56 protein-coding genes and 1 pseudogene are annotated in these 55,563 nt (G+C 59.9%); 27 read left to right on the forward strand and 30 right to left on the reverse strand.

The genetic code is table 11. The features are described from left to right. Positions 1-89: 89 nt before the first annotated feature. Entirely contained in the window at positions 90-692 is a 603-nt protein-coding gene (locus ASG68_RS28620) for a 50S ribosomal protein L25/general stress protein Ctc (RefSeq protein WP_062576989.1), read from the reverse strand. Between the two features lie 321 nt (positions 693-1,013). Between ASG68_RS28620 and ASG68_RS28625 the strand changes: the two genes are divergently transcribed. Then, entirely contained in the window at positions 1,014-3,113 is a 2,100-nt protein-coding gene (locus ASG68_RS28625; protein WP_062576990.1) for a putative bifunctional diguanylate cyclase/phosphodiesterase, read from the forward strand. A gap of 8 nt (positions 3,114-3,121) precedes the next feature. Here ASG68_RS28625 and ASG68_RS28630 read toward each other — a convergent pair whose 3' ends face one another. Continuing rightward, the gene (locus ASG68_RS28630; RefSeq protein ID WP_062576992.1) at positions 3,122-4,309 is read right to left on the reverse strand and encodes a benzoate/H(+) symporter BenE family transporter; all 1,188 of its coding nucleotides are present in this window, start codon (positions 4,307-4,309) and stop codon (positions 3,122-3,124) included. 189 nt (positions 4,310-4,498) lie between these two features. Here ASG68_RS28630 and ASG68_RS28635 point away from each other — a divergent pair, with 189 nt between their 5' ends. The 4 genes from ASG68_RS28635 (at position 4,499) to ASG68_RS28650 (ending at position 8,336) form a co-directional block, all read left to right on the forward strand. Then, positions 4,499-5,443, forward strand: coding sequence for a helix-turn-helix domain-containing protein (locus ASG68_RS28635; protein ID WP_062610316.1), 945 nt, complete (start codon positions 4,499-4,501; stop codon positions 5,441-5,443). A gap of 178 nt (positions 5,444-5,621) precedes the next feature. Further along, positions 5,622-7,130 carry an aldehyde dehydrogenase gene (gene adh, locus ASG68_RS28640; RefSeq protein ID WP_062576997.1) on the forward strand — a complete coding sequence of 503 codons (1,509 nt, stop codon included), beginning with the start codon at positions 5,622-5,624 and terminating at the stop codon, positions 7,128-7,130. A 115-nt stretch (positions 7,131-7,245) separates the two neighbouring features. Beyond that, complete coding sequence (locus ASG68_RS28645) at positions 7,246-7,632, forward strand: DUF779 domain-containing protein (protein ID WP_062577103.1); 387 nt, start codon at positions 7,246-7,248, stop codon at positions 7,630-7,632. Positions 7,633-7,745: 113 nt separating this feature from the next. Continuing rightward, positions 7,746-8,336: a GNAT family N-acetyltransferase gene (locus ASG68_RS28650; protein ID WP_062576998.1), complete on the forward strand. Its 591-nt coding sequence runs from the start codon at positions 7,746-7,748 to the stop codon at positions 8,334-8,336. Positions 8,337-8,349: 13 nt separating this feature from the next. Here ASG68_RS28650 and ASG68_RS28655 read toward each other — a convergent pair whose 3' ends face one another. From ASG68_RS28655 to lgt, 6 genes are all read right to left on the reverse strand, one after another. Next, positions 8,350-9,282 carry a ribose-phosphate pyrophosphokinase gene (locus ASG68_RS28655; RefSeq protein WP_062577000.1) on the reverse strand — a complete coding sequence of 311 codons (933 nt, stop codon included), beginning with the start codon at positions 9,280-9,282 and terminating at the stop codon, positions 8,350-8,352. Between the two features lie 226 nt (positions 9,283-9,508). After that, complete coding sequence (locus ASG68_RS28660; protein WP_062577002.1) at positions 9,509-10,405, reverse strand: hypothetical protein; 897 nt, start codon at positions 10,403-10,405, stop codon at positions 9,509-9,511. Between the two features lie 87 nt (positions 10,406-10,492). After that, on the reverse strand, positions 10,493-11,644 hold the full coding sequence (locus ASG68_RS28665; RefSeq protein ID WP_062577004.1) for a M24 family metallopeptidase: 1,152 nt from the start codon (positions 11,642-11,644) through the stop codon (positions 10,493-10,495). 1 nt (position 11,645) lies between these two features. Continuing rightward, complete coding sequence (pgeF, locus tag ASG68_RS28670; RefSeq protein WP_062577005.1) at positions 11,646-12,440, reverse strand: peptidoglycan editing factor PgeF; 795 nt, start codon at positions 12,438-12,440, stop codon at positions 11,646-11,648. A gap of 158 nt (positions 12,441-12,598) precedes the next feature. Further along, the gene (locus ASG68_RS28675; RefSeq protein ID WP_062610318.1) at positions 12,599-13,693 is read right to left on the reverse strand and encodes a class I SAM-dependent methyltransferase; all 1,095 of its coding nucleotides are present in this window, start codon (positions 13,691-13,693) and stop codon (positions 12,599-12,601) included. Positions 13,694-13,703: 10 nt separating this feature from the next. Continuing rightward, on the reverse strand, positions 13,704-14,519 hold the full coding sequence (lgt, locus tag ASG68_RS28680; protein WP_062577104.1) for a prolipoprotein diacylglyceryl transferase: 816 nt from the start codon (positions 14,517-14,519) through the stop codon (positions 13,704-13,706). A gap of 218 nt (positions 14,520-14,737) precedes the next feature. Here lgt and ASG68_RS28685 point away from each other — a divergent pair, with 218 nt between their 5' ends. From ASG68_RS28685 to ASG68_RS28705, 5 genes are all read left to right on the forward strand, one after another. Next, the gene (locus ASG68_RS28685; RefSeq protein WP_062577107.1) at positions 14,738-14,998 is read left to right on the forward strand and encodes an accessory factor UbiK family protein; all 261 of its coding nucleotides are present in this window, start codon (positions 14,738-14,740) and stop codon (positions 14,996-14,998) included. A gap of 433 nt (positions 14,999-15,431) precedes the next feature. Then, positions 15,432-15,932: a YbjN domain-containing protein gene (locus tag ASG68_RS28690; protein ID WP_062577009.1), complete on the forward strand. Its 501-nt coding sequence runs from the start codon at positions 15,432-15,434 to the stop codon at positions 15,930-15,932. Positions 15,933-15,934: 2 nt separating this feature from the next. After that, the gene (gene proC / locus ASG68_RS28695; protein ID WP_062577012.1) at positions 15,935-16,753 is read left to right on the forward strand and encodes a pyrroline-5-carboxylate reductase; all 819 of its coding nucleotides are present in this window, start codon (positions 15,935-15,937) and stop codon (positions 16,751-16,753) included. A gap of 14 nt (positions 16,754-16,767) precedes the next feature. Then, the gene (locus ASG68_RS28700) at positions 16,768-17,109 is read left to right on the forward strand and encodes a tRNA-binding protein (protein WP_062577014.1); all 342 of its coding nucleotides are present in this window, start codon (positions 16,768-16,770) and stop codon (positions 17,107-17,109) included. Positions 17,110-17,120: 11 nt separating this feature from the next. Next, positions 17,121-17,678 (forward strand): dual specificity protein phosphatase family protein, encoded by a 558-nt coding sequence (locus tag ASG68_RS28705; RefSeq protein ID WP_062602499.1) that lies wholly within the window; start codon positions 17,121-17,123, stop codon positions 17,676-17,678. Positions 17,679-17,682: 4 nt separating this feature from the next. Here ASG68_RS28705 and ASG68_RS28710 read toward each other — a convergent pair whose 3' ends face one another. From ASG68_RS28710 to ASG68_RS28720, 3 genes are read right to left on the reverse strand one after another with little or no spacing between them, the layout of a single operon-like run. Further along, on the reverse strand, positions 17,683-19,062 hold the full coding sequence (locus ASG68_RS28710) for an ATP-binding protein (RefSeq protein ID WP_062602497.1): 1,380 nt from the start codon (positions 19,060-19,062) through the stop codon (positions 17,683-17,685). A 23-nt stretch (positions 19,063-19,085) separates the two neighbouring features. Beyond that, the gene (locus tag ASG68_RS28715; protein WP_062577020.1) at positions 19,086-19,787 is read right to left on the reverse strand and encodes a response regulator; all 702 of its coding nucleotides are present in this window, start codon (positions 19,785-19,787) and stop codon (positions 19,086-19,088) included. 48 nt (positions 19,788-19,835) lie between these two features. Then, entirely contained in the window at positions 19,836-20,321 is a 486-nt protein-coding gene (locus tag ASG68_RS28720; protein ID WP_062577022.1) for a MarR family winged helix-turn-helix transcriptional regulator, read from the reverse strand. A gap of 270 nt (positions 20,322-20,591) precedes the next feature. Between ASG68_RS28720 and ASG68_RS28725 the strand changes: the two genes are divergently transcribed. Then, positions 20,592-21,482, forward strand: coding sequence for a branched-chain amino acid aminotransferase (locus ASG68_RS28725; RefSeq protein ID WP_062577024.1), 891 nt, complete (start codon positions 20,592-20,594; stop codon positions 21,480-21,482). Positions 21,483-21,547: 65 nt separating this feature from the next. Here the strand turns inward: ASG68_RS28725 and ASG68_RS28730 are convergent, their stop codons facing one another. Continuing rightward, entirely contained in the window at positions 21,548-21,811 is a 264-nt protein-coding gene (locus ASG68_RS28730) for a hypothetical protein (protein ID WP_062577025.1), read from the reverse strand. Between the two features lie 274 nt (positions 21,812-22,085). On the opposite strand from ASG68_RS28730, the gene ASG68_RS31980 reads away from it, so the two are divergent. Further along, positions 22,086-22,250, forward strand: coding sequence for a hypothetical protein (locus ASG68_RS31980; RefSeq protein ID WP_164491893.1), 165 nt, complete (start codon positions 22,086-22,088; stop codon positions 22,248-22,250). A gap of 123 nt (positions 22,251-22,373) precedes the next feature. Next, positions 22,374-23,015, forward strand: coding sequence for an MBL fold metallo-hydrolase (locus tag ASG68_RS28735; protein WP_062577027.1), 642 nt, complete (start codon positions 22,374-22,376; stop codon positions 23,013-23,015). Positions 23,016-23,107: 92 nt separating this feature from the next. Here the strand turns inward: ASG68_RS28735 and ASG68_RS28740 are convergent, their stop codons facing one another. From ASG68_RS28740 to ASG68_RS28765, 6 genes and pseudogenes are all read right to left on the reverse strand, one after another. Next, on the reverse strand, positions 23,108-23,542 hold the full coding sequence (locus ASG68_RS28740; RefSeq protein WP_062577109.1) for a BA14K family protein: 435 nt from the start codon (positions 23,540-23,542) through the stop codon (positions 23,108-23,110). Between the two features lie 141 nt (positions 23,543-23,683). Further along, positions 23,684-23,899, reverse strand: a complete 216-nt coding sequence (locus ASG68_RS28745) for a cold-shock protein (RefSeq protein ID WP_037098666.1) — start codon at positions 23,897-23,899, stop codon at positions 23,684-23,686. Between the two features lie 519 nt (positions 23,900-24,418). Then, positions 24,419-25,315, reverse strand: coding sequence for a DMT family transporter (locus tag ASG68_RS28750; RefSeq protein ID WP_062577029.1), 897 nt, complete (start codon positions 25,313-25,315; stop codon positions 24,419-24,421). A gap of 136 nt (positions 25,316-25,451) precedes the next feature. Then, on the reverse strand, positions 25,452-26,606 hold the full coding sequence (locus ASG68_RS28755; RefSeq protein ID WP_062577111.1) for a PQQ-dependent sugar dehydrogenase: 1,155 nt from the start codon (positions 26,604-26,606) through the stop codon (positions 25,452-25,454). A 60-nt stretch (positions 26,607-26,666) separates the two neighbouring features. Continuing rightward, positions 26,667-27,359 (reverse strand): annotated as a pseudogene (locus ASG68_RS28760) (class GN sortase); the annotation flags it as partial. Beyond that, positions 27,343-29,697 carry a marine proteobacterial sortase target protein gene (locus ASG68_RS28765; RefSeq protein WP_082478142.1) on the reverse strand — a complete coding sequence of 785 codons (2,355 nt, stop codon included), beginning with the start codon at positions 29,695-29,697 and terminating at the stop codon, positions 27,343-27,345. The gene ASG68_RS28765 and the pseudogene ASG68_RS28760, both read right to left, overlap by 17 nt. 460 nt (positions 29,698-30,157) lie before the next feature. On the opposite strand from ASG68_RS28765, the gene ASG68_RS28770 reads away from it, so the two are divergent. Then, entirely contained in the window at positions 30,158-31,360 is a 1,203-nt protein-coding gene (locus ASG68_RS28770) for a pyridoxal phosphate-dependent aminotransferase (protein WP_062577115.1), read from the forward strand. Positions 31,361-31,545: 185 nt separating this feature from the next. Here ASG68_RS28770 and ASG68_RS31695 read toward each other — a convergent pair whose 3' ends face one another. Both ASG68_RS31695 and ASG68_RS28785 read right to left on the reverse strand, forming a co-directional pair. Then, entirely contained in the window at positions 31,546-31,977 is a 432-nt protein-coding gene (locus ASG68_RS31695) for a hypothetical protein (RefSeq protein WP_156384928.1), read from the reverse strand. Between the two features lie 138 nt (positions 31,978-32,115). Then, positions 32,116-32,406 carry a GIY-YIG nuclease family protein gene (locus ASG68_RS28785; RefSeq protein ID WP_062577037.1) on the reverse strand — a complete coding sequence of 97 codons (291 nt, stop codon included), beginning with the start codon at positions 32,404-32,406 and terminating at the stop codon, positions 32,116-32,118. 399 nt (positions 32,407-32,805) lie between these two features. On the opposite strand from ASG68_RS28785, the gene ASG68_RS28790 reads away from it, so the two are divergent. After that, positions 32,806-33,999: an MFS transporter gene (locus tag ASG68_RS28790; RefSeq protein WP_062577039.1), complete on the forward strand. Its 1,194-nt coding sequence runs from the start codon at positions 32,806-32,808 to the stop codon at positions 33,997-33,999. Here the strand turns inward: ASG68_RS28790 and ASG68_RS28795 are convergent. Then, positions 33,984-34,877 (reverse strand): LysR family transcriptional regulator, encoded by an 894-nt coding sequence (locus tag ASG68_RS28795; RefSeq protein ID WP_062577040.1) that lies wholly within the window; start codon positions 34,875-34,877, stop codon positions 33,984-33,986. The two genes, ASG68_RS28790 and ASG68_RS28795, sit on opposite strands and share 16 nt — an antisense overlap. Positions 34,878-34,966: 89 nt before the next feature. On the opposite strand from ASG68_RS28795, the gene ASG68_RS28800 reads away from it, so the two are divergent. Continuing rightward, entirely contained in the window at positions 34,967-36,001 is a 1,035-nt protein-coding gene (locus ASG68_RS28800; protein WP_062577042.1) for an NAD-dependent epimerase/dehydratase family protein, read from the forward strand. Beyond that, the gene (locus ASG68_RS28805) at positions 35,998-36,390 is read left to right on the forward strand and encodes a DUF6220 domain-containing protein (protein ID WP_062577045.1); all 393 of its coding nucleotides are present in this window, start codon (positions 35,998-36,000) and stop codon (positions 36,388-36,390) included. Before ASG68_RS28800 ends, ASG68_RS28805 begins: the two co-directional genes overlap by 4 nt. Here the strand turns inward: ASG68_RS28805 and ASG68_RS28810 are convergent. Both ASG68_RS28810 and ASG68_RS28815 read right to left on the reverse strand, forming a co-directional pair. Next, positions 36,380-37,309, reverse strand: coding sequence for a lytic transglycosylase domain-containing protein (locus tag ASG68_RS28810; RefSeq protein ID WP_082478140.1), 930 nt, complete (start codon positions 37,307-37,309; stop codon positions 36,380-36,382). The genes ASG68_RS28805 and ASG68_RS28810 overlap by 11 nt on opposite strands. A 72-nt stretch (positions 37,310-37,381) precedes the next feature. Next, positions 37,382-37,891 carry a GNAT family N-acetyltransferase gene (locus ASG68_RS28815; protein ID WP_062577047.1) on the reverse strand — a complete coding sequence of 170 codons (510 nt, stop codon included), beginning with the start codon at positions 37,889-37,891 and terminating at the stop codon, positions 37,382-37,384. A gap of 179 nt (positions 37,892-38,070) precedes the next feature. Between ASG68_RS28815 and ASG68_RS28820 the strand changes: the two genes are divergently transcribed. Further along, complete coding sequence (locus tag ASG68_RS28820) at positions 38,071-38,466, forward strand: hypothetical protein (RefSeq protein ID WP_156373718.1); 396 nt, start codon at positions 38,071-38,073, stop codon at positions 38,464-38,466. A gap of 156 nt (positions 38,467-38,622) precedes the next feature. Here the strand turns inward: ASG68_RS28820 and ASG68_RS28825 are convergent, their stop codons facing one another. The 4 genes from ASG68_RS28825 to trxB all read right to left on the reverse strand — a co-directional run bounded on the left by ASG68_RS28825 (position 38,623) and on the right by trxB (position 42,727). Then, entirely contained in the window at positions 38,623-39,747 is a 1,125-nt protein-coding gene (locus ASG68_RS28825) for an alkene reductase (protein WP_062577050.1), read from the reverse strand. Positions 39,748-39,808: 61 nt separating this feature from the next. Then, positions 39,809-40,102: an ArsR/SmtB family transcription factor gene (locus tag ASG68_RS28830; RefSeq protein ID WP_062577052.1), complete on the reverse strand. Its 294-nt coding sequence runs from the start codon at positions 40,100-40,102 to the stop codon at positions 39,809-39,811. A gap of 640 nt (positions 40,103-40,742) precedes the next feature. Beyond that, complete coding sequence (locus ASG68_RS28835; RefSeq protein ID WP_062577119.1) at positions 40,743-41,639, reverse strand: LysR family transcriptional regulator VtlR; 897 nt, start codon at positions 41,637-41,639, stop codon at positions 40,743-40,745. A gap of 113 nt (positions 41,640-41,752) precedes the next feature. Next, on the reverse strand, positions 41,753-42,727 hold the full coding sequence (trxB, locus tag ASG68_RS28840) for a thioredoxin-disulfide reductase (protein ID WP_062577053.1): 975 nt from the start codon (positions 42,725-42,727) through the stop codon (positions 41,753-41,755). 340 nt (positions 42,728-43,067) lie between these two features. On the opposite strand from trxB, the gene ASG68_RS28845 reads away from it, so the two are divergent. From ASG68_RS28845 to ASG68_RS28885, 9 genes are all read left to right on the forward strand, one after another. Further along, on the forward strand, positions 43,068-44,069 hold the full coding sequence (locus ASG68_RS28845; RefSeq protein WP_164491894.1) for a glycosyltransferase family 2 protein: 1,002 nt from the start codon (positions 43,068-43,070) through the stop codon (positions 44,067-44,069). Between the two features lie 109 nt (positions 44,070-44,178). Then, entirely contained in the window at positions 44,179-44,649 is a 471-nt protein-coding gene (locus tag ASG68_RS28850) for an Lrp/AsnC family transcriptional regulator (protein WP_062577055.1), read from the forward strand. Between the two features lie 51 nt (positions 44,650-44,700). Beyond that, positions 44,701-46,311, forward strand: a complete 1,611-nt coding sequence (locus ASG68_RS28855) for a GMC oxidoreductase (RefSeq protein WP_062577056.1) — start codon at positions 44,701-44,703, stop codon at positions 46,309-46,311. Next, complete coding sequence (locus ASG68_RS28860; RefSeq protein WP_062577059.1) at positions 46,312-47,034, forward strand: class I SAM-dependent methyltransferase; 723 nt, start codon at positions 46,312-46,314, stop codon at positions 47,032-47,034. A gap of 10 nt (positions 47,035-47,044) precedes the next feature. Next, a complete protein-coding gene (locus ASG68_RS28865) occupies positions 47,045-47,857 on the forward strand; it encodes an FkbM family methyltransferase (protein WP_082478136.1) in 813 nt (270 codons plus the stop codon). A 60-nt stretch (positions 47,858-47,917) separates the two neighbouring features. Then, positions 47,918-48,751, forward strand: a complete 834-nt coding sequence (locus tag ASG68_RS28870; protein ID WP_062577063.1) for a glycosyltransferase family 2 protein — start codon at positions 47,918-47,920, stop codon at positions 48,749-48,751. 7 nt (positions 48,752-48,758) lie between these two features. After that, the gene (locus tag ASG68_RS28875; protein WP_062577065.1) at positions 48,759-49,790 is read left to right on the forward strand and encodes a glycosyltransferase; all 1,032 of its coding nucleotides are present in this window, start codon (positions 48,759-48,761) and stop codon (positions 49,788-49,790) included. Continuing rightward, positions 49,787-50,809: a glycosyltransferase gene (locus ASG68_RS28880; RefSeq protein ID WP_062577067.1), complete on the forward strand. Its 1,023-nt coding sequence runs from the start codon at positions 49,787-49,789 to the stop codon at positions 50,807-50,809. Before ASG68_RS28875 ends, ASG68_RS28880 begins: the two co-directional genes overlap by 4 nt. 8 nt (positions 50,810-50,817) lie before the next feature. After that, positions 50,818-51,087: a hypothetical protein gene (locus tag ASG68_RS28885; RefSeq protein WP_062602491.1), complete on the forward strand. Its 270-nt coding sequence runs from the start codon at positions 50,818-50,820 to the stop codon at positions 51,085-51,087. A gap of 266 nt (positions 51,088-51,353) precedes the next feature. On the opposite strand, the gene ASG68_RS28890 is transcribed toward ASG68_RS28885, so the two are convergent. The 3 genes from ASG68_RS28890 to greA form a co-directional block, all read right to left on the reverse strand. Next, positions 51,354-53,330: a M10 family metallopeptidase gene (locus ASG68_RS28890; RefSeq protein WP_062610322.1), complete on the reverse strand. Its 1,977-nt coding sequence runs from the start codon at positions 53,328-53,330 to the stop codon at positions 51,354-51,356. Positions 53,331-53,726: 396 nt separating this feature from the next. Further along, complete coding sequence (locus tag ASG68_RS28895; RefSeq protein ID WP_062581335.1) at positions 53,727-54,776, reverse strand: glycosyltransferase family 4 protein; 1,050 nt, start codon at positions 54,774-54,776, stop codon at positions 53,727-53,729. Between the two features lie 87 nt (positions 54,777-54,863). Next, positions 54,864-55,340, reverse strand: a complete 477-nt coding sequence (gene greA / locus ASG68_RS28900) for a transcription elongation factor GreA (RefSeq protein WP_062581281.1) — start codon at positions 55,338-55,340, stop codon at positions 54,864-54,866. Positions 55,341-55,563 lie beyond the last annotated feature (223 nt).

Genomic DNA, 55,563 nt, shown 5'->3' on the forward strand with positions numbered 1-55,563 from the left:
GCGATTGATGTTCAGGGTTGTCCAAGGTCAGCAAAAAGCCCGCCTCACGGGTGTGAGGCGGGCTCTTGATAGAGGCTATGAGGCCAGGATTATTCCGATGCAGGCTCTTCTTCCGTCGTGCCGCCAGCCGGCTGCGCGATGGTTGCGATCGTGAAGTCGCGATCGGTGATGACCGGATGCGCGTTCTTCGGGAGCTTGATGTTGGAAATGTGGATGCCGTCGCCGATCTTCAGGCCGGACAGGTCGGCCGTCAGGAATTCCGGAATGTCGTCGGCCGGAACAACCAGTTCGACTTCGTGGCGAACGATGTTGAGAACACCGCCGATCTTGATGCCCGGGGACTTTTCTTCGTTGACGAAGTGAACCGGAACTTCAACGGTGACGACGCTGTCCTTCGAAACGCGAAGGAAGTCGACATGCATGGTGAAGTCACGGACCGGATCCAGCTGGTAGTCCTTCGGCAGGACGCGGATCTTTTCACCGCCAACTTCGATCGTGGCGATGGTGGTCATGAAACCACCGGCGTGAATTCTCTGGGTGACTTCCTTCGTGGAGAGGGCGATGGAAATCGGAGCCTGCTTGTCGCCATAGATGACAGCAGGAATAAGACCGTTGCGGCGAAGTTCACGGGAGGACCCCTTACCAACCCGTTCGCGCGTTTCGGCCTTGAGCTCGTAGGATGCGTGGCTCATGGTCGTACCTTTCTGGTGTTTTTGGAGAGCTCATCCACTCATGTTATAGGAGCGAATGAACCGAGACTTTTGACGGCCTCATCCGCGTTTGCCTCCAAGGGTGTCTGCGCGGACGCGCGTCCATAACCGAGAACCCGGCAGAATGCAAGCAAAGCTCGGTTTTGATGGAAAATCCGTCCGCAAGTGGCCGTATGGTATGCGTTGCACGTCAGGCGTGATCTCGTTCACTGCTTGATAACCGTCAAATCATGGAAACCTGACTGCGTTAATCTCTTTTAGCGCTTGCATGGCACGTTGCACCCATCTCGAAACAGGTGTGTCATGTTTAAAGTCCTTTCCTGCATCGCGACAGAACATCATTACGGTCTTCTGGCGATTGCAACGCTCGTCTGCATTCTCGGCTCGATCCTGACGATGCGGCTCTATGCCCGCGTTCGTCGGACGGTCGGCGTTCAGAAACTGAACTGGCTGTTCATGGGCGGGGTGATCGGCGGCTCCACGATCTGGACGACGCACTTCATCGCCATGCTGAGCTTTCAGCCATCGCTGCCACATGCCTACGAGCCGATCCTGACCATGACGTCACTTGGCGTCGCCATCGGCATGACTACGCTTGGTTTCCTCGTCACCGCGATCAGAAAGGCTGGCCCGACGATCGAGCTTGGTGGCGCGATCATGGGCGGCGGCATCGCCCTGATGCATTACATGGGCATGTCGGCATACCAGATTGCCGGCCGGATCGAGTGGGATCCCACCTATTATGGCGCCTCGATCGTCCTCGGTATCGTGTTCGGTGCGATCGCTACCAGCCGCATCGCCCGCCCGGTAACACGTTTCTGCAAATATGGCGGTGTGCTGGCAATGATCATCGCAATCGTGTCGATGCATTTCACCGGCATGACCGCGATCACCATTGTTCCGGACCCGTTCGTCTTTATCTCCGCCGAACTCATCTCCGACAGCCTCATGACAGTCATGGTTCTGTCCCTGATGTGCGTGATGCTGGGGCTCGGCGCCTCGACCTATGTCATCGATCTCCACGCCACGCGCGTCGCAGCAGATCGTTTCCGGCATCTGTCGCTGCACGACCCGCTGACCGGTCTGCCCAATCGCGCCGCGTTCGGCGAACATCTCGGCGAGATCATCCGCACCCTGAAGGACGACACGGCGCGCATGGCGGTCCTTTCCTTCGATCTCGATCGTTTCAAGGAGGTCAACGACGTGCATGGTCATGCGGCTGGCGATGCGGTTTTGCGTGCCATTGCGGAGCGTATGTCGGGCGTGCTTGGAGATACCGAATTCGTAGCCCGCATTGGTGGCGACGAATTCGTGGCCATGACCAGCAACTTTTTCATGAAGGCCGATGCAAAGGCCTTTGCCGCAAAGTTGATTTCCGTGATCACCAAGCCGATCGAATGGGAGGGCAGGACCCTTATGGTCGGCACCAGCGTCGGCATCTCCCTGTATCCGCTGGACGCGCGTACGCCTGAAGATCTCCTCGCTCAGGCGGATCTGGCGATGTACCGGGCCAAGGGCGTCGGCTCCAATTCGATCCGGTTCTACGAGCCGTCAATGGACGATGCCGCCCGCGGTCGAAGCATTCTGGCCATGGACATGCGCCAGGGTATCGCGCGCAATGAGTTCGAGCTCTACTACCAGTACCAGAACAATTCGCTGACACGGGACGTCATCGGCTTCGAGGTTCTCCTGCGTTGGAAACATCCGGAACGCGGCATGGTGCCACCGATGGAATTCATTCCGATCGCCGAGAAGAACGGCTTCATCCACGAACTGGGCGATTGGGTGCTCTCGACCGCCTGCCGCGAAGCCGCTTCCTGGAAAAATCCGGTCAAGATCGCCGTCAACGTCGCTCCGGCCCAACTGGCCGACACCAATTTCCCGGCCCGGGTACGCGACATTCTGATGGAAACGGGATTGTCCGCCTCGAGGCTGGAACTGGAGATCACTGAATCCGGCATCGTGGCCGACCAGCAGCATGCATTGCACATCATCCGGCAGTTGAAGCAGCTTGGCGTGAAAATCGCCATGGACGACTATGGTACCGGCTACTCATCGCTCTCGACATTGCAGAATTTTCCGTTCGACAAGATCAAGATCGACCGGGCCTTCATCGATGGCGTGACCAGCAACCGGCAATCCGCCGCCATCGTTCGGTCGACCATCATTCTCGCCCAGAGCCTCGATATTCCGGTTCTCGCCGAGGGGGTTGAAAACGAGGAGCATATGGATTTCCTGCGCAACGAAGGTTGCCTGCAGGTTCAGGGCTATCTCTTCGGCAAGCCCATGCCGCGCTGTGCGATCGAGCACGTTGTCAACGGCGCGGTTCAGGCACCGGTTTCGCCAGTTGACCCCTTCACGGATGAGGATGCCGCGGAAGAAAATCGTTCGGCTGCGGCCTGATCCGGAGATCAGTGCTGCCGGGAGCGGGTGAAACGCGCCAGCGCCAGCATCAGCCCGCCAGCGAGCAGGCCCCAAAAAGCACCGGATATGCCGGCGAAGCTGATGCCGGACGCGGTAACCAGAAAGGTGATCGCGGCGGCTTCCCGATTGTCCTGGTCCTTGAATGCCGCCATGGCAGACCCCGCGAAGGCTCCGACCAGCGCCAGACCCGCAACCGCCTGGATGAGGATGGGTGGAGCAAGGCTGACAAACGCGGTGACGGTGGCGGCGAACGGACCGAGAATGAGGACGTAGCAGACGCCGGAAATCAGCGCCGACCAGTAGCGGCGCGCTGGATCACGATGGGCGTCTTCGCCGGCGCACATCGCCGCGGTAATGGCCGCCAGGTTGACGGCATGACCACCGAACGGCGCGCTGAGCAATGAGAAGACACCGGTGGTCGCGAACAACGGCCCCGGCGATGGCTCGTAACCGTTCACTTTCAGAACCGCGATGCCTGGAATGTTCTGGGACGCCATGGTGACGATGAACAGCGGCAGCCCGATGCTGACGAGGCTGGCCAGATTGAATGTCGGCGTGATCCATTCGACATGCGGGACAAGCGTCGCCGAAATGCGCGCCCAGTTGTCAGCCGGCATCTCGACCCCGAAAGCCAGGACGAGGACGAAGGCGAGGAGGGCGGCGGGAATTGCGAGCAGACGCTTGAAACTGCCGACGATTGCCCAGGCCAGCACGATTGGCAGGCCGAGCAACGGCATGTCGCCGACCGCCTTGACCGGTGCGAAACACAGCCCGATCAGCACGCCCGCCAGCATGGCATTGGCCAGCGAGACCGGAATGGCCGCAACGGCACGTCCAAGTGGCTTCCACAGTCCGGCGATGACGACGAGTGTTGCGCAAATCAGGAACCCGGCAACAGCCGCAGCGAGACCGCCTTCGATCGCTCCGGAACTCGCGAGCAGGGCTGCACCGGGCGTCGACCATGCAATCGCGACCGGCAGTCGCGTGACGGCACTGAGCACGATGGCGCAAAGCCCGAGTGCGATGCAGAGCGCCATCAGCCCGGATGCCGCCTGTGCTTCGGTCGCGCCGACGCCCTGCAAACCGTGAAGCACGACCGCAAAGGAACTGGCAAACCCGACGAAGGCGGTGAGAACGCCCATGAACAGGCTCTGGAGCGAGAAGTCGCGAAGCATTGCGGGAGACCATGATCGATTGACGGAAATCTGCCGTATCATATCGACAGGTTCTGGCAATACCGGGGTGTCTCTCCGGTTCTTGAAAGCTGGTGATCGTCACCGATTTACGACCTTGGTCTCGGTGGACCTCCCGCGACCGATGCACCTATAGTTCTCGATCCCGTCAGCCCTCAGGGAGGAGAGCCGATGAATCATTCCGATCACGTTCACGCCGTCGCACATCATGTTTCGGCGGCCGCAAGCTCGTCGGTTGCCGCATCATGGCGGCGGTGCCTGACTGTCCACGGGTTGGTGCCGGAGGAAGCCCGCACGCCTTTGCGCCTGTCCGAACTGGAATTCGGATACGCGCGTGAAAAATCCGGTTATCTGCTGGAGGAGGCCCAAGGCGAGCTGGATCGGCTGTTTTCGACCGTTGGCAAGGCGGGCTGCTGCCTGCTGTTGACCGACGAAAACGGTATCGCTCTCGAACGCCGGGGCGCTTCCGGCGACGACAAGGATTTTCGCGGTCTTGGCCTCTGGTCGGGAACGATGTGGAGCGAGGCGAGCGTCGGCACCAATGGCATCGGCACAGCGATTGCCGACGAGCGGGCCGTGGTCATCTATCGCGACCAGCATTTCCTCAGTTGCAATACCGGCTTGAGCTGCGCCACCGCGCCAATCCGCGATCATCGTGGCCGCATTACCGCGGCGATCGATGTCTCCACCTGCCGCGACGATGCCGGTGAAATGGCGATGATGCTCTTGTCGCAGGCGGTGCGTGATGCCGCCGCTCGCATCGAGGCCAACCTGTTTCGTCGTGCCTTCAGCGGTGCACGCATCCTGCTGGTGCCGGATGGCAAGAGCAGTCCGGCGCTGCTGGCCATCGACCGCGACGATCTGGTGCTGGGTGCGACCCGTGCCGCTCGCCTGCGCCTCAATCTGGATGATCGCCGCATCGCCACCGGTGTTCCGGCTGCCGATCTTCTGAACGAGACACCGGCGGTGCAGGGCGACGATCTGGTCGATGCCGAGCGCGCGGCATTGCGCCGTGTGCTGTCGCGCGCCAACGGCAATGTCTCGCTGGCCGCCGATACGCTCGGTATCAGCCGCGCGACGCTCTATAGGAAAATGAAGAAGCTTTCCGTCTCCTGACGATTATGGCAGTGCGGCGGGTCTCTACCGCATTGCAGCATGTTTGGTGCCGCGTGCCTGTCTCACATCTGAAACACTTGTCGCACCTTGCCTGCGCTGCCCCACTACCGGCTTTCCCGGTTCCGGCGCACCTTTCTCCCAGCAGATTGTTGGAGTCTGTTTTCGGAGGAGAAATCACATGTTGCATCAGAAAATCGTCGAAAACCCGTTCAAGCAGAAGTATGGCAACTTCATCGGCGGCGAATGGCGCGAACCGGTCAGCGGCCGTTATTTCGACAATACGACGCCGGTGACCGGCGGTGTGCTCTGCCAGATCGCACGGTCGGAAGCCGCCGATATCGAACTGGCGCTGGATGCTGCCCATGCCGCCAAGGACAAGTGGGCCCGCACGTCGACGACGGAACGCGCCAACATTCTGATGAAGATCGCCCAGCGCATGGAAGACAATATCGAGCTTCTGGCGAAGGCCGAGACCTGGGACAACGGCAAGCCGCTGCGCGAAACCATAGCGGCCGACATGCCGCTCGCCATCGATCATTTCCGCTATTTCGCCTCCTGCGTCCGCGCCCAGGAAGGCTCGATCGGCGAGATCGACCATGACACGATCGCCTATCACTTCCACGAGCCGCTTGGCGTTGTCGGCCAGATCATTCCCTGGAACTTCCCGATCCTGATGGCCGCCTGGAAGCTCGCTCCAGCGCTCGCAGCCGGAAACTGCGTCGTCCTCAAGCCCGCCGAACAGACGCCCGCCTCGATCCTCGTCTGGATCGAACTCGTCGGCGACCTCCTGCCACCGGGCGTGCTCAATATCGTCAACGGTTTCGGCCTTGAAGCCGGCAAGCCGCTGGCGACCAATCCGCGCATCAACAAGGTGGCTTTCACCGGCGAGACGTCGACCGGCCGCCTGATCATGCAATATGCCAGCCAGAACCTGATCCCGGTGACGCTGGAGCTTGGTGGGAAGTCGCCGAACATCTTCTTCGAAGACGTCATGCGCGAGGATGACGACTATCTCGACAAGGCGCTCGAAGGTTTCGCGATGTTCGCGCTCAACCAGGGAGAAGTCTGCACCTGCCCAAGCCGCGCGCTCGTCCACGAGAAAATCTACGATCGCTTCATGGAAAAGGCGATCAAGCGCGTTGCTGCGATCAAGCAGGGCAATCCGCTGGACCTTTCGACGATGATCGGCGCGCAGGCCTCCAGTGAGCAATTGGAGAAGATCCTATCCTACATGGATATCGGCAAGCAGGAGGGTGCAGAAGTCCTGATCGGCGGCGAGCGCAACAATCTGGAAGGCGATCTGGCGGGCGGCTTCTACGTCAAGCCGACCGTGTTCAAGGGCCATAACAAGATGCGCATCTTTCAGGAGGAAATCTTCGGGCCGGTCGTCTCCGTGACGACCTTCAAGACCGACGAGGAAGCGCTGGAAATCGCCAACGACACGCTTTACGGCCTCGGCTCGGGTGTCTGGAGCCGCGATGCCAACCGCTGCTACAATTTCGGCCGCAACATCCAGGCTGGTCGCGTCTGGACCAATTGCTATCACGCCTATCCGGCGCATGCCGCGTTCGGCGGTTACAAGCAGTCCGGCATCGGTCGCGAGACCCACAAGATGATGCTCGATCATTACCAGCAGACCAAGAACATGCTGGTGAGCTACAGCCCCAAGGCTCTGGGTTTCTTCTGATCTATTGCACCTCCCCTTGAGGGGAGGTCGCAGCGAAGCTGCGGGTGGGGTGACCTCTTACAAGCCTCCGAGGATCACCCCACCCCGGACCGCAATGGCCACCAAGGATCAAACCATGACCGACACGATCGACGGCGAACCGCGCGTCCTTGCAACCGACGAGGCGCTCGGATTTATCAAGGAAATCCAGCGCGATCATCCGCATGTACTGTTCCATCAGTCGGGCGGGTGCTGCGATGGCTCCTCGCCGATGCTGTATCCGGCCGACGACTACATTGTCGGTGACCACGACATCAGGCTCGGCGAGATCGGCGGCGTGCCGGTCTATATCAGCGCCAGCCAGTTCGAGGTCTGGCGCCACACGCAACTGATCATCGATGTCGTGCCGGGCCGGGGCGGCATGTTCTCGCTCGACAACGGACGCGAGAAGCGGTTTCTGACCCGCTCGAAACTGTTCAACGGCGGCGAGGCATGCGCCATTCCGATCGTCAAGCGCAGTTGATATTTCCGAATTGCTGATATGCGTCGTCGAGTGACGGCGCATCTGGACGGGTCGTTCGCCATGTGCATGATGCGCCACGCACCCCATGGCCGAACGTAAAGACAGAGACCAGCATGCTTGACAATGGCTATCACGACGTACCCGCCGACAAGCTCGTGACCGTCGTTACGCACCTGCAGATGCTTGAGAAACCCGAGCCGCGCGGAGAGGCGAAAGGGCCGTGGACGTTGCGCCGCGTCGAGATGATCGATCTGGAGGCTTACCGCGATATCCAGCGCAAGATCGGTGCCGAATGGCTCTGGGCCTCCCGTCTCGAAATGACTGATGAGGAACTGGCCTCCAACGTGCATGCGCAGGATGTCGAACTGCACCTTCTCGAAGTAGGCGGTCTGGTCGAAGGCATTGCCGAGCTCGACTTCCGCAAGTCCGGCGAATGTGAAATGGCCTTCTTCGGCGTCTCGTCCGCGCTGATGGGAACGGGCGCCGGGCGCTGGCTGATGAACCGCGCCATCGATCTGTCCTGGAGCAATCCGATCGAGCGATTCTGGCTGCATACCTGCACGCTGGACAGCCCGCAGGCACTGCCGTTCTACACCCGCTCCGGCTTCACACCGTTCCGGCGGCAGGTGGAAGTCTTCGACGATCCACGTCTGAAGGGCAACGTTCCGCGTACGGCGGCGCCACAGCTACCGATTCTTGTTTGAGACGTGAGGCGTCTCAGTCGAACAGGCTGGAGACCGATTCTTCCTGGCTGGTGCGGTTGATCGCTTCGCCGATCAGGCTGGCGGTCGAGATGACGCGGATATTGTGGGCCGACTGGACAGCCGTGGTCGGCTGGATCGAGTCGGTGATCACCAGTTCCTTCAGCTTCGACGACGTAACGCGGGCAACCGCGCCGCCGGACAGCACACCATGGGTGATATAGGCAGTGACGCTCGTCGCTCCGTTCTTCAGCAGCGCCTCAGCAGCGTTGCAGAGCGTGCCGCCGGAATCGACGATGTCGTCGATCAGCAGACAGTCCTTGCCGGTGACGTCACCAATGACGTTCATGACCTCGGATTCGCCGGCGCGCTCGCGGCGCTTATCGACGATCGCCAGCTGGCAGTCGAGGCGCTTGGCCAGGGCGCGGGCGCGGACAACACCGCCGACGTCCGGAGAGACGACCATGACGTTCTTCAAGTCGTAGTTTTCCTTGACGTCGCGCGACAGGATCGGCACGGCGTAGAGGTTGTCGGTCGGGATGTCGAAGAAGCCCTGGATCTGGCCGGCGTGAAGATCGAGCGTCAGCACGCGGTCGGCGCCGGCTTCGGTGATCAGGTTGGCGACCAGCTTGGCCGAGATCGGCGTGCGCGGACCGGGTTTGCGATCCTGGCGGGCATAACCGAAATAGGGGATGACGGCGGTGATGCGGCGGGCTGACGAGCGGCGCATGGCGTCGATCATGATCAGCAGTTCCATCAGGTGGTCATTGGTCGGGAAAGACGTGGACTGGACGACGAAAACGTCCTCGCCGCGCACATTTTCCTGAATTTCCACGAAGATTTCCTGGTCTGCAAACCGTCTGACGGTCGCTTTGCCCAGGGGCAGGTTAAGATAATTGCAGATCGCTTCGGCCAGATGCCGGTTCGAGTTGCCTGCGAAAACCTTCATAGATGGTCCGCCTGTGCTGGCGCGGTCGTCGCCGCGCAATTCCGTAAGCCGAGCCCGGGTCTCGATCGTCCCAAGCTCATGCGCGCTTCATAACGTCCCTGACTTTGAATGCAAGGGGATTGCCGCGTTGCAGCGTAGTTTATCCTAAAAAGTTTTTAACGGGCGTGTCACTGGTGTGACGGCAACCGTCGAATCTTGATCGACAGAACAGCAATGAATACCCGGGTCAGCCGGCGTTGCCGTCGCGCCAGCCGAGATAGGCGTTGATCGTCTTGGTGGCGATGCCCTGCATCATCTGCGCCGGAACTGCCGACCAGAGATCGGCAGCCGCGCCATCGACAGCATCCTGTCCCTGGATGCGGTGAAGGCGGTTGCCGGAATTATCGAGCACGTCCCAGACGTAGACCACCGTCGTCTTGTTGCCGTCCTTGAAGGCCGAGAAATAGCCCTTGAGGATATGTCGGCTTGACGGATCGGATGCACTCTTGATCGTCAGCCCGTGCGAACGTGCCTCGGCACCAAGCTGCTTGGACAGTGGCGTCACGGCCTCGACCGGCGCGCCGATGATCGGCAGGAAGCGGATCGTGCCCGAGGCTGCGGCCGGTGCGATCGACGCGGACTTCTGTGGTTGCTGTGCCGGCTCTTCGGCCTGTGTCGTTTGGTCGGCGACGCGCTGCGGTTCGCTGGACTGCTCGACCGGGGGCGCATCGTCGAGCGACGCGGTCTGTTCCGGTTCGACGATCGGTGCGCTACGGGTCACCTGCCGCTCCTGCGCCGGGATTTCGCCCTGTTGCAGGCGGCCGGCCTGCGCATCGAGCGAACCGGCCGGATCCGTGTAGTCGCTGTCGCTCGGGGCAAGCACCGTGCCTGTCGGGCCTTCGTTAAATCCCTGTTGCTGCGCGGAGGACGCGGCAAGCGCGCTGCTTTGCACGGGCATCGTTGCCTGCGGCGTCGTATAGGCCGTCTGTTCCGACATGGTGTCGAGATCGTGCTGATTGACCGGTGGCGAAACAAACGTGCCGCCACCGACATCGACCTGCGGTGTCAGCGCATCCATGCTGTTGCAGCCCGAAAGAGCTGCAACCATTCCAAGGCCCGCAAAAAGCGCAATCAGCTTAGGCATATTTCTACCGTCCGGTTTCCTCGGTGACAGAATGTCTGAAGGCCCCCACCTTCTTCTGTCGATCAGGAACACGATAGATCAAGTTTCCTAAGCAGAGATGAAGTCCAGTCCGTAGCGGGAAAGCGGCTTCGGCGCGCCGTCGGTGGTGAGGTAGGTCTGGCCGAGCGTCATGGCCGTGCCGCTGTCGGAATCCATGATAATCATGTGCACGAACAGCGACATGTCGGGCAGAATCTCCTGCGGATTGCCCACATGGAACATCTGCTGCTCCATCCAGGATGGCGAGAAGCGGGCGCCGAGCGAGTAGCCGCAGGCGTTCAGACGGTGACGGGTGAGGCCACGCTCGTCCATGATCTTGGAATGGATGTCGAAGACGGTGCCGAAGGTGTTGCCGGGCCGCAGCACCATCTCGATCGCCTGGATGGTTTCGCGGCAGGCGCTGTAGAGTTCGCGGTGGCGGTTTGTCGGCTCGCCGATCACGATCGTCCGCATCATCGCCGCATGATAGTGGGCGCTGACACCGGCCCATTCCAGTGTGAGCTGGTCCTGGGCTTCCAGCGTCCGGCGGCCTGCCTTGTAGCGGCAGAGGAGCGCGTCGGCACCGGAGCCGATGATGAATTCGTTGGCCGGATAGTCTCCGCCGCCGGCAAAGACGGCGCCCTGCATGGCAGCCAGGATCGCAGCCTCGTCACCGCCGGCATGGATGAGCGGGATCGCCGCATCCAGCGCGTCGTCGGCAAGGCTCGCCGCCTTCTCGACATGGACGATTTCGGCTGCGCTCTTGATCAGCCGCAGACGGCCGACCAGCATCGAGGCATCGACGATCTCGCCGAAGCTCATCAACTGGTTGTCGAGCAGACGGGCGATGCGTCCGGTCATGCCATGCGTGTCGTATTCGACACCGATGCGGGCACCGAGCAGATCGAGTTCGCTCAGGAGATTCTTGAGGTCCATGGTCGGATCGGCGTTGACGCGGTCAACCCAGACCTCGACACGCTCGATGTTCGACGTATGCTTGGCCTGACGCAGGTCGGCCGAGCGGGTCAGCAGCACCATCGAACCATCGGCCTTCACCACCAGCGTCTGGAAGAAGCAATAGCCGAACGTGTCGTAGCCGGTCAGCCAGTACATGCTTTCCTGGGCGAAAAGCAGCATGGCGCCGAGCTTCTCTTCCTTCATCTTGGCGGTCAGGCGCTCTAACCGCGCCGCGTATTCGTCCTGCGTGAAGTGCAGTGCCATGTCATGCCTCCCGAATGGAAATTGCAGAAATCTGCCGGCCATAGTCCGGCTCGCTGCGATGGGTTGTGCGACGATAGGAGAAGAAGCGCTCCTCGTCCGCATAAGTGCAAATATCGAGATTTTCCGCCGTCACGCCAGCATCGGTCAGCCGTTTTTTCGTCAATCCCGGCAGGTCGAACATCGCGTGTCCCTCGCGCTCCGACGGTGTGAAGAAACCGGCGTAAGCCGGGTCCTTCTCCAGGAAGCGCTCGACGAACTCGGCGCCGACCTCGTAGTTTCTGCGGCTGATCGACGGGCCGAGGCAGGCGACGATGCGTTCGCGCTCAGCCCCGAGCGCAACCATGGCGTCGATGGTGTTTTCGAGCACGCCGGTCAGCGCACCCTTCCAGCCGGCATGGGCCGCCCCGATCACACCGGCTTGCGGGTCGGCGAACAGCACGGGGCCGCAATCGGCCGAGAGCACGCCGAGAACGAGACCGGGCGTCGCTGTCACCAGCGCATCGGCCTGCGGCCGGGCGCCGTCATAGCCGGCGTCGACAACGATGGCGTCGGGGGAATGAACCTGGTGGACGGTGGCGAGTCTGTCCACATCCGCACCGAACCAGGCGCTGACGCGGGCGCGGTTCTCCTCGACACGCTCGCGCGCATCGTTCGAGCCAAGGCCGACATTCAGGCCACGATAGAGCCCTTCCGAAACACCGCCTTCGCGGGTGAAATAGCCGTGGCGGATGCAGTTTCCGGCCTTGTCAGTGAGAAGCGGGCTCTGGACAGGCGAGGGCAAGGCATCATCCTTCATCGGTGGTTTTGCCCTTTCAAAATGCTGCAATACGGTGGGTTTTCGGGCGTGTGGTTCTTATCGGCCCCGAGTGATTTGGCCGGATGTTGGCCTTCGGGACCGCCGCTGTCAATCCGTTGAAGCGACCGGAAATGTCGCCCCCTGCCAGTGCGGACGACCTATTTCTGGAAAGGCACGAGTGCGACATTCGGGCTGCTGACAGCGAGAACCTTGAACAGTTCGCCCATTTTTCCGACGCCGGCGCCTGCCAGTCTTTCGGCATCCGCCCGGATGTTTTCCTGGGTTTCGGCATCCTTGTCACGGCCGAGTGCCGAGGCGCGTTCGGCAAGCCCGAGCGCCAGCAGGAAATCGCCCTGATAGGTCAGGCCGTTGATCTGCAGGCCCTCGGCCACCGAACGGCGCGCCAGCTGTTCGAAATCGACATGGCTGGTGACGTCGGCTTCGCCGGGATGTTTCAGCGGCGGGTCGAATTCGTGGTCACGTACAGCTTGCAGCGTATCTCCGAGCCCTGTCGCCATATGGCCGTAGTCGATGATTAGGCCGGTTCCACCGCCGGTGCGGATGCGGCTTGCCACAGCGGCCATGACGGCATCGCGAGCCGGAGCGATTTCGAAAATGGTACCGAGCGGCGCCGTCTGAGCCGATGGGGGCAGGAGCACCGGATCGATCCCGGCAACGCCAGCGGCAAACATCAGTTCGCCATCGGCATCGAGGCCGATCAGGCGTTCCTTGAATCCCTGCGCCGTCTTGACGAACTGACGGATCGGGATGGCATCGAACAGTTCGTTGGCAACGAGCAGCAGGAAGCCGTCCGGCAGCGTGTCGAAACTGTCGTGCCAGTCGAGCTTAAACTTGTGGGCGACCAGCGTCTGCTGCTGCGCCTTCTGCAGCCGCTCGCTGGTCTCTACCAGATGCACGCTGGCTGCATCATAAAGGGCAGGGGAAAGCTTGCCGATCACGCGCAGGATATCGGACATCATCGTGCCACGGCCGGGGCCGATCTCGGCGATGATGACCGGGCTCGGTTCGCCATGCCGCTGCCAGGCCTGCACGAGGAAGATGCCGATCATTTCGCCGAACAGCTGGCTAATTTCCGGCGCGGTGATGAAATCGCCGGACCGGCCGAACGGCTCGCGGGTCTTGTAGTAGCCGTATTCCGGGTCGGCGAGGCACAGCGAGAAATAGTCGGTCACGCTGATCGGGCCGTTGGCCAGGATGATGGACTTGATCTTTTCTCCCAGAGGCGTCGTCATCCAGCCCCCTTCATGCCGTTGCCGGGGCTGCGCGACGCGCCCGCAGCACGGCCCAGAGACCGATAAGCACCATCGGCAACGACAGAAGCATGCCCATCGTCAGCCAGTTGCCCAGAAGATAGCCGAGCTGCGCATCCGGCTCGCGGAAGAACTCGACGAAGATGCGTGACAGGCCGTAACCCGTGACGAAGATGCCGCAGACGAGGCCCGGAACTTTCAGGGCATGGCGCCGGTAGATCATCACGGCAAGCACGGTCAGCAACAGCAGGCCTTCGAGTGCTGCTTCGTACAACTGGCTCGGATGGCGTGCGAAGGGACCCCCGGTCGGGAAGACCACGGCCCACGGCATGGACGACAGCCGGCCCCAGAGTTCGGCATTGATGAAGTTGGCTACGCGGCCGAAGAAGAGGCCGATCGGCACGGCGGCGGAGATGATATCGAACAGGCTCCAGACCGGGATACTATGGCGGCGGGCAAACAGGATCATGGCGATCATGGTGCCGATCAGGCCGCCATGGAAGGACATGCCGCCGTTCCAGATTTCCAGTGCCCGGATCGGGTTGGCGAGCACGCTGGGTAGATCGTAGAACAGGATGTATCCGATACGCCCGCCCAGGACGACGCCGGCGGCGACCCAGATCAGGAAGTCATCGAGCTGTGCTTCGGTTGCCGCAGGGTTGCCGTTCGCCCAGAGCGACGTGTTGCGCACCAGCCTGCGGGCATATTGCCAGCCGATCAGGATGCCCGCGACATAGGCAAGGCCGTACCAGTGGATCTGCAAGGGGCCAATGGAAATCAGCACCGGATCGATATCCGGGAAAGGCATGATCGAGAAGATTGTCGGTATTGTTTCCAAGGTCTTGCTTCATTCCAGTCAATTGTTTGGCGGAACACTGCCTTTCCGGCATGGCAGGGTCAAGGCGCGGCGCCTGCGGCAAAGGCGGTCATCCCGGTATTTTTCCTTGCATCGGGCGACCTGTCCCCCTACCTCCTGTTTCAAGCCGGTCAATCCGGCAGATGGACGACGGATCGGAGATCAAGACGATGAGCACAGGCGCAAACCGTATTCTGGATGATTTCGCCAAGTTGATGACGGATGCCGCGGGCGCAGCCCAGGGCGTCCGCAAGGAGATGGAAACCGTGTTTCGCGCCCAGGGTGAGCGGCTGCTCAACTCCATGGATGTGGTGAAGCGCGAGGAGTTCGAAGTGGTCCGCGACATGGCGCTCAAGGCACGCGAAGAAAACGACGCGCTTCTGGCCCGGATCGCGGCGCTCGAGGCGCGGCTCAACGAAGCCGGAAAGTAACGAATCCGAGGCGGCGGCGCGGATTGTGTCGCCGCCTTCGATACGGCTGCCCGGCATGCGCCCCATCGTGGCACAGGCAGCCATTTTCAGCCGCGCTGTCGGCGATAATCTTCATAATTTTTTTACCCTGTGGACACTGTCAAAAAACGCTGATGGCAGAGTCCTTTAAGACGCCGTGCTGAATCAATTTCGCAGAGCATATCCACAACCTCCGGCGCTATTTTCCATGCGGGGGGCTTTCATGCGGACTCCGGCGTTATACACTGATTTTAAATGATGATTCGAAACGGATCACGCAAGCTCCAGGCAGGGTATGTCAGCCAGGATGGTCGTGTTTCCGGTAATCATAAGTGTTTGTTTCTGGTGTTTGAGTTTGCAGCCTCGTGTGTGAACGCGATGACGCATGCCCGCACTGGGACTTTTGGGGTGATGCATGAGCCTGATGGAACTGGAACTTGAGCGCCAATCGAACCCGGTCGATATGATCGAGTTTGTCGCTGCCAACAATGACTGGTGCTTCGAGCGCTCGGGCGAAGACGAAATCGCCATGAACGTCGAGGGCAAGTGGACAGACTACCACGTATCCTTCTCGTGGATGGAAGAGTTTGAGGCCCTGCATCTGGCCTGCGCCTTCGACATCAAGGTTCCCGAAAGCCGCGTCAACGAAGTCATCCGGCTTCTCTCCCATATCAACGGCCAAGTGCTGATGGGCCATTTCGACCTGTGGCGTCAGGAAGATGTCGTGATCTTCCGCCAGTCGCTGCTTCTGTCGGGCGGTGCGGAGCCCACCAACCAGCAGGTCGAGGTGCTCCTGTCGAGCGCGCTCGAAGCCTGCGAATCCTATTTTCAGGCCTTCCAGTTCGTCGTCTGGTCCGGTATCGATGCGCAGAGCGCGGTTGAAGCCGTGATGTTCGAGACTGTTGGAGAGGCGTGATCATGACGGTGAATGCAGCGGGGCCGATCATTCTCATCGGCGCGGGCAACATGGGCGGCGCGATGCTCGCCGGTTGGCTGAAAAGCGGCATTTCTGGTTCTGACCTTCTCGTTATCGATCCCGGCCCGCCGCCGGCCATGGCCAAGCTGATCGCCGACAACGGCGCGCGTCATGTGACGGCTGCGCCCGAAGGCCTGAAGGCGGGCGTTCTCTTCCTCGCGGTCAAGCCGCAGGTGATGGGCGCGGTCCTGCCGCCGCTGAAAAGCCTTGTTGGCCCCGAGACAGTTGTGGTCTCGGTCGCGGCCGGCACTACGCTGTCCTTCATGCAATCGCATCTCGGCGAAGCCGCTATGGTTCGTGCCATGCCGAACACACCGGCGATGATCGGCCGTGGTGTCACCGGCGCCTTTGCCAATGGCGCGGTCTCCGCCGAAAAACGCGAACTCGTGCATAATCTTCTAAAAGTTTCCGGTCCCGTCGAATGGGTCCAGACCGAGGCCGATATCGATGCGGTCACTGCCGTGTCGGGCAGCGGTCCGGCCTATGTCTTTTATCTCGTCGAGTGCATGGCGGAGGCTGGTCGCAAGGCCGGTCTCGAGGCGGACCTCGCCATGCGGCTTGCGCGGGAAACCGTCGCGGGGGCTGGTGAACTCCTACATCAGTCCCCCGATGACGCCTCCAGGCTGCGCCAGAACGTGACGTCTCCCGGCGGCACCACGGCGGCGGCCCTCAATATCCTCATGGCCGATGACGGCATGCAGCCTCTATTCGACAAGGCGATTGCCGCCGCCCGCAAGCGGGCGGAAGAACTGGCCGGTTAATTCGGGACTACTCCATGACCGAGACCATCACCTACGCCGATTTCGAGCGCGTCGATATTCGTACCGGCACCATCGTCGAAGCGTCACCCTTTCCGGAGGCGCGCAAGCCGGCGATCAAGATCGTCATCGATTTCGGACCGGATATCGGCCTGAAGAAATCCTCGGCGCAGATCACCACGCATTACACGCCGGAGACGCTGGTCGGCCGGCAGGTGCTCGGTGTCGTCAACTTTCCGCCGCGCCAGATTGGCCCCTTCCGCTCCGAAGTGCTAACGCTCGGCTTCGAGGATGAGGCCGGCGCCATCGTTCTCGCCGCGACCGACAAGCCGGTACCGAACGGCAAGCGGCTCCTGTAAGGACAATCCCCATGGACCTGAATGCCGTCCGCGAATTCGTCCGTGTCACCTGCCTGCGCGACACGGCGATGGTGGCTGGTGATTGGCAGGCGACCCATGTCGTCTCGCTGCTCGATCCGGAACTCAACGACGAACTCGTGCCGCGCATCGAGCGCGTAAGGCATCATGTCGTGCGCCTGCGCGACCAGGAAAATCCACTGGCGACCACGCATTTTCCCGATGCCATCACAGCCTTCTTCAACGATGTCCTTCCGGCGATCGACGCTGATGGTAGCCGCATCCTCGTCCATTGCCACGCCGGCGTCAGCCGCTCGACCGCCTTCGCCTATGGCGTTCTCGCCCACCGTTTCGGCGCCGGGCGCGAGGACGATGCGTTTGCGGCTCTGATGTCGATCGTCAATAAGCCCTGGCCGAACCGCCGCATCATCGAGATCTTCGACGCCCATTGGCAGAGGGATGGGCGCTTGCTGGCGCCACTCGACGCGATGCGCCAAAAGCATCCCAGGCGTATCGATGCCTGGCACCGTTTCAACGCACGACGTGGAATGGGCGGCGGTTATTCTCGGTAATTGATCAAGCCGGCACCCGCACCACGGCCCTCAATCCCCCCATCGGACTATCCGACAGCGTGACATTGCCGCCATGGCTGCGGGCGATGTCGCGGGCGATGGCGAGGCCGAGGCCGGTGCCGGAACTGTCGAGATTGCGGGCCTCGTCGAGCCGGAAGAAGGGCTTGAAGACGTCATCGCGGGATCGTTCGGGAATACCGGGGCCGTCGTCATCGACGGTGATGGTCAGCCATTTCGTGCTGTGTTTGGCGTCGATATGCACGGTATTGGCATATCGATAGGCATTGGAGGCGAGGTTCGCCACAAGCCGGGTGAAGGCATTGGGCCGCACGCGGATGTTGTCGTCGCCTTCGATGGAGGTCGTCAGTGCCTTGCCATGCAGTTCCGCCTCCAGCGTCAGCCGGTTCATGAGGTCCTGCAGCCTCAACTGACCGACATCTTCCTCCGCCTCGCCGCGTGCAAAGGCCAGATAGCCTTCCAGCATGCTCTGCATGTCCTCAACATCCTGGTTGAGATTGTCGAGGTCGGCGTTGTCGCCGGCGATGGCCAGTTGCAGCTTGAAGCGGGTGAGGATGGTGCGCAGGTCATGGCTGACGCCGGTCAGCATGGCGGTGCGCTGTTCGATCTGGCGCTCGATGCGTTCGCGCATCTGGATGAAGGCCAGGCCGGCGCGGCGGATTTCATCGGCGCCGCGGGGCGAGAAATCGTCGATCTTCTGCCCTTTGCCGAAACTTTCGGCCGCCTTGGCCAGCGCCAGAATCGGGCGGATTTGCCCGCGCAGAAACAGGATGGCAATGGTCAGCAACACCAGCGAAGCGCCGACCATCCAGACGATGAAGATATGGGTATTGGACGCATAGGCCTGGCTGCGGCGGGCATAGACCCGGAGGATCCGCTGGTCGTCCAGCTTGATGCGGACTTCGACCAGATCGGAATTGCCGACCGTGTCGATCCAGAAGGGTTTGTTGATGCGATCGGAAATCTCCTCGCTCAGGATCTGGTCGAGGATCTCGAAAAATGGTTTCGGCCGAGGCGCCGGCAGTTCGCCATCGGGCTCGATGGAGATGTTCAGGTTCAATCGCTCGCGGGCAATGCGGATGATATCGGCATAGTCACCGTTCGGTGTAGCATCAATGAGGTCGATGACCGCTGCGATCTCGCCGGATACGGCAGCCGACAGCCTCTGGGTCACGAGCTGCCAGTGACGCTCCATGAAGATGAAGGCGACGATCGATTGCAGCAGCACCATCGGGATGATGACGATCAGCAGCGAGCGCGCATAAAGCCCCATCGGCAACTGCCGGCGCAGCCAGCGGGAGATGCGCCTCCACGAGCTGTCCCCTGCCGGCGTCCGGTAGCGTCGCAGGATGTCAAAGCTCGCCATGGCCGTCCGCTCGGATCATTGCCTCAATCCACGCTCAGCCGATAGCCGATGCCGCGGACAGTCTGGAGCCAGACGGGGTTCGACGGATCGTCCTCGATCTTGCGCCGCAATCGGTTGATCTGGACATCGATCGTGCGCTCGCCGACCTCCGCCTCGTCGCTCACCAGTTCGTGGCGGGGTATGGTCTCGCCGGCGCGCTGCGAGAACAGCATCATGATTTCCTGCTCGCGGTCGGTCAGCCGGATGTGGTCGGCGCCGCGCCGCAACTCCCTGCGCACGACAGAAAAGGTGAAGGGGCCAAAGATCACTTGCTCGACCTTCGGTGCCTTGGCGGGCGCGTTGCGTCGCAGGATATTGTTGATGCGCAGCACCAGTTCGCGCGGATCGAACGGCTTCGGCAGGTAGTCGTCGGCGCCGGCCTCGAGGCCTTCGATGCGCGCATTCGATTCCGCCAGCGCCGTCAGCATGATCACCGGCACGCTCTTGATCTTGCGCAGGCTCTGGGTCAGCGAAATGCCGGTCTCGCCGGGCATCATCACATCGACGATCAGAAGGTCGTAGTCGATCCCTTCGAGCTTGCGGCGCGCTTCATCTGCATCGGCGGCGGTGGTGACACGGAAGCCCTTTTCCATGAGGTAGCGGTTGAGCAGATCGCGGATACGCCGGTCGTCATCCACCACCAGCAGATGGGCCGCGTCGTCCTCGATCCTGATCGTCTTGTTCATCTGTCGTATGCCCTGTTGTCTCGCGCGACTGCCTTGCCCACTGATCGGTCAGCTGTCGTCGGCGGTCTTCATGCCGGCGAGGAAACGCTTGATCGTCTCGCGTGCCCCTGGACCGGTCTTGGCCAAGGCTTCCGCTATGCGCCGCGACTGTGGCTCTGCCAAGGCCCGCGCCAGCGTCTTGCCTTCCTTTGTCGTGTAGAGCTTACGCTGGCGGCGATCCTCGGGACCGGCAACCTGATGGATATAGCCGGAATCGATCAGCTGTTTGAGAACACGCGCGAGGCTTTGCTTTGTGATGCGAAGCGTTTCCAGAAGGTCGGCGACGGTCATGCCCGGTTCGCGGTCGACGAAATGCAGCACGCGATGATGTGCCCGTCCGAAGCCGCGCTTTTCGAGAATCACATCCGGATCGGAAGTGAAGTCCCGATAGGCGAAAAAGAACAGTTCGATGATTTCGAAATCGACTGCATTCGCCTTGTCTGCTTCGGCAGGAGCGGTCGCCGTTTCGGCTTTTGTATTGGGCTGGCCTGCCACGCAGTCATTTCCTTTCAATCGAAACGCACTTTCAGTAACAATCGGAAAAATAAGTCAGCTTTATTGACATATTTTTCCGTCCTTGGTAAGTCTCCTGCCGCAGAGGGCGAAGTACCGACGCTGGTTTATCGATCAAGATAGGCCGTGCCGCTCTGATCGCCAATCCAAAATCACCGAAATGGATTTCCCTCGCCACAGTTTGCCGATAAAACTGAAACAGGGAAGACAATCAACACAAAGAATGGCGTATAGGCGCCCGAGGACAAGACGATGGCAGCAGTTCCTTTTGATCAGTTGGACGGACAGATCTGGTTCAACGGTGAATTTGTTGACTGGAAGGATGCCAAGATCCATGTGCTGACCCACGGCCTGCACTATGCCAGCGCCGTCTTCGAAGGCGAGCGCGCCTATGGCGGCCGGGTCTTCAAGCTGACCGAGCACAATCAGCGCCTGCACAAGTCGGCCGAAATCCTCGGCTTCAAGGTTCCCTATTCGGTCGAGGAACTCGATGCAGCCACGGTCGAGCTTCTGAAGCGTCAGGGCTTTTCCGAAGCCTATGTCCGTCCGATCGCCTGGCGGGGCAGCGAGTCGATGGGCGTATCGGCCCAGAACAACCGCATCAACGTCGCCATCGCCATCTGGCAGTGGGGCAGCTACTTCAATCCGGCTGAAAAGCTGAAGGGCATCCGCCTCGACATCGCCGAATATCGCCGCCCCGACCCGAAGACCGCACCTTGCGCATCCAAGGCCGCCGGCCTCTACATGATCTGCACCATCTCCAAGCACGCCGCCGAAGCCAAGGGTTATGCGGATGCGATGATGCTCGATTATCGCGGTCAGGTTGCCGAGGCGACCGGCGCCAACATCTTCTTCGTCAAGGACGGCGTCATCCACACGCCGGTTCCGGATTGCTTCCTCAACGGCATCACCCGCCAGACGGTGATCGAGCTTGCCAAGCGCCGCGGTTATCAGGTCATCGAGCGCGCCATCATGCCGGAAGAGCTGTCACAGTTCTCCGAATGCTTCCTGACAGGCTCCGCCGCCGAAGTGACGCCGGTTTCCGAGATCGGCCCGTACCGCTTTACGCCGGCAACGATCAGCGAGACGCTGATGAACGACTACATGAAGGAAGTCTACCCGGTGGCTGCTGCCGCCGAGTGATCGGATTTTCGATTGAATGTTGAAAAAGGCGACCATCTGGTCGCCTTTTTTCATTTCCGATCCAGCTATTTCTTGCCGAGAACAAGGCCCGCAAGGCCAGTGAGAGCGCCGCCGCCGATGGCTGCGCCGATCGCCTGGGTGACCAGTCCGGTGGCAGCTGCCTCACCGCCAAGCATCTGGATCAGAAAGCCGCCGCCGAGGCCGCCGATGGCGCCGACGATCGTGCGCACGATAACACTGACCGCCTGTTGCTTGAGTACCGCCCCAGCCGCGTTGCCACCTGCGGCGCCTGCGATCAATTGCGTGATGATAGGTAATAACGCTTCCATTGTTCTCTCCCCGTTTCACTTGATTCGAGCCGGTTCCCGGCTTGGCTCGATCGCCGTCACCCGGCCCGCACAGGGTGATGCGAAATCGGAAACGAGTCAATTTCACAATTTTTGATAGAGGTTTTTATTTCTTCGCCTCTGGATGAGGGGCGCCCATTCGGTGTTCCATTCGGAACTGAAATATCGGGCGGAATGCAAAATACTGGAATCGTTCCACTTTCATGGAACCTTTGAAGAAGCCGGGTGTTTACCCGCCAACAAAAGGAACAGCCCGATGCAACAGACCATGACCCAGGATAATGCCATCACCGCCCGTCAGCTTCGCCCGGTCGTGATTACCGTTGTCGCCGCGAAGCTTGCCGTCTTCGCGCTTCTGATGACGACGATCAACCTGCAGGCACCTATGCCTGTTGCCATCGAAATGGCTGCTGTTCGATAAGCCTGCGTGCGGCGTTTCCGCGTGCCGCTGTCGGGAACTGTTTTGATAACCCGTTGCACTGTTTTCATTGCGCCGCATCCATCCTATATGGTTCGCAACAGTAGTTAGCGAGGCGCAGGCAGCATGTTACAGGCGGGCATTATCCCGGTTACCCATTTCCAGCAGAACTGCACGGTGCTGTTCGACACCGACACGAAGGAAGGCGTCATCGTCGATCCCGGTGGGGATGTCGATGTCATCCTGCAGACAATCAAGGACAATGGCATCACGCTGAAGGCGATTTGGCTGACCCACGGTCACATCGATCACGCCGGTGGCGCCAAGGAACTGAAGGAAGCCTTGAACCTCGAGATCATCGGCCCGCACAAGGACGACAAGCCGTTGTTGGAACGGCTGGAAACCCAGGCCGAGAAATTCGGACTGGCGATGAAGGTGGAGAATGTTCTGCCGGACCGCTGGCTGGAGGAGGGCGATACCGTCTCCTTCGGTGAGCATGTCTTCGAGGTTCTGCATTGCCCCGGCCATGCCCCCGGTCATGTCGTCTATTTCAATCGCGTCCAGGGTTTCGCCCATGTCGGCGATGTGCTGTTTCACGGCTCGATCGGCCGCACCGATCTGCCCGGCGGCAACCATCAGCAGCTTCTCGACTCGATCCGCGACAAGATCCTGCCGCTCGGCGATACCGTCGGCTTCATCTGCGGCCATGGCCCGGGTGGCCAGATCGGCGAGGAACGCCGCACCAATCCTTATCTGCGCGGACTATAAACCCCGCACGACTGTCCCATTCCGGAACAGATCAACAAAAAAGGCATGCGCCGAAGACGCATGCCTTTTCTTTTCGGTAACTATGGATCGACTTAGCCGGCCTGGCAGAAATAGTCGCGGCCGTCATAGCCACGGAACGTGCCGGTCTGGGAATCGAACGAGCGGTAACGCTGCGAGCAATAGCGATACCAGCCGGGCGTCCACGGCTCCAAGGTGCCGTAGCTCTCGACCACGACCGGGCGGGCGCGGCGATAGACCGGACGCGGCTCGTAATATTCGGGCTCCGGATCGATATAGACGCGTTCCTGGTAGCGCGGCTGGCTGGCGATCGCGCCGCCGATGATCAGGCCGCTGGCAAGGCCGAGAGCACCGAGCGCAACGGCATCGCCGTTGTTGTGGTAATGGCCGCCGCCATGATGGCGATAGTTGCGGCGTCCCCAATCCTCGGCCTGTGCCGGGCTGATTGCCGGAATGAGCGTGGCTGCGGTCGCAATCGCAAGAACAGCAGCTTTGATAACCTTGTTCATCATCTTGATCCCGTATGAGGTTCGGACCGTTTCCGTCCGTCATGATGGGAACAGATTAATGTGGCGAAACTGAACGCAGGCTGAATGAAAAACCCGGCAGGATGCCGGGCTTCAACGTGAAAATCTTCCGGTTATGCGGGCTTAGCCCGAAACCTGCAGATTGACCGCCTTCGGGCCCTTGCCGCGACGATCCGGCTCCGTGTCGAAGCTGACCTTCTGGTTTTCGGACAGTCCGTTGAGGCCGGAGGCTTGCACGGCGGAGATATGCACGAATATATCGGCGCCACCATTGTCGGGCTTGATGAAGCCAAAGCCCTTGTCGGTGTTGAAGAATTTAACAATGCCAGTCTCGGCCATGCGTCAGGTCCTTTTTCCTCTGCCCGAAAGCGGCGGGCAGCATTACGATATTTGCCTCAGGGGCGTGCGGCAGGCAGTTCTCGACTAGGAGGAAAGGATCCTGTAATCGCAGCCAGCCACCAAACAACCGTTCACTGCCTGACTGCCCGGACCATGTTGCGGGTCCGGCGCGCGTATTTAAAGGTCTTTCCGTGTTCGCAAATTGCCCGAACACAGTAAGCTTGCTGTGTTTATTTTAAATTGGCAAGCAAAAGTTTTTTAAAGCAAGTGTGCCATTTTGGTTTGTTCAAAAAGCAGCCAACTGCTGAAAAAAATGAGTTTTTGGCAACTGTATTGCAAGCTATTGAAACTATTGCTGTTTGGAGCGGCCTGCTTGTTTTTTGGGCTTTTCCGGGCGCGAGTCGCCGATGGCCGGCGCGGTTTTCTCCCCGACCCGGGCAGTGTCGGTAAATATTAACCTTTTGATAAAACTTGGCGCGCAGTGCCGTTACTGAACGGAACAAGCCCGTTTTCCCACCATCACAAGCCTGCGGCCAGCGCCTTCGGCTTGGTGAGTTCCGGCACGATTTCGACAATCAGCATGGCCGCGAAGATGATCGCGCAGCCGACATAGCCCATGGGCGAGATCGTCTCTCCCAGGAGCAGGACACCGAACAGGGCGGCAAAGAGGGCCTCGCTGGACAGGAAGATGGCCGCCTGTGGAGCCGTCGTATAGCGCTGAGCGACCACCTGGCAGATGAAGCCGACACCGCTCGAGAACAGGCCGGCATAGAGGATTTCGGGAAGGGCATTCTGCACGGCCGCCAAATTCAATGGTTCGAAAACGGCGCCGGCCGCGCAGCCGAGCACGGCGCAAACAGCGAACTGGATCATCGACAAGGTCATCGGGCGGCCGGTGCTGGATGCGAAGATGCCGACAAGAATCATCTGGATCGCCCAGAACATGGCACAGACGATCGTCAGCAGATCGCCGATCGAAAGGCCAGCGACGGCGCCGCCACTCAGCAGGAAAATCCCGAGGAACGCCATCAGGGCACCCGGCCAGATCACCCAATGCGGCTTCTTGCGCAGGAAGAGCACGGTCAGGACGGGCACGAAGACGACATAAAGACCGGTGAGAAAACCGGAATTGGTCACGCTTGTCGTCAGCAGGCCAACCTGTTGTGTCGAGGCTCCGGCAAACAGCGCCAGCCCGATCCAGACGAAATTCCGCAGGCTGGATTTCGGCATTGGCGCAGTTGCCCTGCGATGCTCCCAGAGCGCGAGGGGAGCGGCGACAACGGCCGCTATGGCAAAGCGCAGGCCGACGAACCACATCGGGCCGATCGCATCCATCGCTGTCGATTGCGCCACGAAACCAGCACCCCAGATGGCACCCGAGAAAAGCAGGAAGAGATTGGCCTGGATGCGTGTCACGGTTCATGTCCTGATGGCGAAGGCGAGAAGCCACGCATCGGACGATGTCAGGCATGTTCTGCGCGAAACGGAAATCGGTTCCGATCAGGTAGCAGTTGCATCAAATTTGGGCAAGGTCGCCAAAGACTACGCGGTCTCAGCTCTTCTTCTCCGCAGCCGAGATCCGCAACAGCCTGCCGTCGTCCCCGTCCGTCAACATCAGGATGGAACCATCCGGTGCAACCTTCACATCGCGGATACGACCGAACTCGCCTTCGAACAGGCGCTCCTCGGCGACGACATTGCCGGTCTCATCCCGTTCCAGCCGTGCCAGCAGCTGGTATTTCAACGCGCTGACCAGCAGGTTGCCCTCCCATTCCGGGAACATGGCGCCATGATAGACGTCGATGGCTCCGGGCGCTATCGAAGGATCCCAGTAATAGAGCGGTTGCTCATAGCCTTCTGCTGCTTGCCCGACGCCGATCTCGACGCCGGAATAGTCCTTGCCATAGGTGATGACAGGCCAGCCGTAATTCTTGCCCGGTTGCGGCGCGTTGATCTCGTCGCCGCCGCGCGCGCCGTGCTCCACCGTCAGCAATTCGCCGCTTTTCGGATCGATGACGATACCTTGCGGATTGCGATGTCCCTTCGACCAGATCTCTGGCTTTGCGTCCTTGCCGTTCTTGTAGGGATTGTCGGCAGGGATCGTCCCATCCGCATTGATATGCAGGATAGCGCCGGCATGATCCTGCATGTCCTGCGCGCGATCCCGCTCGCCGCGATCACCAATGCCGAAGAACAGGCTGCCATTCGGCCCGATCGCGATCCGTGAGCCGAAATGCTGGCCCTTGCCGGTCAGTTTGGCCATCCGGAAGAGTTCCTTCGTATCCGTCAGGCTCTTACCATCCGCCGAGAGTACGCCACGCACGATGGCCGTGCCGTAGCCGCCGTCGTCCGCTATAGCCATCGAGAGAAACAATGTCCGGTTGGTGCTGAAACCCGGGTCGAGTGCGACATCGAGAAGCCCGCCCTGTCCGCGCTGCGCGACTTCCGGCACGCCGTTGATCGGCTCGGAGACCCTGCCGTCCCGGATGATGCGCAGATTGCCGGAAATCTCCGTCACGATGAAACTGCCATCCGGCATCACTTCGACGCCCCAGGGGCCGGCAAGACCGGAGGCGATGGTCTCGACCGCGACTTCGGCCTTTTTCGTTGAGAACTCGGCCGTATCGGCAGCCGACATTGCCGGTGCGGTGGAGAGGAAAAGCGCGGTACCTGCCGCGATCGAAAGTCTTTCAAGCATGCTCTTCATCCCCATTGTCCGCAGATCCAGTGTCTGAACTGGGGTTTTCAGCGGCGGGATCAAGGTCGATCAAAAGGAGTTTACCGCCTGTTGAACGGACCGCTCAAGTGCCGAGAGTTTCGGCAGGGGCGCGTCGGTCACAAGCTCCGCATTGACGATATAGCGCAGCGGCCCCTGCGTCGTCGCTTCGAACGGCCAGCAGGTGGCGAGCACCAGGTTGCGGCCCGGCGCGTTGGCGTTGATACCGCTCTTGTCCCAGCGCGCTATGCGGCTGGCGCCGGCGCGGAAGGTAAGGTTCTTTCCGTCCTTGCGGGTGATGACCAGGAGATCGCCTGGCTTCACATCCTTCAGCCAGCGGAAATGCGTGTCGCGATGGGCAGCGATGACGGAGGTTCCCGGTTCGCCCGGGGCCGGCGTGTTGGCGAGCCGCGCTGGACCGAAGGCGAGTGCCTCACCGCTGGCACCCGAGAGCACCACGGCCGTCTGGCCGATGCGGGGCGCGGTGATTTCGGCTTCGGTCGAGAAGTCCGCCCAGGGCCAGGGCTTCACATCGCTCTCGCCGTGAAGCTGTGCTTCGAAACTGCGTTTCAGCAGCACCTGCGACAGTTCGGACTTCGCCTTCATGTAAAAGCCCTTGCCCACCAGCATCAGGCCGGCGAGCGCCACGAGCAGGATACCGGCCAGAACGACCGTCTCCAATGCACTGAGGCGCGCCAGGAAGCCGGCGCGCCCATCGATCGAATGTTTATCGGACACGGTCGCGTGCCTCCATGACCAGGCCGCGCAGCTGCCAGCGCCACAGGCTGAATGTTGTTGCCGCCATCACCGCGAAGGCGAGCAGCATCAGGCCGACCTGGATATAGCGATCCGCCTGCGTCGCGGTCTGCGGCAGGTCGACCTGCGTCCCGGCGTCCGCAATCAGGCTCGCGGCGCGGGCGGTCGGAGCGGCGGCCATGCGGCCGGCAACCAGCATTGCCTGTTCTTCCGTCCGCTGCAGTTCGGCCTTGCGCTGGTCTTCCGGCACGGCCTGCTGCGGCTGTTCGCCGAAGACCTTCTCGAAGTCCCAGCCTTCCGGCAGGTTCAGCGGCAGTCTGGTGTCAGCGACGGGCTCGCCCGCCGGACGGGACGGCGTGACATCGACGGCGACGAGGCTGGTGACGCGGGCGACCAGATGGTTGGCGAGCGCGACCTTCTCGATCTCCTTGTCGAGCCATGCCTTGTCGTTGAACGCATAGGCATTGGCCTCGATGTCCTCGATCTTGCGGCGTGCCCAGAGCTTGGCGATGCCGGTGCCTTCCGAGGCCTTGGCAACGTCCATTTCGATGCGCCAGGGCTGGCTGCCGGTCTTGCCGACGATCTGCAGCTTGCCGGCGGCCGAGGTGCCGTCCAGTTGCGCGGTCAACACTACCGGCTCGCCGCGATAGAGGTCGGGCATCGGGTTCGGCGTGATGTCCTGTGCATTCGCCCCGTCGAAGGTGACGGCGATATCGGTCATGGCCGGATTTTCGAGCTTGTCGAACAGTTCGCCCATGCGTGCCGCGACCTGATCCTCGGACCCGATCAACGTGAAGGTGCCCCGGCCGATTTCCGCGGCCTTGGTCATGAAATGCGTGTTGGGCGCCGAGCCGATGCCGACGGTAAAGACACGCGCATCGCCACGGTTAGAGGAAATTTCCGTAAACAGTTGCTCCTCGTTACCGATCGCGCCATCGGTCAGGAACACGACCTGGCGAAGTGCGCCGTCCGCGACCGGACCCTGTGTGCGCAGCGCTGCTTCCAGCGCCGGCAGCATTTCAGTGCCGCCATCAGCCGTGAGCCCCCGCACAAAGGCAATCGCGTCTTCCCGCTTGTCGGGCGTTGCTGCGACGAGCGAGGGGAAATGCACGCTCATCGTGTCATCGAAACGGATGACGTTGAACCGGTCCTCCGGCCGCAGCTTGGAGATGGCGAGCGCCAGGCTATCGCGGGCCTGCTCGATCGACGGGCCGGCCATAGAGCCTGAATTGTCGATGACAAAGATCACCTCGCGCTTCGCAGGCGCGCCGATCGTTGTGGCATCATCGGTCGGCGGCGTGACGAAGCCAAGCAGATAGGTCTTGCCATCCCTGGTTTCACGGAACAGGCCGGCATGCGGTGTCATGCCGGCAGCGGCCGTCCAGTCGAGTTCGAAATCCTTATCGGCCGGCACGCTGCCGCTCTTCAGCGAAATCCTGCGGGCCATGTCATCGACGGACTGGATATCGGTTTGATGGAAAGGCGAGGTGACAGCGCCGATGGGGAAGCCGGCATTCAGGTTGACGGTCAGCGTTACCGGATTGATCTTGGCGTTCTCGGCAGGATTGAGCACTGGTGCCGTGATCTTGTCGCGGTTCGGAACAGGGTCGTTCACCGCGAAACCGGAATTCGGATCGAGATCGACCGTCTGGACGATCGGATCGGGATTGTAGCGGGGCGCGACGACCATCGGGAAGCGCAGCGAGAACTCGCCGCCCGACTGGTGCACGCTGCTCTGGTATTCGATCTGCACGACGATGGTTTCGCCGGGACCGATATTGGCGACCTGGTTGGTGAAGATGTTGGGGCGCTGCTGTTCCAGAAGCGCAGTCTTCTTGCCCTCTGCCTTGGCCTGCTCGTAAACTTGGCGTGCTTCCTCGCGCGCCTTGATCTGGCCCTCGATGAAGCGATCGCCGATCTGCATCCGCAGCGTATCGACGGCGGAGTTTTGCGGCAGCGGGAAGACATAGGTGCCCTCGACCCAGCCCTTGCTCGGATTCTGGAACCGCTGGGTGACGCGGGTGCGCATGATCGGGCCGTTGACGTCGATGACGACGTCGGTCGCAAGCCTCGGTGCCTCGACGAAACTGCCCGGTTCCTTCGAGGGGAAGAGCAGGGCGCCGGTGCCCATGTCGTTGGGACGGACGTAACCGGCAAAATGCTGCGGCTTGCCTTCGCTCGTCTCGGCGGCGGCATGGGAGAAGATGCCCATGGCAAAGAGCAGGGCCGCCGTCACCGCGATCAGCGCCGCGACCAGCATATATTCGACATGCGGCACAAAGGAGCGGCTCGGTGTTGCGCTCGTATTTTCGGTGTCCAGAAGCATCGCAGACCCCCTCGGTCCAAAAGGATTCGTCTGCGATCAGGAAATGCCCCGAACCCGGCTGCACAAGGACGGAATTGCGGCGGCCCAAGGCATTTGTTGTGACCAAATCAAGGCGTTGCAGAAATACCGCAAAGCGTTTGTTTTTGATGAATAAATCTTACCCGTGAAACGTTGTATGACTTCGCTCTCGGGGCCGTTCCCTGCGCTGACGTTTCTCATGAGCCGGCACACGAAAACGGAGTCATTTCAGCGCCATGCGCCCTATCGCCGACAAAGTGATTCATCCGGATGGCTGATGTCATCCATGAAACATTGTCATGGTCACGCATTTTGCCGGATTTCCGGGCTGTTTGCGCTTGAAACCGGGGCAGTCTTTCGACATACACCTAACCGCTCAGGGAGCCGGCACATCCGCTCCTTCGGCCGCATGCTGTTTCAACCTGATCAGGACAAACATATCATGGCCTTTCTTGCCGACGCCCTTTCCCGTGTAAAGCCATCCGCCACCATCGCCGTTTCCCAGAAAGCCCGGGAACTGAAAGCCAAGGGTCGCGATGTGATCGGGCTTGGCGCCGGTGAACCGGATTTCGATACGCCTGACAATATCAAGAAGGCCGCCATCGACGCGATCAACCGTGGCGAAACGAAGTACACGCCGGTTTCGGGCATTCCGGAACTGCGCGAGGCGATCGCCAAGAAGTTCAAGCGCGAGAACAACCTCGATTACACCGCTGCCCAGACCATCGTCGGCACCGGCGGAAAGCAGATTCTTTTCAACGCCTTCATGGCGACGATCAACCCGGGTGATGAAGTCGTTATTCCGGCACCTTACTGGGTTTCCTATCCGGAAATGGTGTCGATCTGCGGCGGTACGCCGGTCTTCGTCGAGGCGACCCAGGCCAACAACTTCAAGCTGACCGCTGACGATCTCGACAAGGCGATCACGCCGAAGACGAAGTGGTTCATCTTCAACTCGCCGTCCAACCCCTCGGGCGCCGCCTATACCCATGCCGAACTCAAGGCCCTGACGGACGTGCTCCTGAAGCACCCGCATGTCTGGATCCTGACCGACGACATGTACGAGCACCTGACCTATGGCGACTTCAAGTTCGCGACCCCGGTCGAAGTCGAGCCGAAGCTCTATGACCGCACGCTGACCATGAACGGCGTCTCCAAGGCCTATGCGATGACCGGCTGGCGTATCGGCTATGCGGCCGGCCCGCTCGCGCTCATCAAGGCGATGGACATGATCCAGGGCCAGCAGACCTCGGGCGCATGCTCGATCGCCCAGTGGGCCGCCGTCGAGGCGCTCAACGGTACCCAGGACTTCATCCCGGAAAACAAGAAGATCTTCGAAGGCCGCCGCGATCTGGTCGTCTCGATGCTCAACCAGGCCAAGGGCATCGAGTGCCCTTCGCCGGAAGGCGCGTTCTACGTCTATCCGTCCTGCAAGGGCCTGATCGGCAAGACCGCGCCGAGCGGCAAGGTCATCGAGACCGACGAGGACTTCGTCTCCGAACTCCTGGAAGCGGAAGGCGTCGCCGTCGTTCACGGTTCGGCCTTCGGTCTCGGCCCGAACTTCCGCATCTCCTACGCGACCTCGGAAGAGCAGCTTGAGGAAGCCTGCAAGCGCATCCAGCGCTTCTGCGCCGCCTGCAAGTAGGCTTCACGGCTCTTTTCCTGACATTGAAACCCGCCGGCGACGGCGGGTTTTTTGTTGAGTTGTGCGTATCCTTTGCTATGAGCGCGGGTCCCAAATTCTCCCTCATTACCGCCCTTGTGGCGGTAATCCAGCAGCACCGCGTCTGCGGTGCAGAAGACTCCTCTCACGCGACGGACGTCGCGTGGCTAGATTACCGGGACAGGCCCGGTAATGAGGGAGAATGGGGAGCGCTTGAAGGTTACAGTTGGCCTTGGTGCTGGTTGATACTCGGCGAATGGTGCGCTTTTTCGTTGCGTGTATTCTTTTTTGGGGCGCTGGATCGTCAACCCTCCCTCATTACCGCCCTTGTGGCGGTAATCCAGCAGTACCGCGTCTGCGGTGCAGAAGACTCCTTTCACGCGACGGACGTCGCGTGGCTGGATTACCGGGACAAGCCCGGTAATGAGGGAGAATGGGGAGCGCTTGAAGGTTACAGTTGGCCTTGGTGCTGAGTGATACTCGGCGAATGGTGCGCTTTTTCGTTGGGTGTATTCTTTTTTAGGGGACAGGCTCCCAAATCCTCCTTCATTACCGCCCTTGTGGCGGTAATCCAGCAGCACCGCGCCTGCGGTGCGCAAGACTCCCCTCACGCGACGGACGTCGCGTGGCTGGATTACCAGGACAAGCCCGGTAATGAGGGAGAATAGGGAGCGCCTGAAGCTTGCAATTGGCCTTGGTGCCGAGATGATACTCGGCGAATGGCGCGCCGGACTTAGTCACAGCCCGTGCAGATAATGAGAAATATCCTCCCAATCCGGATTCATCTGTTCGATCAGGTTGATCTTCCATTTCCGCGTATACTTCTTGATGCTCTTTTCCCGCTGGATCGCGTCGATCAAAAGATCGTATTCTTCGAACCAGACCAAAGTCTTCACGGCGTATCGCGACGTAAACCCGGGAGTGAGTTCGTTCTGGTGCTCGTAAAGCCGGCCCGGTAGGTCACGCGTCACACCGGTATAGATCGTTCCATTGCGCTGAGACGCGAGAATGTAGACGTAACCCTTCATGCGTGCATCATGACTGGTACACGCGGTTTTTCAAGATGCGTCCTTTGTTTCCCTCATTACCGCCCTTGTGGCGGTAATCCAGCCACGCGACGTCTGTCGCGTGAAAGGGCTTTCTGCACCGCAGACGCGGTGCTGCTGGATTACCGGGACAAGCCCGGTAATGAGGGCGGATTCAGAATGTTCGGCTTCTCGAGCCGTCCGAGCATCCTGTTCTTGGCGCACAGAATTAAGATAAGAAACTGACGCGCTTATCGATCGGGAAAGTCCGCCGGTCTCCTCTTGCCCATCACGCATGTAGCGACATCTAGCACTGCGGCCCTAAAATCGTTGGCGCAAACACGCATCGCGGGTTCCGTCCTCGCGGGTTTCCCGCTAAACGACGGGCCAGAGGAGAATGCCATGACCATTGCGCCGCATCACAGGATCTACACCTGCTTCTTCCTGTTCGCCATTTCGCTGGGCGCGCTTCTGGCCCGCATGCCGGACCTGCAGGTGGCGCTCGGGGTCAACAAGTCGGAGCTGGGGCTGACACTGATCGGCATGGCGATCGGCGCGCTGATTTCGCTCACTTTATCCTCGCCGCTGATCGCGCATCTGGGTGCCCGGACCACCGCCTTCATCACCGTGCTCGGCACGGCGGTGGCCTTTGCGATCGTTCCCTGGCTCGGTGCTGCCCCGGCGGTGTTCTGCGTCCTGTTCTGCGCCGGTCTCTTGGCAGGCGCGCTGGAGATCAATCTCAATGTCGAGATCGACCGCCTGGAGGCACAGCTTGGGCGGGGAATAATGAACCGGGCGCACGGCTTCTGGAGCCTGGGATTCTTCGTCACCGCGCTGATCGCCTCGGTCGTGCGACAGGCGGATATTTCCATGCACGTCCATCTCGGCGTGACACTGGTGCTGGTTATCATCATCGGCATGGTGGCTATTTCGGGCATCCGCCCGGCGCCGGCACGCGCAATTGTGGAAGAGGCGAAGGCGCCGATGTTCGCGCTGCCGACCCTTGGCCTTCTGCCGCTCTGCATTATCGGCCTCGCAGCCTTCCTGGTGGAGGGCGCCGGCATCGACTGGTCGGCGATCTACATGCGCGACGTCTTTGCCGTCGAACCCTTTATCGGCGGTCTCGGCCTGACCCTGTTCACCTTCTTCATGGCGATGGCCCGGCTGTTCGTCGATCCCATCGTCGACCGGTTTGGCGCACGCGCGGTGGCAACGGCGCTGCTGATCTTGTCCGCCATCGGCCTTACGGCCGTCTGGTTGGCGCCGCATCCCTATATTGCCCTGTTCGGCTTTGCACTGATGGGGGGTGGATGCAGCGCAGTCTATCCACTGGCTGTGTCGGCCGCAGCCCAGCGCACCGATCGCCCCGCGCAGGTGAATGTCGCGGCGCTCGGGCAGGTGACCTTCATTGTCTTCTTCCTGGCTCCGCCGTTGCTCGGCTTCGTCGCCGAACATTTCGGCATCCGGATATCCTACCTCGTCTGCCTCCCGCTGATCCTCTACGCGCTGTTTTCCGTCAAGGCCTTGGCTCCGAAACGGCAGGTCGGACCGGTTGTGTCGCCCTCCATGCCGGGAGCGGATCATCTACCGATATAGGCGAGCAGTCCGTCGACCAGCGCATCGAAGGTGACGCGGCAGCGTGGCGTCGTCTTCAGGTTTTCGTGCATGACGACAAAGGTTTCGAGCGGTAGCTCGAACTCCGCCTCGAACAGCCGCACAAGATCGGGATCACGCTTCGCAAGTTTCACCTGGCAGGCGCCAATGCCGAAGCCGGCCCGGATCGCCGCGATCTGAGCCAAGTTGCTGTCGGCCCGGAACGACGGCTGCATCAGATCCATCAGCGGCACGCTCCTGCGCAGGGCGCGAACATAGGCACTTTCCCTGTCGTAACCGATGGTGCGATGAAGCGGCAGTTCTTCCAGCTTTTCAGGCGTGCCGTGTTTGTCGAGGTAACGCCGGTGCGCGTGCAGCCCGATCGGAATGTTGCCGATCCGGCGGACGATCAGGGCATCCTGGGTGGGCGTGATGTTCCGCACCGCGATATCCGCCTCTTGCCGCAGCAGGTCCTCGACACTGTCCGACAGCGAAAGCTCGATGATCAGGTTCGGATGCTCGTCTTTCAGCGCGGCAAGCATGGGTGGGAGCACCTCGACGCCGATCATTTCGCTGGCGCTCACGCGCACCGTGCCCCGCACGCCACCGCCCTGACCGCTTGCAGCCCTCAACAGCGCTGCCGCCTTGGCGGCAAGCTGTTCTGCATGGGGCCTCAGCTCAAGGGCCGCCTCCGTTGGAATAAGCCCTTGCGTGGAGCGGATGAACAACTGGAACCCGATGCTGGTTTCCAGCGCGTCGATGTGCCGCCCGATGGTCGGCTGTGTCAGTCCCAGCTCACGGGCGGCTGCCGACAGCGATCCCTCCTGCATAACAGTCAGGAAGGTGCGGTAAAAATCCCAGCTAGGTTCTGTGTCGCTCATGCATTTGTGTATATCAGATAAAGAATTATCCGCAATTTTGTTTAATCTGATTTCAGGTGATCCTGTCTTCACCAACAAGGAGACAGGACATGACCCCGCAAGGCAATGACACACCCATCGCCCTCGTTCTCGGTGCCACCGGCGGTATCGGCGGCGCGGTCGCCCGCACGCTTCTGGCTCGCGGCTGGACGATCCGCGCACTCAACCGTGATGCCGCCAGGGCATCCGCAATCGCACCGGACTTTGACTGGGTGCAGGGCGACGCGATGAATTCCGCCGATGTCCTCAGCGCCGCCCAGGGCGCCAGCCTGATCGTTCATGCCGTCAATCCGCCCGGCTATCGCAACTGGGGCACGCTGGTCCTGCCGATGCTCGACAACACGATCGCGGCCGCGAAAGCTGTCGGTGCGACCGTCCTGCTGCCGGGCACGATCTACAATTTCGGACCGGACGCGTTTCCGCTGCTGCATGAAACCTCGCCGCAAAACCCGGTTACCTCCAAAGGCGCGATCCGCGTCGCCATGGAACGCCGCCTGCAGACGGCATCGGAAAATGGCGTTCGCACCATCATCGTCCGGGCAGGGGATTTCTTCGGTCCCGGTGCCGCCAACAATTGGTTCTCTCAAGGGCTGGTAACGCCCGGCAAGCCGGTTACCAGCATCACCTATCCGGGGAGGAGGGGTGTCGGCCATCAATGGGCCTATCTGCCTGATATGGCGGAAACCATGGCGCGGCTCGTCGATCGCCGCCAGACGTTGCCACCCTTTGCCGTGTACCACATGCAGGGCTTCTGGGATGACGACGGCACCAAGATGGCGGCCGCGATCCGTCGTGCCAGTGGCAATCCGGCGGTAAAGGTCCAGGCTTTTCCCTGGTGGCTGATGCCGTTCGCAGCTCCCTTCGTGCCGTTCTTCCGTGAACTGCGCGAGATGCGCTATCTCTGGCGTGAGCCGCTTCGCATGCCGAATGACCGGCTCGTCGCCACCATCGGCGCGGAACCCTGGACGCCGATCGATGTGGCCGTGACGGCGACGCTGGCGGACCTCGGATGCCTGCCGAAGGCCGAGACCCGGAAACCGCGCCGGATTTCGAAGGCATGCGCTGACGCAGAGGTGGCGGCATGACGATGGTCCGCTCTCCCGGCGCAACGCCGTCCTATTTCAAGGCTCTGGTCATCAGCGTGCCATTGTTGATCGGCTGCCAGCTGTTCTTCGTCGGCTTCGCCGTCTTTGCCGACGGCGTCGCCTGGGATTGGCATCGCGCACTTGGCGGTGGTATCGGCGCCGTCATTCTCGCTGTTCTCTTGGCCACGTGGCTGCAGCCTTCGTTAAGGGCGTATCGCGCCGCCGCAGCCGTGCTACTCGTCCTCTACAGTTTCCAGTTCGTCTGGCTGGGCTTGGGTGCGGTTTTCGAAAGCGGCGCGGTTCGGGCGCTGCACGCCGCCAATGCCATGCTCCTGACGGCGGTCAGCGTGCTGATCGCCCGGCGCACGGTCGGACGGTTCAGTTCTTGAAGACGATGCAGGCGCCGCCGGTCTTGCGGACTTCCCTGCACACCGCATCCGCCTCGACCCGTGTCTGACGGGCGATGCGGGCGGTGTAGCGCAGCCGGCTGCCGAAGGCACGGTTGCGCTCGCGCTGGATCAGCGGTTTTTCCGCGTTGAAAGGGGCGGGCATGCGGGCGACGGTGTTGAGGAACAGACGTTGTGCCACGGATTTCTGGAAATGCGCGGATAGTTGCGCACCCCACGGCGCCCAGGGACCTTCCTCGGCAAAGACGATCTCTTTCATGTTCCGTGTCTCGGCCAGCGCCGTGCAGGCGTCATGAAACGGTTTTGTCTCATCCAGCGGCATTGCCGGTTTGTCCGGTGGATTGTCCTTCCAGTCCTCCACCGGATGCGCGGTGATCGCCATCACATAGGCCCGCGTCTCGAAAGGCAGGCTGCCATTGCGCAGGAAACCTTCCAGTCCAGCCTCGCCGGCATTGTAGGCCGCCGCCGCCAGACCGAGATTGCCGAACCGGTCCCGCAGGTCATCCAGATATTCGGCGGACTTGCCAAGCGCCTGCAACGGATCGAAACTGTCGGCGAGACCCCGCATTCTGGCCGTCGAGGGCATGAACTGCGCGATGCCTTCGGCTCCCTTGGGGCTGATCGCATCCGGCCGGAACAGGCTTTCCTTCCAGATCAGCCGCGCAAAGAAGTCGACGGGCAAAGCATTTCGGCTGGCGAAGTGCGCGAGCGCCGTGCAGATATCGCGGTTGTAGCTCTGCACGCGGATGCACAGGCCGCCATTTTCGGGCGCGGTGGAAAACAGGCAGGGCGGTGCTCGCCATTCCGGCTGCGCCTGCGCCGCTGTCGGTGCGCCAAGCCCGGCCGCGATCGCCCCGATCACTGTGGCCGCCGCGCTCAGTCTGGTCTTTCCATGGATCATGGCATCATCACCGCCGGCGCTCGCGCGCCCCGGTTTCTGATAGCATCAATTCCGAAGAGGTGAAACGAGGGCTTAGACCGGATCGGAGCCGGGCAGGATCAATTGCATGAAGGTGAGGTTCAGCCAGCGTCCGAACTTGGTGCCGACTTCCTTCATTTGCCCGGTGATCTCGAAGCCAAGCGTCTGATGCAGCCGGATGGAGGCCGCATTGTTGGCCTCGATACCCGCCACCATCACATGCTTGCCGCAGGCCGCGGCCCGCTCGATCAGCGCCTGCATCAGGATCCGGCCGATACCGCCACCACGCTGGTTCTTCTCGACATAGACGGAATGCTCGACCGTGTGCCGGTAGCCGTCGAAGGCACGCCAGTCGCCGAAGGAGGCATAACCGGCAATCACGCCCTCATCGGTGACAGCGACAATGATTGGATAGCCCTGCCGCTGACGATCGGCGAACCATTTCGTGCGGTTTTCGAGATCGACCTGCGTGTCGTTCCAGATCGCCGTCGTGTTGGCGACGGCATCGTTATAGATATCGCGGATGGCGGGCAGGTCAGTCTCTTCGGCGTCGCGCAGATGCATCGGGGTCTCCATAAGGTCGCCGAAGCTCTAGGCCGTGATGCCGCCGATGTACAGCGTGTGAGTTAATCATTGCGGCCCGACTTGTGGATCTCAACGTGCGGATTCAGATATTGGTTGCAATCTGTCCGCTCGGTTGCTTAGCGTCTGAATGCGTGTTGCGGAAAGCGGGAGTGTCTTTGTTGGGTTGGAAATTGTTCGCCGGCTTTAATATCTTCCTTGGAGCCATTGCGTTTGCGTACTTGGTTAGTGGTTATGAAGTCATTACGTCCTGGAGCGTGACCTCGCATGCAATGTCGTTTCTGGGGACAGTGCTTCTCGTGCTTTATGCGTTTGGCGGCAGGGCCTTCTCACTACAAGTCCGCAAGACAATGACGGCGCTTTTCCTGGTATATGCCGTGGCCGAAGCCTCATATCTCTTGTGGCATGTCTTTCAAGCTCATGTGTTCCCTACGAAAACTCATACGCCGCTTGCCGCATTGTTGACCTTGATCCTTGCCTCTTCACTAAGCTATTTTACGTTGATTGCTGCTTGGAGATATAGTCAAGGCCACGTCATCGGTACAACGAAGAAGTAACAGTCCAGCGCCTCTGCCCATTTTCGTAGCTGCGATTTCAGTGCTCCTAAGAGTCAGTGTCTGCTGGGAATTATTTGTAGCGAAAAAGGCGGTGAGCCACTGTCGTTGACACCCGCCCACGTGGGGGCGGGTGTGGCATCATTTGATTAAGTTCGCTCAGGCGACCTTCTGCTCCAGCACCGGATAGTCGGTGTAGCCCTTCGCGCCGCCGCCGTAGAAGGTGGACTGATCGGGCGTGTTGAGGGGGGCATTGTCCTTGAGGCGCTGCACCAGGTCCGGATTGGCGATGAAGGGCTTGCCGAAGGCGACAAGGTCAGTCTTGCCCTGTTCGACGGACTGGATGGCCAGGTCGCGGTCGTAGCCGTTGTTGGTCATCCAGGCCGCTTCGCCGCCGGCTTTTTCATAGGCCTGGCACAGGGCCTTGTAGTCGAACGGCTTGTCGCCCTGCTGGAAATCGCGCGGGCCGCCCGTGGCGCCTTCGATGATGTGGATATAGGCAAGCTTGTACTTGGCCAGGCCCTCGACGACGTAGGTGAACAGGGCCTGCGCATCCGGGTCGGACGAGTCATTGGCGGGCGTCACCGGTGAAATGCGGATGCCGGTGCGGCCTTCGCCGATTTCCCTGGTGATCACGTCGACCACCTCGAACAGAAAACGGGCACGGTTCTCGATCGGGCCGCCATATTCATCGGTGCGGACATTGGAGCCCGACCGCAGGAACTGGTCGATCAGGTAGCCGTTGGCAGCATGGATCTCGACGCCATCAAAACCGGCATCAACAGCCGCACGGGCGGCCTTGCGGTAGTCTTCGAGGATGCCGGGGATTTCCGACAGTTCGAGCGCACGCGGCTCCGAGGTTTCGGCGAAGGTGCCGGTGCCGTCGGGGTTGATCAGGTAGGTCTTCGACTTTGCCTGGATGGCGGAGGCCGAAACCGGCTTGCCGCCGTTCGGCTGCAGCGAGGTGTGCGAGATACGACCGACATGCCACATCTGCACGACGATCTTGCCGCCGGCCTTGTGGACGGCGCTGGTCACCTGTTTCCAGCCGTCGAGCGCTTCCTGGGTATAAAGGCCGGGAACGTCGGCATAGCCTTGGCCCTGATGGGTGATGGCGGTCGCTTCGGTGATCAGCAGGCCGGCGGAGGCGCGCTGCTCGTAATAGGTGACGTTGAGATTGTTCGGCACGGCGCCCGGGGAGCGGTTGCGGGTCAGCGGCGCCATGACGATGCGGTTGGCAAGTTCGATGTCGCCGATCTTGATGGGGTCGAAGAGGGAAGTCATGGGAAGTCCTTTTCGTTGCGGGTTCTTGATCATGCTTGGGAGGCATAATGGGCGGGGCGGTTCAAAGCGTGGTGCCGATGTCCTTCAGGAACGCCTGGATGGTGTCCTCGTTCCGTTTGTAGAAGATCCACTGGCCGACACGTTTGGTGGTGACGAGATCGGCGCGCTGCAGCGTCGACAGATGCGCCGAGACGGTCGATTGGGACAGGCCGCAGCGCTCGAACTGGCTGGCGCAGACGCCCATGTCGAGCGGGTGATGCTGCTCGGAGAAGTGAACCTCCGGCTCCTTCATCCAGCCCAGCATTTCCAGCCGCTTGGGGTGCGCCAATGCCTTGAGAATTTCGTCCTTGTCCATGTCGATCGGCTCTGTATCGTTAAATTCCGATATGGAGATATGTAAATCGAGAATTTCCGATATTCAAGTCACGAACCCGTGAAATAAGCGCGGCGGTGGATTTTGGGCAAAAAAAGAGGGCCTCTGGAGTCCAGGGCCCTGCTAGGTGTGAAGGTCAAAGCCTCCAGAGGGGAACAGCTGCTGCGGCGGCACTGGGAGGAGAAGGACCGCCATGCGCATCAGCTGTAACTGATATGGGGCGTGGTGCGCCGGTTTCAATGATATCCGTCACAAAAACTTTGCAACTTTAGCGATGTATCTGAATCCAAGGCAAAAAAAGAGGGCCACAAGAAAAACTTGGGCCCTTTATAGTTATGAAGGTATTTAAACCTCCAGAGGGGAACAGCTGCTGCGGTGGCACTGGGAGGAAAAAAGCCACCAAGATGCATCAGCTGCAGTCGATATGCTGGTTTTTTGGGCGCGCCGCAATCATTTAATATGCATGACAGCCATGTGTTCAGTGCACCCCTGCGCAAATTTCAGGCGATTTCAATTCGTTATCGTCCCCAGGAATCTGCGGGTTTGGAAAAAGAACAGTTAAAACAGCAGTTTGTCTAGGAGAAATATAGAGAACGTTTTTTGTGCAGGTGCGAAGGGCGCGTTAGAAGTTCCAGTTGCGTGCCTTTGCGACGATGAAATCGCGGAAGACTTTCAGCTTGGCGGCGTTCTTCATCTCGTCCGGATAGCAGAAATATGTGTCGAACGACGGAATGTCGGCGCCGATCGGAAGTTGAATCAGGCCTGGATCGCGACCGACGATGTAGTCGGGCATCATGGCAATGCCGATCCCGAGCAGGCAGGCGCGCTTGATCGACGTCTGGCTGTTGATCTGCAGATGTGAGGCGCGCGGATTGTCCGAGTCGCGGCCGGCAATCTCGAGCCAGTTGACGTCGAGCAGGTAGTTCGGCGCCGGTTCGCCGAAGGTGATGATGCGATGGTTGTCGAGATCCTCGATCGACTGAGGCTCTCCATACTTGTTGATGTAGGAGGGGGCTGCATAGACATGCATGTGCACGGTGAACAGCTTGCGCTGGATCAGATCGGATTGCTGCGGCTGACGCAGCCGGATGGCGCAATCGGCATGGCGCATGTTGACGTCCAGTTCCTCGTTGTCGAGGATCAGCTGGACCTGCATGTCGGGATAGAGCGACAGGAATTCCTGGACCTTGTCCGTCAGCCAGCCCTGGCCGAGACCGACGGTCGTGGTGATGCGCAGCTTGCCGGAAGGCTTGTCGGTGTTTTCTGTCAGCTGGACCTTGACACTTTCCAGCTTCATCAGGACTTCATGCGCGGTCCGATAGAGGATTTCGCCCTGTTCGGTGAGAATCAGGCCGCGCGCGTGGCGGTGAAACAGCTTGATGCCGACGTCCTGCTCGAGCGAAGACACCTGACGGCTGATGGCCGACTGGGAAAGATGCAGCTTGTCTGCCGCGTGAGTGAACGATCCTGCTTCCGCCGCCGCGTGGAAAATGCGCAGTTTGTCCCAGTCTAACGGCATGCCGCCCCCCATAGCTGTCCGTGGCGGAAAACGGCCTCGTTGTTCCCCGCCATAGAGCTGATTGCTGTTCCCACTCAGGAGCGGCCTTTGACCGCTCCGATTATTCGCGGCTTCTATTCGGCCGCAATTGCGACAGGCATATGGCCCGCCAGATATTTTTCCGCTTCGAGCGCGGCCATGCAGCCCATGCCGGCCGCGGTGATCGCCTGACGGTAGATGTCGTCGGTCACGTCGCCGGCTGCATAGACGCCGGGCACATCCGTGGCGGTCGAATCGGGAGCCGTCCAGAGATAGCCGTTGGCTTTCAGGCGCAGCTTGTCCTTGAACAATTCGACAGCCGGCGCATGACCGATTGCCACGAACACGCCGTCAATCGGCATGTCCTGCGTCGCACCGGTCTTGGTGTTGCGCAGCTTCACGCCGCTGACCGAAGCAGGCATCGGCGGTTTCGCCGGCGTGCCGGTATATTCGGTGACCTCGTGGTCCCAGATGATGTTGACGTTTTCCTTGGCGAACAGGCGTTCCTGCAGGATCTTCTCAGCGCGGAAATGATCACGGCGGTGCACTACCGTCACGGTCTTGGCGAGGTTCGACAGGTAAAGCGCTTCCTCGACCGCCGAATTGCCGCCGCCAACCACGATGACGTTCTTGTTGCGATAGAAGAAGCCGTCGCAGGTGGCGCAGGCCGAAACGCCGAAGCCCTGGAAGGTTGCTTCGCTCTCGATGCCCAGCCACTTCGCCTTGGCGCCGGTCGCGATGATCACGACGTCGGCGGTCCAGTCGGTGCCGCTATCGGTCTTGAGCTTGAAAGGACGCACCGACAGGTCGACATCGGTCACGAGGTCGTTGACGATCTCGGCGCCGACATGCTGCGCCTGCTTGAGCATCTGCTCCATCATCCACGGACCCTGAACCGGATCGGCATAGCCCGGATAGTTTTCGACGTCGGTGGTGATCATTAGCTGGCCGCCCTGTTCCATGCCGGCGATCAGCACCGGCTGCAGCATGGCGCGCGCCGAATAGATCGCGGCGGTGTAGCCGGCCGGGCCGGAGCCGATGATGAGAACTTTTGTATGTCGGGCAGTCATCGCTTTGGTCCTTCGATCGCCAGAACGGTATAGCATCGTTCGGCTTCGTCCAATGGTGAGAATTTGACCTCTAGTTTAGGGATTTCAGCGGTCCTGTTTCAAGGGCGCGGCGGTTGATACACACAGATGTGTTGCTCAAACGCCCGGTCGGATCGAGGTTTTTGTGCATGAATGCCGCCGATGCTCTCGTTTTTCCATCTCAATACGTGTTACCGACAGGAATTGATCACACGTGCCCGGCAGGGCAGAACTGGCGCTAGGCAGGGCAGAACTCGCAGTGAACACGCGGCAATCCTCATATCCGTTCCCAAAGGACGGAGCCTTCGACTACAAGCGCTCGCTGTTTCACCGGTTCCAGACCTGGCTGGACAGCCGCCGTGTCGCTGCGCGCCGTAAAAGCAAGACAGAGACCGTCCCGCTCTCGCCCTTGTCGCCCGCCAGCTTCCGGCCGCTCGTGGCAAATGATATCCCACTTCTGTTTCTGGCGCATAACGATCTGAAGTTCATGCGGTCGTTGCTGGCGCATTACCGGGCGCTCGGCGTCACCCGCTTCATCTGCGTCGACGACCAGTCCGACGACGGGACGCGCGAATTTCTCTGTGCACAGCCGGACGTCGATGTCTGGACGTCCTCGGTGCGCTATGGCGAGGCCCGTCGTGGCAAGCTGTGGCGCGAGGCGTTGTTTGCCCGTTATGGCAAGAACCGCTGGTATCTCAATATCGATGCCGACGAATACCTCGTGTATGACCGCTGCTTCGAAAAGCCGCTGCCGGACCTGATCGCGCGGCTCGAAAGCCTCGGCCAGCGCCGCTTTGCCGCGCCGATGATCGACATGTATCCCGGCGGTGCCGTCAGCGCCTTCGCCTTCGACGGTTCGACCGATACCATGCCCTGGCAGGTTGCCGACTGCGTCGATGGCAGCGGCTACGTCATCGAGAAGAACAAGCGCTTCCTCAGCCTTGCCGGCGGACCCCGGCGTCGCAAATTTTCGGCGGAAGCCGAGATGATGAAATATCCGCTGATGTATTGGGATGACGAATGCAGCTTCGGCATCAGCATCCACCAGCCGCTGCCGTTCGACCGCAATTTCGCACCGATCGCCGGCGTGCTGCTGCATTTCAAGTTCTTCGCCGATTATCACGAGAAGACGCAGGCCGCCGTGGCCGACAAGCAGTATTTCGGTGGGGCGCGAGAATATCAGCGCATCCTCGACACGGTCGCCGCCAGCGGCGATCTGGATTTCGTCTATGACGGCACGTTGAAATATGCGTCGCCCGAGCAACTCGTCGAGCGCGGTTTCATGCAGTCCATCTGGTCGGTCGGATATGGCGGAAAAACTTAGAGACAGCAGGCATTTGAATAGAAGCCGCCTGGGTCCTTTTAAGGTGCGGGCAAACAAAAGAATAAAGCCCGCAAAAGGCGGGTAGGAAAAGAAAAATGGGAACTCAATCATGGCCGTTCGCGTCGAACTTGATGCAATCGATATGAGGATTCTGCGCGAGCTACAGAACGACGGGCGGATGACCAATGTCGAGCTTGCAGAACGTGTTGGCATTTCCGCTCCCCCCTGTCTGCGCCGCGTTCGCAAGCTGGAAGAGGGCGGCATCATCCGTGGCTACCGCGCGCTTCTTAACGCGTCGGCGCTCGGCTATGATCTCGTCGCCTTCTGTATGGTGGGCTTAAAGCACCAGTCGGACGCCAATTTGAAGGCATTTTCCTCACAAACGGCCAATTGGCCTTTAGTAAAGGAAGCTTGGTTGGTATCGGGCGATTCTGACTTTCTACTGAGATGTGTGGCTGAGAATCTGACAGCATTTCAGGATTTCGTTATCGAGGAACTGACCGCCACTGATAACGTCGATACGGTGCGCACCATGCTAACAATCCGCCAAGTCAAGAATATCAGCTTGTTAGGTGTGTGACGGCGTGTGTCTTTACACCAATCTCAATCTTACAGGGCGAACACGACACCGATGAAGGGCAATTCCGGAAAGATTTTCGACGCGCAAGGCATGAGTGATAAGCAACTGCATGCTATAGAGCGCGACATCCTTATCGTTGGCTCCGGCGCGGCCTCCGTCGCCATGGCTACTCGTCTTGTGAACGCAGGGCTGAAGGTTCTTGTCTTGGAAGCCGGCGACCGGTTGGTCAATTCGGATAGTTCCCCGTTTTTTGAAGCGCGCGACAGCGATCCGTTTGGCTTGTCGTTGCAATTCGGCGGCTCAACAAATCTCTGGTCGGGCCGCACGGCGCCGCTCGAAGATGTAGATATGACACAGGCTAAAGGTTGGCCATTCGAGCGCGCGTCAATCGAAGCTTACTATGAGGAGGCGTTACGATTTCTGCGCTTACAGCCTTTTGAACGGGTTGCGGGAATCCCTCCCTATGATGGAGGCCAAAAACAATGGAATGATTTTCTCGCTAACGCAGATATCTCGGTAAAACGTTTTCAATGGAACCGCCCGGTTTTCAAAGGGCTGGAATATTTCAGTGCACTCGCGGCATCAAACGCTAATCTAACGGTTCTTCTGAACTGTCGTGCCCTCAAATTGCTATTAGACGATACCGGCGTGCGCGTCGTTTCGGTAAGGGCAAATGCTGGCCCTGGTCGGTTCGTGGAACTTGTAGCGCCCCGATTCGCGCTTTGCGCAGGTGGCTTGGAGACGCCAAGAATCTTGCTGAATAGCAGGGCCGCCAACCGGCCTGCGTTGGACAATCCGAATATTGGTCGATACTTTTCGACCCACCCCAAATCCAACGTTGGGCGGATTCATCTGACGCAAGCCGTCTCTACAAAACACCCCTTGTTCAGCGATATATCTGACAAGGGAGGTGAGTTTCGTTTCGGTATCGGCGTTGGAGGCGAGGCGTTCGAGAGAGCGGGTAGACTGAACCATTATGTACAGTTTTCGCCACGCTTTGAATCCATTGGGCTCAGCCTGCTAGACCATGCGCAACACGTTGCTGCGTCCGTTTTGATGCGATCCGATCAGGAGGGACGCTCCTTAAACCCCTTGAGTTTCGCCCGGCGGCGTTTGCAGTCGTTTACAACAGGGCTCGGGCGGATCCTCTTCAATGTGATCGGAAAAATGGGGTTGCTCGGAAAGAAGGGCACCGTTCTTGTCGTTCGTGGCTTTTTCGATCAATTCCCAAGCTCGGACAACCGTATTGTTTTGACGGAAGAAACAGATCCTTACGGGATGCCCAAGGCCCGGGTTTCGTGGACATTTTCTTCTGACGATAGAGCGTCGGTACACAGCTTTCTGAAGGATTTGGCGGATCGCATTCGACATCATGGCTTAGGTACCTTCGAGATCACTTTGCCGGCCGCCGACGAACCTTGGAAAATAACTGAAATCCATTCGCATCTTTTGGGCACCACGCGTATGGGCACGTCCTCCGAGTATTCGGTGACTGATGCGAACGGCCGTGTCCACAACCTGGAAAACCTGTTCGTTGGCGGCGCCTCTCTGATGACCTCCTATGGGTATGCTAACCCGGTTCTAACAATAATGGCCCTTGCTTTCCTGACTGCGGATAAGATATGCGAACAGCACAAAATGGAAACAGGACGACGGGCGTAGATGGTTTCTCCTGAATTGAGCGGCAAGGAGCAGCGCGCACGGCGGTCACGCTGGCAGAAGCTGTCACGAAAAAGTTATTTTGGCGGCAAGCTGTCGACCAAAAATCTTGTGCGCCTTTGCAAAGAGAACGCGTCGGAACAACGCACCCTGATCGTCCATACGGAAGATGTTGATTATAGAGAGTTCTTCCCAAATTCCTTCTTGGTTTCAAAAGCGCAGCAAAAAGGCTGCGATCTTCTAGTCGATAAGTATTATCACCTTGATACGATCGAGAGTGAATCCTACGATATCGTCTTGTGTACTGGACTGCTTGAACATATTCCTGACCCCGAACGCCTTCTTGCCGACATCAAGCGGATATTGAAGCCGGGTGGGAAGTTGGTCATCTCGGCTTCCGCAGTTTTCTCCTTCCACGAAGGGCCAGACAACTTTTTTCATTTCACCCCTTTTGCATTCAGGTTGATGTTCAAGGATTGGTCGAAGATTGTTGAACTACGTGGCGCTAGCCAGCCGTTCGAAACCATCGGCATTCTTATGCAGCGCATTCTTTTGCAGTGCGATGTCTTTCCGCTGGCTCGCCCGTTTATTGAAATCATGGCGCGGTGTGCTCGCTTTTTTGACGTCTTCGTTACCGAGCAGTTTGATACGACTTGGAAGTATAGTGACGATCACAAGATAGATTCTATGATGCCTTCAAACATTCAGGCAGTGATCATTAAGTAAGGCTGTTACCATGAATTCTTCACCCCTCGAGCCTTTGACGATCGAGAAATTCCGCGGTTGCCGATTCTTCTGCGGAGAAACCAACAAGATCGAACGTGAGTTGAAGAAGGGCCACAACGTTTATGGCGACTATCACTATGACCTGATCAACTTCTCTGTCGTCGAAAGCGTTGTGACCACGGGGCATGTCTGCCTTGATGTCGGGGCCAATATCGGCGTTTATTCGAACATTTTTGCGAGCCTATCGGGCGACGCGGCGAATGTGCATGCTTTTGAACCGGTGCGTCACATCCGCAACAAGCTTCTCGCCAATTCCAAGCTTAATGGTCACAGTGAGATAAACGTCAACAGCTTTGCTCTCGGCGATGTTGAGACACAGATGACTATGTTCCAAATCAAGCCCGGGCATCGGCGGGGCGGGGTTAGTTCGTTGATGCAGAATGACACCTATAAGGAGCTCGGCAAAGAGCACTTTGATGAAGTGGTAGTACCGGTCCTGTTGCTCGACAATTATGTCGAACAGAAGCAGTTGCCGTCGGTCGATTTTATCAAGATTGATGTCGAAGGATTCGAGATGAATGTTCTGCGAGGCGGCCGTAAGACAGTTTCGAAGTATCGTCCGTTCATTATTTTGGAACTCGACTTCGACCGGCACGGCAAGGAAATCGGCGCGGAGATGTGTCAATATTTTGCCGATCTGGACTATCGAGCCTTCGAGCCTGAGATGAAGAACGGGGTATTACCCGGTAAAAAACACCTGACGCTAACGCCGTACAATTTCAACGAAAGTCCGAAGCGCAGAAACATATTTCTGCTGCCTTGAGCAATCGCGCGACACTGACCTAGATTACAGGTGCGGCATTTGCTTAGCTGAGGCAAATTCATGTCCAATCTTCCGATTTCCGCTTTCATCATCTGCCAGAACGAGGAAGCCTATCTCGGCAATTGCATCGAGAGCCTGGGAAGCTGCGCCGAGATCGTCATCGTCGATTCCGGCTCCACGGATGGCACGGCGGCACTGGTGCAATCCTATATCGACAAGGGCTGGCCGATCCGGTTCATGTTCGAAAAATGGCGCGGTTATGCCGGGCAGAAGCAGTTCGCGCTGGAACAATGCACTGAGGCCTGGTGCCTGAACATCGATTCCGACGAGCGGCTGGACCAGAACCTGCAGGCATTGCTGCCGAAGTTGATCGAAGCTCCGACGGAGACCGTCGGCTGGCGTATCGCGCGCCGGCCCTATCTGATCGGCTACGGCTATACGCCGGAAAAGGTCCGCGAGCGCAAGAACCTGCGGCTGATCCGCAAGGGCAGGGGCGCCTATGACCTCACCCAGAAGGTGCACGAGGGCATCGTGCCGGACGGAAAGGTCGAGCCGGCGGCGACCGGCAGCCTGCTGCATTACCGGCCGCTGATCATCGACGAGCAGATCCTCAAGGAAAACAAGTATTCGACCCTGAAGGCCGACCAGCATTTTGCCGCCGGCAAGCCGCCGCGTCCATGGAAGATGCTGGTCAGCCCATGGCTCTATTTCTTCCGGCTGTATTTCCGCAACGGCCTGTGGCGTTGCGGTTTTCCGGGTTTCATCGAGGCCGCCACCGGCGGCGTTTATGCGTTCCTGACTCAGGCAAAGATGTTCCAGCGGCATGCGCTCAAGAACCGGCCGAATATCGACGATCAGGATTTGGACAGAGCACGCGGCACGCACGGCAAATGAGGACGCCATGAAGGTCATGCATTATCACTTCGGTAAGGAAGGTGGCGCCGAGCGCTTCTTCGTCAACCTCGTCAATGCGCTTCATGACCGGGGCGTCGAGCAACGCATGTTGATCCGCCCTGATCGCAGCTGGCGAAAAGACATAGAAGGGTGCGGCGTGGTCTATGAAGGCATTTTTCGGCGCCTTTCACTCTCTCGCTTCCTGCTTCGAGCACGAATGCAGAGTGTTCTCAAGGAATTTCAGCCGGACGTCATTATGGCTTGGCAGCTTCGGGCAAGCCGGTTCATGCCGGCGTGGAAGCATTCATTCAGATTGTCTCGCCTGGGCGACTATCCGGAGCATCTCGGTTATTATAAAAATGTGCAGATGCTGGTTTGTATCACACCCGACATGGCTGCCCGCGTTCGGGAAATGGGGTGGACTGGGCCGATTGAGGTTATTTCCAATTTCACCCGGGCGCAGCCTTTGCCGGCGATTGCGCGCAATGAACTTCAGACGCCCGACAATGCATTTGTCGTCACCGGCATGGGACGGTTTGTTCCAAGAAAGGGCTTTGACTACCTGATCCGGGCCGTCGCCCGCGTTCCCGGAACGTATCTCTGGCTGTTGGGCGATGGTCCGGAGCGCGACAATCTCATCAAGCTTGTTTCGGACCTTGGAGTCGGGGACCGGGTGCGCTTGCCCGGCTGGAAGACGAATGCCTATAGCTACCTGGCTGCCGCCGACAGTTTTGCCATTTCCTCCTTGCATGAACCGCTCGGAAATGTGTGTTTCGAGGGATGGGGGAGTGGCAAGCCCACCATCGCCGCGCGGGCGGAAGGGCCGTCCTGGGTCATGACGGATGATGTCGATGCGCTATTGGTCGATTGCGCCGACGAGATTGGTCTTGCTGCGGCTATCGAGCGGCTTCGCGACGATCCGGCCTTGCGGCAGCGATTGATTGAAAATGCAAGCGGGACATTGCGCACCCGGTTTTCCGAAGACGCCATTGCGACGCAATATATCGAACTGTTCGAGCGTGAGCGGCCCTCGCGATGAAGGTATTTCACTATCACTTTGGCAAGGATGGTGGTGCGGAGCGTTTTTTTGTTCACCTGATCAATGCCTTGTCACGACGTGGTGTTGAGCAGGCCGCCATTATCCGTCCGAACCGTATTTGGCGCCGTGAGATCGATCCGAACATTCGCATCACTGAAAGCCACTTTCGCAATCTGTCGCTGGATCGCATTCTGTTGCCCCGATCGGTTTCGCTGACCGCGCGGCGCGAAAAGCCGGACGCTTTGATGGCATGGGCCCAGAGAGCCAGCGAGTTGATGCCGAACTACAAGGGCTGCATCAAGATTTCCCGGCTCGGCGATTATCCGACCAATCTCAGCTATTTCAAGAACACCGACATCCTCGTCTGCAATACGCCGGGAATCGGAGAGCATATCCGCCGCATCGGTTGGAAGCGTGGCGTCGAGGTGATCTCCAATTTCACCGATACCGAACGTGTCGCACCGATCGACCGCAAGAGCCTGGATACGCCGGAGGGTGTGCCGGTTGTGATGTCGATGGGCCGCTTCGTGCCGCGCAAGCGGTTCGCGCTATTGACCGAAGCGGTTGCAAAGCTGCCCGGCGTGTTTCTGTGGCTCGCTGGTGACGGCGAGGAAATGGAAAATGTCCGCAAGCGCGCCGCCGATCTCGGTGTCACCGATCGCGTCCGTTTCCTCGGCTGGCAGAAGGACACGCGTCCTTACGTGGCCGCCGCCGACGTCTTCGTCATGCCCTCGAGCCACGAGCCGCTCGGCAATGTCATCCTCGAGGCCTGGGCGCAGGAAAAGCCGGTCGTATCCAGCCGGTCCGAAGGCCCGGTCTGGTTCATGCGCAACGGCGAAAACGGCCTACTGGTCGATATCGACGATACCGACGGCTTCAGCCGCGCAATTGAGCGGCTGATCAACGACCGCCAACTGGCCGATCGGATCGCAGTGGGTGGCCGCGAAGCCCTGATGGAACAGTTTTCCGAAGAAGCTGTCGCCAACGCCTATCTGGACCTGTTCAAGCGCAAGCCTTGAGATTGCAGATGATCCAGACGCGCTTTGGAACTCTTTTGAAGCGTAAGCCCCGCGCAAGACAATCCGTGCGGGTTGTAGCGCATGGCAGGAAACCGCTCTACTTCACACACACACACACACACCTGAATATCAACCCTTCGGACCTCGCTCGGATTGACGCGATCGTCGGCCGCAAAGCCCTGTCGAAGTTTGTCCGTGACGCCATCCGTCAGCAGCTCGATCGCATCGCTCCAGGCGAGGAGCAAGCCGGCCCACCATTGATTGGGGTGGAGGGGTGAGTTCGATTGGGGCCACAATGGCTGCGGTAGCGTTTGCGCGCCATTTACTCGCTAGACCGCGCGTCCGGCTCTCGTCTTGCAAACAGTGTTGAGAGAGCTACAGTTGGCTGATGATGACTCCCTCAAAATGTACCCTTTGTGGCCGCCCACTGTTCAGTACCGAGGATCCGCTTTCGATGGTGGGGCGGTGGGTTAAATCGCGCCCGGGCGAAACCCTGCAGCAGGAAATCGACGACGTCTTCAGCCGAGCATGATCCCCCACGCGATCAGGCGATGTAGAAGTCGTTATTGTCCAGCGCAAGATTGGTCCCGATCGTCGCGAACTGCTGCGAACCGCCGGCGGTGCTGCCGTTGGTATCGTAGAACAGCTTGCCCGTATCGGTCTCGTAGATGATCCGGTCCGATGTATCCTCGGCGAGACCCGTAAGGTTTTTGACAAACTGTCCCGCCGTCAAGTACCCGGTGCCGGCGATTGCGCTGAAGATCGCCTTACTGAGGCTGATCGTATCAACGACCACGTAGAAATCGGTGATTGTGTCGATATTCGTCGATGTCGGCTTCGTGTTGAACCGGAACGTGTCCAATCCGTGATCGCCCGTCAGGGTGTCGTTGCCGGCACCGCCTGCGATGACGTTATCGCCGCGGTTACCAGTGATCCTGTTGTCGAGGCCATTGCCGATTGCCTTGGCGTCTTCATACCCGTCTAGGAGCAGGTTCTCAACATCGCCCGACAGTTTGGAGCTCTTGATCAGACTGAAGGAAACGGTCGAAACCACTGCATCAATGCCGTCGGCGCCGTCGCTCGCTTCGTCCACGCTGTCGCGGGTGTTGTCGACGATATAGTCGTCGTTGCCCCGACCGCCACGCATCGTGTCGGCCCCGAGGCCGCCGTCCAGCCGGTCGTTGCCGCCATAGCCGCGCAGCAAGTCGTCGCCGCCATAGCCGCTCAGGCTGCTGTAGCCGCTCGCGCCCGTCAAGCTGTCGACATAGCTGGTGCCGCGCACACCTTCGAAATTGATGAACCTGTCGCCCTGCGCATCACCGCCGGAAGCGGTGCGCGCATTGAGATCGATGGTCACGCCCGTAGCAGACTTCCTGTAGTCGAGATTGTCCAAATCGCTGCCGCCATCCATGATGTCCGCACCGCCGCCGCCCGCGATCGTGTCGCTGCCCTCGCGACCATAGAGGCGATCCGCGCCGCCGAGGCCGCTTATGGTGTTGTGCGTCGCGTTGCCGACGATTCGGTCGTCACTGCTGCTGCCGATCGCGTTCTCGATCGTCGTCGAAAACGCGATGCCGACATTCCGCTCCCATTCGAAGGCCTTTGTATCGGGATTGGTCATCGCCGAACGAATGAAGCTCTCGAAGCCGCTGCCGTAAATCGCCACAAGATCGTCGATCTGGTCGTCGATACTATAATAGGCGACGTCCGAATAGGAGCCTCGTCGCAGATCGAGATCGGAGCCGCGGGTCAGCGCCGACAGGTCGATCGTATCCGTTCCGCCGGCATCGTAGATCGCCTGACGCCCGTTCAGGTCGGTGTCGGTGAACTTGTAGACCGTGTTGCCGCTCGCCGTCGTTTTGTCGGTGCCGTAGAGCTTCTGGATTGCCATAATGTCCAGAACCATGGGCGTGAAGCTGGTCGTGTCAGTGTAGGAATAGGAAATACTGCCGCCGCCGCCGCTCCACGTGAAGAAATAGTCCTCGGTAGTGTAGCTCATGACCGTGTAGGTCGTGCTGTCATAGGCCGCCGGCAAGGTCGGCGCCTCGAAGGAATGCTTCAGGCCGAGCGCATGGCCCACCTCGTGGATCAGGATTTGAGCATCGCCGGTCCTCGACGCGAACGTGCTCGATTTGTAGCTGTCGTCGACCCAGATGTCACCGTTGACCGAGACTTCCGTGCCGGAAGGCGGGGAATAGGCGTAAGCCGCCGGTCCGCCGCTGCCTGGCGACGAGATATCGGTGAACGCAATGCGGATATCACCCGGCGACGTATCGGAAACCTCGGTGATCGAGGGCGCGATATAGCGATCCCAGACTTTCATGATCGCCTGGAAACCGGTGATCTGCGTCGCATTGAAGACGCCGTATGCTGCATTGAGCGGCTCGCCTTCACCATATCCTGCCGTCCAGACAGCACCCGCGCCCGGAAAGGAGTAGGTGATGTTCCCGGTCCACTTGGTATCGAGATCGTCGATCAGCCCGGCCGTCACCTCGCTGCTGGTCACTGCAGTCGTCGTCATGCTTGCCCCTCTCGCCGTGACTGCCGCCTGTTGGACCCCCGCCCGTCCGACGCTGGCGCATCGATAACGGAAAGGCGGTCACAGGCCGCATGAATCGATGGTCCGGAGAAACGCGTAAGACAGATTTCCGAACATGCCGTTACAATTGCCGGAAATCGGGCAGGATGTAATCCCTTATTTGGGGTAGACGAGAAGGCGCGGTCACCCGACGATGGGTTTGACTGGTCGGTGACGTGGACGAAGGTGGATGGCGGGGCTGAGTGAACCACGCAGATGCACGCGGGTCGAGGTGACGACGGAGGTCGCCGCTTGTCCCTTCTCCCCGTCAAAACGCGAACAAGGTGGCCGACAGGCCGGATGAGGGGCCGCCGCAGGACATCGCATCGACGCCCCGCTTCAATCGCTCAAAAGCGCCTCGTAGATCGCAGCTATAGACGAGGCCTCGCGCTCGATCGCGAAATTCGTATGCACATGATCATGGGCGTTCTGGCCGTGACGAGCCGCCATGTCGGGATCGGCGAGATAGGGGCGGATTGCGTCCCGCAGGGCTTCGTAGTTACCGGCGGGAACGACGGTCCCGGTCTGCCCGGGCACGATCATTTCCTCGTAGGCGCCGGCGTCGGACGACACCACGGCCGTGGTGGATGCCATCGCTTCCAGCGGCGTCAGGCCAAAGCCTTCGTTGCGTGATGGTGCGACATAGAGAGACAGGCGCCGATACCAGGGTTTGATGTCGTCGACCTCGCCCATGAAGCGGATCCGATCGGCAAGTCCGGCGGACTTCACCAGGTTTTCCAGTTCCTCCCCGAACGCGCGATGCTCTGCCGTGACCCGGCCGCAGACGACGGCCGTCCAGTCCGGATAGAGCGGCAGAAGCTCGACCATGGCGCGCACGAACAGGTCGGTGCCCTTCTGGTGGCGGACGCGTCCGAAGCAGCCGATCAGATGTTTGCCCGGCAGTCCCGTGGCAGCGATCGTGTCATCCGGTGTTGCCGGCGGATGGAACATGTCGAGATCGATGCCGTGCTGGATGATGCTGTGCGCCACCTGGAGAAACGATCCGGAGCGCGCCGATGTCGCGATCACGGCGTCCATCTTCGAAATCAGGAAGCGCGTCCAGCCGGAATGGCGACGCTGGGCCGCAGAGGTGAACAGAAGCTTCAGCGGCATGCGCAGGATATCGCGCAGGAACAGGCCAGGCAGCATCTCGATATTGCGCCGGGCATGCCAGACGCGGCGGTGGCGCTGCTTCGGTGCCCTGTGCAGTCGCAGAAGATCGACAAGGTGAATATGCGGCAGGCTTTCGGGCAGGCCGGGACCGACGGTTGCGATCTTCTGGCCGCGCGCCCGCTGGACCGGGATGAGCTGGACGATCGTCGAGGTGACCCCGGACAGGCGGCGCTTGAAGTTCGGCGCGATGATCTCGACGTCGCTGATGTCTTCCACGGTCGGAAAGTCCTTGGCCACTTGCAATGGAAAAGCCCGGAAGCGGTTTTGCGCTGTCCGGGCTTTCAGGATTCAACGGCTGAAAGCTCAGCCCCAGTTGATCGCGAGGATCTCGTAAGCCTTCGACCCCCCGGGGGCGACGACTTCGATGGAATCACCGACTTCCTTGCCGATCAGCGCGCGGGCGATCGGCGAGGAGATCGAAATCCGGCCCTGCTTCACGTCGGCTTCCTGGTCGCCGACGATCTGGTAGGTCTTGTTCTCTTCGGTGTCCTCGTCGACCAGCTTGACGGTCGCGCCGAATTTTACGGTGGAGCCAGACATTTTCGACAGGTCGATCACTTCGGCGCGGGCAACGAAATCTTCCAGTTCGCCGATGCGGCCTTCGTTGTGGCTCTGGGCTTCCTTGGCCGCATGATATTCCGCGTTTTCCGAGAGGTCGCCATGGGCGCGCGCTTCGGAAATGGCTTCGATGATCCGCGGGCGCTCTTCCTGCTGACGCCAGCGCAGTTCTTCCTGCAGCTTGACGAAACCGCTCTGAGTCATCGGCACTTTTTCGACCATTTCACTGTCCTTCATAGTCCATGCATGTGCCGCTCAAGCCGGCATCCGCACAAAAGAAAACGGTCCCCGGAGCGTTAACTCCGGAACCGTCCGAAACATTTGAACGACGCTTATAGCAGAAAGCGCTGTGCAAAAGCCAGATTAATCGGACGAGGCTGTAACGAGGAAAATCGTCATCAAGGCTCAAGCCCGGATGCCGGGAACAATCAGCGTCAATGTTCGT

This window comes from Rhizobium sp. Leaf453 (assembly GCF_001425605.1).
Classification (GTDB): Bacteria; Pseudomonadota; Alphaproteobacteria; order Rhizobiales; family Rhizobiaceae; genus Pararhizobium.

Bases quoted from the DNA above. Each gene is read 5' to 3' on its own strand.
- ASG68_RS28620 (WP_062576989.1), bottom strand. From the start codon at position 692: ATGAGCCACGCATCCTACGAGCTCAAGGCCGAAACGCGCGAACGGGTT.
- ASG68_RS28625 (WP_062576990.1), top strand. From the start codon at position 1,014: ATGTTTAAAGTCCTTTCCTGCATCGCGACAGAACATCATTACGGTCTT.
- ASG68_RS28630 (WP_062576992.1), bottom strand. From the start codon at position 4,309: ATGCTTCGCGACTTCTCGCTCCAGAGCCTGTTCATGGGCGTTCTCACC.
- ASG68_RS28635 (WP_062610316.1), top strand. From the start codon at position 4,499: ATGAATCATTCCGATCACGTTCACGCCGTCGCACATCATGTTTCGGCG.
- adh (WP_062576997.1), top strand. From the start codon at position 5,622: ATGTTGCATCAGAAAATCGTCGAAAACCCGTTCAAGCAGAAGTATGGC.
- ASG68_RS28645 (WP_062577103.1), top strand. From the start codon at position 7,246: ATGACCGACACGATCGACGGCGAACCGCGCGTCCTTGCAACCGACGAG.
- ASG68_RS28650 (WP_062576998.1), top strand. From the start codon at position 7,746: ATGCTTGACAATGGCTATCACGACGTACCCGCCGACAAGCTCGTGACC.
- ASG68_RS28655 (WP_062577000.1), bottom strand. From the start codon at position 9,282: ATGAAGGTTTTCGCAGGCAACTCGAACCGGCATCTGGCCGAAGCGATC.
- ASG68_RS28660 (WP_062577002.1), bottom strand. From the start codon at position 10,405: ATGCCTAAGCTGATTGCGCTTTTTGCGGGCCTTGGAATGGTTGCAGCT.
- ASG68_RS28665 (WP_062577004.1), bottom strand. From the start codon at position 11,644: ATGGCACTGCACTTCACGCAGGACGAATACGCGGCGCGGTTAGAGCGC.
- pgeF (WP_062577005.1), bottom strand. From the start codon at position 12,440: ATGAAGGATGATGCCTTGCCCTCGCCTGTCCAGAGCCCGCTTCTCACT.
- ASG68_RS28675 (WP_062610318.1), bottom strand. From the start codon at position 13,693: ATGACGACGCCTCTGGGAGAAAAGATCAAGTCCATCATCCTGGCCAAC.
- lgt (WP_062577104.1), bottom strand. From the start codon at position 14,519: ATGCCTTTCCCGGATATCGATCCGGTGCTGATTTCCATTGGCCCCTTG.
- ASG68_RS28685 (WP_062577107.1), top strand. From the start codon at position 14,738: ATGAGCACAGGCGCAAACCGTATTCTGGATGATTTCGCCAAGTTGATG.
- ASG68_RS28690 (WP_062577009.1), top strand. From the start codon at position 15,432: ATGAGCCTGATGGAACTGGAACTTGAGCGCCAATCGAACCCGGTCGAT.
- proC (WP_062577012.1), top strand. From the start codon at position 15,935: ATGACGGTGAATGCAGCGGGGCCGATCATTCTCATCGGCGCGGGCAAC.
- ASG68_RS28700 (WP_062577014.1), top strand. From the start codon at position 16,768: ATGACCGAGACCATCACCTACGCCGATTTCGAGCGCGTCGATATTCGT.
- ASG68_RS28705 (WP_062602499.1), top strand. From the start codon at position 17,121: ATGGACCTGAATGCCGTCCGCGAATTCGTCCGTGTCACCTGCCTGCGC.
- ASG68_RS28710 (WP_062602497.1), bottom strand. From the start codon at position 19,062: ATGGCGAGCTTTGACATCCTGCGACGCTACCGGACGCCGGCAGGGGAC.
- ASG68_RS28715 (WP_062577020.1), bottom strand. From the start codon at position 19,787: ATGAACAAGACGATCAGGATCGAGGACGACGCGGCCCATCTGCTGGTG.
- ASG68_RS28725 (WP_062577024.1), top strand. From the start codon at position 20,592: ATGGCAGCAGTTCCTTTTGATCAGTTGGACGGACAGATCTGGTTCAAC.
- ASG68_RS28730 (WP_062577025.1), bottom strand. From the start codon at position 21,811: ATGGAAGCGTTATTACCTATCATCACGCAATTGATCGCAGGCGCCGCA.
- ASG68_RS31980 (WP_164491893.1), top strand. From the start codon at position 22,086: ATGCAACAGACCATGACCCAGGATAATGCCATCACCGCCCGTCAGCTT.
- ASG68_RS28735 (WP_062577027.1), top strand. From the start codon at position 22,374: ATGTTACAGGCGGGCATTATCCCGGTTACCCATTTCCAGCAGAACTGC.
- ASG68_RS28740 (WP_062577109.1), bottom strand. From the start codon at position 23,542: ATGAACAAGGTTATCAAAGCTGCTGTTCTTGCGATTGCGACCGCAGCC.
- ASG68_RS28745 (WP_037098666.1), bottom strand. From the start codon at position 23,899: ATGGCCGAGACTGGCATTGTTAAATTCTTCAACACCGACAAGGGCTTT.
- ASG68_RS28755 (WP_062577111.1), bottom strand. From the start codon at position 26,606: ATGAAGAGCATGCTTGAAAGACTTTCGATCGCGGCAGGTACCGCGCTT.
- ASG68_RS28765 (WP_082478142.1), bottom strand. From the start codon at position 29,697: ATGCTTCTGGACACCGAAAATACGAGCGCAACACCGAGCCGCTCCTTT.
- ASG68_RS28770 (WP_062577115.1), top strand. From the start codon at position 30,158: ATGGCCTTTCTTGCCGACGCCCTTTCCCGTGTAAAGCCATCCGCCACC.
- ASG68_RS28785 (WP_062577037.1), bottom strand. From the start codon at position 32,406: ATGAAGGGTTACGTCTACATTCTCGCGTCTCAGCGCAATGGAACGATC.
- ASG68_RS28790 (WP_062577039.1), top strand. From the start codon at position 32,806: ATGACCATTGCGCCGCATCACAGGATCTACACCTGCTTCTTCCTGTTC.
- ASG68_RS28795 (WP_062577040.1), bottom strand. From the start codon at position 34,877: ATGAGCGACACAGAACCTAGCTGGGATTTTTACCGCACCTTCCTGACT.
- ASG68_RS28800 (WP_062577042.1), top strand. From the start codon at position 34,967: ATGACCCCGCAAGGCAATGACACACCCATCGCCCTCGTTCTCGGTGCC.
- ASG68_RS28805 (WP_062577045.1), top strand. From the start codon at position 35,998: ATGACGATGGTCCGCTCTCCCGGCGCAACGCCGTCCTATTTCAAGGCT.
- ASG68_RS28810 (WP_082478140.1), bottom strand. From the start codon at position 37,309: ATGATCCATGGAAAGACCAGACTGAGCGCGGCGGCCACAGTGATCGGG.
- ASG68_RS28815 (WP_062577047.1), bottom strand. From the start codon at position 37,891: ATGCATCTGCGCGACGCCGAAGAGACTGACCTGCCCGCCATCCGCGAT.
- ASG68_RS28825 (WP_062577050.1), bottom strand. From the start codon at position 39,747: ATGACTTCCCTCTTCGACCCCATCAAGATCGGCGACATCGAACTTGCC.
- ASG68_RS28830 (WP_062577052.1), bottom strand. From the start codon at position 40,102: ATGGACAAGGACGAAATTCTCAAGGCATTGGCGCACCCCAAGCGGCTG.
- ASG68_RS28835 (WP_062577119.1), bottom strand. From the start codon at position 41,639: ATGCCGTTAGACTGGGACAAACTGCGCATTTTCCACGCGGCGGCGGAA.
- trxB (WP_062577053.1), bottom strand. From the start codon at position 42,727: ATGACTGCCCGACATACAAAAGTTCTCATCATCGGCTCCGGCCCGGCC.
- ASG68_RS28850 (WP_062577055.1), top strand. From the start codon at position 44,179: ATGGCCGTTCGCGTCGAACTTGATGCAATCGATATGAGGATTCTGCGC.
- ASG68_RS28855 (WP_062577056.1), top strand. From the start codon at position 44,701: ATGAAGGGCAATTCCGGAAAGATTTTCGACGCGCAAGGCATGAGTGAT.
- ASG68_RS28860 (WP_062577059.1), top strand. From the start codon at position 46,312: ATGGTTTCTCCTGAATTGAGCGGCAAGGAGCAGCGCGCACGGCGGTCA.
- ASG68_RS28865 (WP_082478136.1), top strand. From the start codon at position 47,045: ATGAATTCTTCACCCCTCGAGCCTTTGACGATCGAGAAATTCCGCGGT.
- ASG68_RS28870 (WP_062577063.1), top strand. From the start codon at position 47,918: ATGTCCAATCTTCCGATTTCCGCTTTCATCATCTGCCAGAACGAGGAA.
- ASG68_RS28875 (WP_062577065.1), top strand. From the start codon at position 48,759: ATGAAGGTCATGCATTATCACTTCGGTAAGGAAGGTGGCGCCGAGCGC.
- ASG68_RS28880 (WP_062577067.1), top strand. From the start codon at position 49,787: ATGAAGGTATTTCACTATCACTTTGGCAAGGATGGTGGTGCGGAGCGT.
- ASG68_RS28885 (WP_062602491.1), top strand. From the start codon at position 50,818: ATGATCCAGACGCGCTTTGGAACTCTTTTGAAGCGTAAGCCCCGCGCA.
- ASG68_RS28890 (WP_062610322.1), bottom strand. From the start codon at position 53,330: ATGACGACGACTGCAGTGACCAGCAGCGAGGTGACGGCCGGGCTGATC.
- greA (WP_062581281.1), bottom strand. From the start codon at position 55,340: ATGGTCGAAAAAGTGCCGATGACTCAGAGCGGTTTCGTCAAGCTGCAG.